At 54.1% G+C, this 57,671-nt stretch carries 49 protein-coding genes (2 of these 49 running past the window's edge); 22 read left to right on the forward strand and 27 right to left on the reverse strand.

The window, feature by feature from the left end:
* The 5 genes from pdhR to traT all read left to right on the forward strand — a co-directional run.
* Positions 1 to 715 carry the 3' portion of a pyruvate dehydrogenase complex transcriptional repressor PdhR gene (pdhR, locus tag EoCCA6_RS15910; protein WP_014068921.1) on the forward strand. Its footprint begins 50 nt before the window's first position, so the window shows 715 of its 765 coding nt (coding positions 51-765); the start codon falls outside the window, past its left edge; the stop codon is at positions 713 to 715.
* Positions 716 to 837: 122 nt separating this feature from the next.
* Entirely contained in the window at positions 838 to 3,501 is a 2,664-nt protein-coding gene (gene aceE / locus EoCCA6_RS15915; protein WP_152083469.1) for a pyruvate dehydrogenase (acetyl-transferring), homodimeric type, read from the forward strand.
* 14 nt (positions 3,502 to 3,515) lie between these two features.
* Positions 3,516 to 5,420 carry a pyruvate dehydrogenase complex dihydrolipoyllysine-residue acetyltransferase gene (gene aceF, locus EoCCA6_RS15920; protein ID WP_152083470.1) on the forward strand — a complete coding sequence of 635 codons (1,905 nt, stop codon included), beginning with the start codon at positions 3,516 to 3,518 and terminating at the stop codon, positions 5,418 to 5,420.
* Between the two features lie 175 nt (positions 5,421 to 5,595).
* A complete protein-coding gene (gene lpdA, locus EoCCA6_RS15925; RefSeq protein WP_152084469.1) occupies positions 5,596 to 7,020 on the forward strand; it encodes a dihydrolipoyl dehydrogenase in 1,425 nt (474 codons plus the stop codon).
* Between the two features lie 197 nt (positions 7,021 to 7,217).
* The gene (gene traT, locus EoCCA6_RS15930) at positions 7,218 to 7,949 is read left to right on the forward strand and encodes a conjugal transfer complement resistance protein TraT (RefSeq protein WP_152083471.1); all 732 of its coding nucleotides are present in this window, start codon (positions 7,218 to 7,220) and stop codon (positions 7,947 to 7,949) included.
* 46 nt (positions 7,950 to 7,995) lie between these two features.
* Here traT and EoCCA6_RS15935 read toward each other — a convergent pair whose 3' ends face one another.
* The gene (locus tag EoCCA6_RS15935) at positions 7,996 to 8,787 is read right to left on the reverse strand and encodes a DUF2950 family protein (RefSeq protein ID WP_152083472.1); all 792 of its coding nucleotides are present in this window, start codon (positions 8,785 to 8,787) and stop codon (positions 7,996 to 7,998) included.
* Between the two features lie 10 nt (positions 8,788 to 8,797).
* Positions 8,798 to 10,285, reverse strand: coding sequence for a DUF3300 domain-containing protein (locus tag EoCCA6_RS15940; protein ID WP_152083473.1), 1,488 nt, complete (start codon positions 10,283 to 10,285; stop codon positions 8,798 to 8,800).
* 424 nt (positions 10,286 to 10,709) lie between these two features.
* On the opposite strand from EoCCA6_RS15940, the gene acnB reads away from it, so the two are divergent.
* Positions 10,710 to 13,307 carry a bifunctional aconitate hydratase 2/2-methylisocitrate dehydratase gene (gene acnB / locus EoCCA6_RS15945; RefSeq protein ID WP_152083474.1) on the forward strand — a complete coding sequence of 866 codons (2,598 nt, stop codon included), beginning with the start codon at positions 10,710 to 10,712 and terminating at the stop codon, positions 13,305 to 13,307.
* Between the two features lie 206 nt (positions 13,308 to 13,513).
* Entirely contained in the window at positions 13,514 to 13,876 is a 363-nt protein-coding gene (gene yacL / locus EoCCA6_RS15950; RefSeq protein ID WP_047360402.1) for a protein YacL, read from the forward strand.
* Positions 13,877 to 13,902: 26 nt separating this feature from the next.
* On the opposite strand, the gene speD is transcribed toward yacL, so the two are convergent.
* The 3 genes from speD to EoCCA6_RS15965 form a co-directional block, all read right to left on the reverse strand.
* Complete coding sequence (gene speD, locus EoCCA6_RS15955) at positions 13,903 to 14,697, reverse strand: adenosylmethionine decarboxylase (protein ID WP_152083475.1); 795 nt, start codon at positions 14,695 to 14,697, stop codon at positions 13,903 to 13,905.
* Positions 14,698 to 15,567 carry a polyamine aminopropyltransferase gene (speE, locus tag EoCCA6_RS15960; RefSeq protein WP_152083476.1) on the reverse strand — a complete coding sequence of 290 codons (870 nt, stop codon included), beginning with the start codon at positions 15,565 to 15,567 and terminating at the stop codon, positions 14,698 to 14,700.
* 104 nt (positions 15,568 to 15,671) lie between these two features.
* Entirely contained in the window at positions 15,672 to 16,019 is a 348-nt protein-coding gene (locus EoCCA6_RS15965; RefSeq protein WP_025756784.1) for a YacC family pilotin-like protein, read from the reverse strand.
* 145 nt (positions 16,020 to 16,164) lie between these two features.
* Here EoCCA6_RS15965 and cueO point away from each other — a divergent pair, with 145 nt between their 5' ends.
* Complete coding sequence (gene cueO / locus EoCCA6_RS15970) at positions 16,165 to 17,724, forward strand: multicopper oxidase CueO (protein WP_152083477.1); 1,560 nt, start codon at positions 16,165 to 16,167, stop codon at positions 17,722 to 17,724.
* Between the two features lie 133 nt (positions 17,725 to 17,857).
* Here the strand turns inward: cueO and EoCCA6_RS15975 are convergent, their stop codons facing one another.
* A complete protein-coding gene (locus EoCCA6_RS15975; protein ID WP_152083478.1) occupies positions 17,858 to 20,248 on the reverse strand; it encodes a glucose/quinate/shikimate family membrane-bound PQQ-dependent dehydrogenase in 2,391 nt (796 codons plus the stop codon).
* A gap of 206 nt (positions 20,249 to 20,454) precedes the next feature.
* On the opposite strand from EoCCA6_RS15975, the gene hpt reads away from it, so the two are divergent.
* Positions 20,455 to 20,991 carry a hypoxanthine phosphoribosyltransferase gene (gene hpt / locus EoCCA6_RS15980; protein WP_152083479.1) on the forward strand — a complete coding sequence of 179 codons (537 nt, stop codon included), beginning with the start codon at positions 20,455 to 20,457 and terminating at the stop codon, positions 20,989 to 20,991.
* A gap of 91 nt (positions 20,992 to 21,082) precedes the next feature.
* On the opposite strand, the gene can is transcribed toward hpt, so the two are convergent.
* Positions 21,083 to 21,745, reverse strand: a complete 663-nt coding sequence (gene can / locus EoCCA6_RS15985) for a carbonate dehydratase (protein WP_003856301.1) — start codon at positions 21,743 to 21,745, stop codon at positions 21,083 to 21,085.
* Between the two features lie 107 nt (positions 21,746 to 21,852).
* On the opposite strand from can, the gene EoCCA6_RS15990 reads away from it, so the two are divergent.
* The 4 genes from EoCCA6_RS15990 to EoCCA6_RS16005 all read left to right on the forward strand — a co-directional run bounded on the left by EoCCA6_RS15990 (position 21,853) and on the right by EoCCA6_RS16005 (position 25,401).
* The gene (locus tag EoCCA6_RS15990) at positions 21,853 to 22,779 is read left to right on the forward strand and encodes an ABC transporter ATP-binding protein (RefSeq protein WP_152083480.1); all 927 of its coding nucleotides are present in this window, start codon (positions 21,853 to 21,855) and stop codon (positions 22,777 to 22,779) included.
* Positions 22,776 to 23,546: an ABC transporter permease gene (locus EoCCA6_RS15995; RefSeq protein ID WP_152083481.1), complete on the forward strand. Its 771-nt coding sequence runs from the start codon at positions 22,776 to 22,778 to the stop codon at positions 23,544 to 23,546. Before EoCCA6_RS15990 ends, EoCCA6_RS15995 begins: the two co-directional genes overlap by 4 nt.
* A gap of 106 nt (positions 23,547 to 23,652) precedes the next feature.
* Positions 23,653 to 24,093 (forward strand): PTS sugar transporter subunit IIA, encoded by a 441-nt coding sequence (locus EoCCA6_RS16000; protein WP_152083482.1) that lies wholly within the window; start codon positions 23,653 to 23,655, stop codon positions 24,091 to 24,093.
* 63 nt (positions 24,094 to 24,156) lie between these two features.
* A complete protein-coding gene (locus EoCCA6_RS16005; protein ID WP_152084470.1) occupies positions 24,157 to 25,401 on the forward strand; it encodes a polysaccharide deacetylase family protein in 1,245 nt (414 codons plus the stop codon).
* Between the two features lies 1 nt (position 25,402).
* On the opposite strand, the gene EoCCA6_RS16010 is transcribed toward EoCCA6_RS16005, so the two are convergent.
* From EoCCA6_RS16010 to thpR, 16 genes are all read right to left on the reverse strand, one after another.
* Positions 25,403 to 26,497 carry a fimbrial protein gene (locus EoCCA6_RS16010; RefSeq protein ID WP_152083483.1) on the reverse strand — a complete coding sequence of 365 codons (1,095 nt, stop codon included), beginning with the start codon at positions 26,495 to 26,497 and terminating at the stop codon, positions 25,403 to 25,405.
* Positions 26,498 to 26,519: 22 nt separating this feature from the next.
* Positions 26,520 to 27,122: a fimbrial-like protein gene (locus tag EoCCA6_RS16015; RefSeq protein WP_152083484.1), complete on the reverse strand. Its 603-nt coding sequence runs from the start codon at positions 27,120 to 27,122 to the stop codon at positions 26,520 to 26,522.
* A 23-nt stretch (positions 27,123 to 27,145) separates the two neighbouring features.
* On the reverse strand, positions 27,146 to 27,703 hold the full coding sequence (locus EoCCA6_RS16020) for a fimbrial protein (RefSeq protein ID WP_373308873.1): 558 nt from the start codon (positions 27,701 to 27,703) through the stop codon (positions 27,146 to 27,148).
* Positions 27,704 to 27,727: 24 nt separating this feature from the next.
* On the reverse strand, positions 27,728 to 28,303 hold the full coding sequence (locus EoCCA6_RS16025) for a fimbrial protein (protein ID WP_152083486.1): 576 nt from the start codon (positions 28,301 to 28,303) through the stop codon (positions 27,728 to 27,730).
* Between the two features lie 26 nt (positions 28,304 to 28,329).
* Positions 28,330 to 30,933, reverse strand: coding sequence for an outer membrane usher protein (locus EoCCA6_RS16030; RefSeq protein ID WP_152083487.1), 2,604 nt, complete (start codon positions 30,931 to 30,933; stop codon positions 28,330 to 28,332).
* Between the two features lie 60 nt (positions 30,934 to 30,993).
* Positions 30,994 to 31,698 (reverse strand): fimbrial chaperone, encoded by a 705-nt coding sequence (locus EoCCA6_RS16035; protein WP_373308875.1) that lies wholly within the window; start codon positions 31,696 to 31,698, stop codon positions 30,994 to 30,996.
* 80 nt (positions 31,699 to 31,778) lie between these two features.
* A complete protein-coding gene (locus tag EoCCA6_RS16040; RefSeq protein WP_152083489.1) occupies positions 31,779 to 32,363 on the reverse strand; it encodes a fimbrial protein in 585 nt (194 codons plus the stop codon).
* Between the two features lie 505 nt (positions 32,364 to 32,868).
* Positions 32,869 to 33,249, reverse strand: coding sequence for an aspartate 1-decarboxylase (panD, locus tag EoCCA6_RS16045; protein WP_023334546.1), 381 nt, complete (start codon positions 33,247 to 33,249; stop codon positions 32,869 to 32,871).
* Positions 33,250 to 33,283: 34 nt separating this feature from the next.
* The gene (panC, locus tag EoCCA6_RS16050; RefSeq protein ID WP_152083490.1) at positions 33,284 to 34,135 is read right to left on the reverse strand and encodes a pantoate--beta-alanine ligase; all 852 of its coding nucleotides are present in this window, start codon (positions 34,133 to 34,135) and stop codon (positions 33,284 to 33,286) included.
* 11 nt (positions 34,136 to 34,146) lie between these two features.
* Positions 34,147 to 34,938 carry a 3-methyl-2-oxobutanoate hydroxymethyltransferase gene (gene panB, locus EoCCA6_RS16055; RefSeq protein WP_152083491.1) on the reverse strand — a complete coding sequence of 264 codons (792 nt, stop codon included), beginning with the start codon at positions 34,936 to 34,938 and terminating at the stop codon, positions 34,147 to 34,149.
* A gap of 123 nt (positions 34,939 to 35,061) precedes the next feature.
* Positions 35,062 to 35,541, reverse strand: a complete 480-nt coding sequence (gene folK, locus EoCCA6_RS16060; protein ID WP_152083492.1) for a 2-amino-4-hydroxy-6-hydroxymethyldihydropteridine diphosphokinase — start codon at positions 35,539 to 35,541, stop codon at positions 35,062 to 35,064.
* Positions 35,538 to 36,935, reverse strand: coding sequence for a polynucleotide adenylyltransferase PcnB (pcnB, locus tag EoCCA6_RS16065; RefSeq protein WP_152084471.1), 1,398 nt, complete (start codon positions 36,933 to 36,935; stop codon positions 35,538 to 35,540). Before pcnB ends, folK begins: the two co-directional genes overlap by 4 nt.
* Before the next feature lie 42 nt (positions 36,936 to 36,977).
* Entirely contained in the window at positions 36,978 to 37,868 is an 891-nt protein-coding gene (gene gluQRS, locus EoCCA6_RS16070) for a tRNA glutamyl-Q(34) synthetase GluQRS (protein ID WP_152083493.1), read from the reverse strand.
* A gap of 59 nt (positions 37,869 to 37,927) precedes the next feature.
* Positions 37,928 to 38,383, reverse strand: a complete 456-nt coding sequence (dksA, locus tag EoCCA6_RS16075) for an RNA polymerase-binding protein DksA (protein ID WP_001155232.1) — start codon at positions 38,381 to 38,383, stop codon at positions 37,928 to 37,930.
* 176 nt (positions 38,384 to 38,559) lie between these two features.
* Positions 38,560 to 39,264, reverse strand: a complete 705-nt coding sequence (sfsA, locus tag EoCCA6_RS16080; RefSeq protein WP_152083494.1) for a DNA/RNA nuclease SfsA — start codon at positions 39,262 to 39,264, stop codon at positions 38,560 to 38,562.
* Positions 39,254 to 39,808 (reverse strand): RNA 2',3'-cyclic phosphodiesterase, encoded by a 555-nt coding sequence (thpR, locus tag EoCCA6_RS16085; RefSeq protein WP_152083495.1) that lies wholly within the window; start codon positions 39,806 to 39,808, stop codon positions 39,254 to 39,256. The genes sfsA and thpR overlap by 11 nt, the downstream gene beginning before the upstream one ends.
* A 73-nt stretch (positions 39,809 to 39,881) precedes the next feature.
* Here thpR and hrpB point away from each other — a divergent pair, with 73 nt between their 5' ends.
* From hrpB to fhuB, 6 genes are all read left to right on the forward strand, one after another.
* Positions 39,882 to 42,311 carry an ATP-dependent helicase HrpB gene (hrpB, locus tag EoCCA6_RS16090; protein WP_152083496.1) on the forward strand — a complete coding sequence of 810 codons (2,430 nt, stop codon included), beginning with the start codon at positions 39,882 to 39,884 and terminating at the stop codon, positions 42,309 to 42,311.
* A 145-nt stretch (positions 42,312 to 42,456) separates the two neighbouring features.
* Positions 42,457 to 44,979 (forward strand): bifunctional glycosyl transferase/transpeptidase, encoded by a 2,523-nt coding sequence (gene mrcB / locus EoCCA6_RS16095; RefSeq protein WP_152083497.1) that lies wholly within the window; start codon positions 42,457 to 42,459, stop codon positions 44,977 to 44,979.
* Between the two features lie 236 nt (positions 44,980 to 45,215).
* On the forward strand, positions 45,216 to 47,471 hold the full coding sequence (gene fhuA / locus EoCCA6_RS16100; protein WP_152083498.1) for a ferrichrome porin FhuA: 2,256 nt from the start codon (positions 45,216 to 45,218) through the stop codon (positions 47,469 to 47,471).
* 50 nt (positions 47,472 to 47,521) lie between these two features.
* Positions 47,522 to 48,319: a Fe3+-hydroxamate ABC transporter ATP-binding protein FhuC gene (fhuC, locus tag EoCCA6_RS16105; protein WP_152083499.1), complete on the forward strand. Its 798-nt coding sequence runs from the start codon at positions 47,522 to 47,524 to the stop codon at positions 48,317 to 48,319.
* Positions 48,319 to 49,209 carry a Fe(3+)-hydroxamate ABC transporter substrate-binding protein FhuD gene (gene fhuD / locus EoCCA6_RS16110; protein ID WP_152083500.1) on the forward strand — a complete coding sequence of 297 codons (891 nt, stop codon included), beginning with the start codon at positions 48,319 to 48,321 and terminating at the stop codon, positions 49,207 to 49,209. The genes fhuC and fhuD overlap by 1 nt, the downstream gene beginning before the upstream one ends.
* Positions 49,206 to 51,188, forward strand: a complete 1,983-nt coding sequence (gene fhuB, locus EoCCA6_RS16115) for a Fe(3+)-hydroxamate ABC transporter permease FhuB (RefSeq protein ID WP_152083501.1) — start codon at positions 49,206 to 49,208, stop codon at positions 51,186 to 51,188. The genes fhuD and fhuB overlap by 4 nt, the downstream gene beginning before the upstream one ends.
* A 51-nt stretch (positions 51,189 to 51,239) precedes the next feature.
* Here fhuB and hemL read toward each other — a convergent pair whose 3' ends face one another.
* The gene (gene hemL / locus EoCCA6_RS16120) at positions 51,240 to 52,520 is read right to left on the reverse strand and encodes a glutamate-1-semialdehyde 2,1-aminomutase (RefSeq protein ID WP_152083502.1); all 1,281 of its coding nucleotides are present in this window, start codon (positions 52,518 to 52,520) and stop codon (positions 51,240 to 51,242) included.
* Between the two features lie 177 nt (positions 52,521 to 52,697).
* Between hemL and clcA the strand changes: the two genes are divergently transcribed.
* Positions 52,698 to 54,098, forward strand: coding sequence for a H(+)/Cl(-) exchange transporter ClcA (gene clcA / locus EoCCA6_RS16125; RefSeq protein ID WP_152083503.1), 1,401 nt, complete (start codon positions 52,698 to 52,700; stop codon positions 54,096 to 54,098).
* 86 nt (positions 54,099 to 54,184) lie between these two features.
* Positions 54,185 to 54,529: an iron-sulfur cluster insertion protein ErpA gene (erpA, locus tag EoCCA6_RS16130; RefSeq protein ID WP_152083504.1), complete on the forward strand. Its 345-nt coding sequence runs from the start codon at positions 54,185 to 54,187 to the stop codon at positions 54,527 to 54,529.
* Positions 54,530 to 54,622: 93 nt separating this feature from the next.
* On the opposite strand, the gene EoCCA6_RS16135 is transcribed toward erpA, so the two are convergent.
* Genes EoCCA6_RS16135 through mtnN form a run of 3 tightly spaced genes read right to left on the reverse strand, consistent with a single transcriptional unit; the run spans position 54,623 to position 56,762 of the window.
* The gene (locus EoCCA6_RS16135; protein ID WP_152083505.1) at positions 54,623 to 55,240 is read right to left on the reverse strand and encodes a TRIC cation channel family protein; all 618 of its coding nucleotides are present in this window, start codon (positions 55,238 to 55,240) and stop codon (positions 54,623 to 54,625) included.
* A gap of 30 nt (positions 55,241 to 55,270) precedes the next feature.
* Positions 55,271 to 56,071, reverse strand: coding sequence for a vitamin B12 ABC transporter substrate-binding protein BtuF (gene btuF, locus EoCCA6_RS16140; RefSeq protein WP_152083506.1), 801 nt, complete (start codon positions 56,069 to 56,071; stop codon positions 55,271 to 55,273).
* The gene (gene mtnN / locus EoCCA6_RS16145; RefSeq protein ID WP_152083507.1) at positions 56,064 to 56,762 is read right to left on the reverse strand and encodes a 5'-methylthioadenosine/S-adenosylhomocysteine nucleosidase; all 699 of its coding nucleotides are present in this window, start codon (positions 56,760 to 56,762) and stop codon (positions 56,064 to 56,066) included. Before mtnN ends, btuF begins: the two co-directional genes overlap by 8 nt.
* An 82-nt stretch (positions 56,763 to 56,844) precedes the next feature.
* Between mtnN and dgt the strand changes: the two genes are divergently transcribed.
* On the forward strand, positions 56,845 to 57,671 hold the 5' portion of the coding sequence (gene dgt, locus EoCCA6_RS16150; RefSeq protein WP_152083508.1) for a dGTPase. Its footprint extends 688 nt past the window's final position; 827 of the gene's 1,515 nt are visible here — the first part of the coding sequence; the start codon lies at positions 56,845 to 56,847; its stop codon lies beyond the right edge, outside the window.

Raw genomic sequence — 57,671 nt, forward strand, 5'->3', positions numbered from 1 at the left:
GCAGCTGGAGTTTTTAATCCTCGAAGGGACACTGCGCCCAGGTGAAAAACTTCCGCCAGAACGCGAGCTGGCAAAACAGTTCGACGTTTCACGCCCCTCTCTGCGTGAGGCGATTCAACGTCTCGAAGCAAAGGGCTTGCTGCTTCGTCGCCAGGGCGGCGGAACTTTTGTACAAAACAGCCTGTGGCAGAGCTTCAGCGATCCGCTGGTAGAACTTCTCTCTGACCACCCAGAATCCCAGTTTGATCTGCTTGAGACCCGTCACGCGCTTGAAGGTATTGCGGCCTATTACGCCGCCCTTCGCAGCACTGATGAAGATCGCGTGCGTATCCGCGAGCTGCATCAGGCCATTGAACGGGCACAGCAGTCCGGCGATTTAGACGCCGAGTCCGATGCCGTCGTCCAGTATCAAATTGCCGTCACCGAAGCGGCACACAATGTGGTGCTCCTCCATCTGCTACGCTGCATGGAGCCGATGCTGGCCCAGAACGTTCGTCAGAATTTTGAATTGTTGTATGCCCGTCGGGAAATGCTCCCGCTGGTAAGCAACCATCGCACCCGAGTATTCGAGGCGATAATGGCCGGGGAACCGGAGCAGGCGCGCGAAGCGTCGCACCGCCATCTGGCTTTCATTGAGGAAATCTTGCTGGACCGCAGCCGTGAACAATCGCGTCGCGAACGTTCATTACGCCGCATACAGCAACGAAAGGATTAAGCGCCAGGTACTTTAGAGCGCGGCAACTAAACGCAGAACCTGTCTTATTGTGTTTTCTGACGAAAATACAATGGGACAGGTTCCAGACAAATCAACGTATTAGATAGATAAGGAATACCCCCATGTCAGAACGTCTCCAAAATGACGTGGATCCGATCGAAACTCGCGACTGGCTACAGGCGATCGAATCGGTCATCCGTGAAGAAGGTGTTGAGCGCGCTCAGTATCTGATTGATCAGCTGCTTTCTGAAGCCCGCAAAGGTGGCGTGAAGGTTGCTGCAGGTGCAGGGGCTAACAACTACGTAAACACGATTGCCGTTGAAGACGAACCGGAATATCCGGGCAATCTTGATCTGGAACGTCGTATCCGTTCAGCAATTCGCTGGAACGCCATCATGACCGTTCTGCGCGCATCCAAGAAAGACCTGGAACTGGGTGGCCACATGGCGTCCTTCCAGTCTTCTGCAACCGTTTACGAAGTGTGCTTCAACCACTTCTTCCGTGCAGCGAACGAGAAAGACGGCGGCGATCTGGTGTACTTCCAGGGCCACATCTCTCCGGGCATCTATGCACGTGCATTCCTGGAAGGTCGTCTGACTGAAGAGCAGATGAACAACTTCCGTCAGGAAGTTCACGGTAAAGGTCTGTCTTCTTACCCGCACCCTAAACTGATGCCTGAGTTCTGGCAGTTCCCGACCGTTTCTATGGGTCTGGGCCCAATCGGTGCGATCTATCAGGCTAAATTCCTGAAATACCTGGAACACCGTGGTCTGAAAGACACCTCCGAGCAGACCGTTTACGCCTTCCTGGGCGACGGCGAAATGGATGAGCCAGAATCTAAAGGCGCGATCACCATCGCGACCCGTGAGAAGCTGGACAACCTGTGCTTCATCATCAACTGTAACCTGCAGCGTCTGGATGGTCCGGTAACCGGTAACGGCAAGATCATCAACGAACTGGAAGGCATCTTCGCGGGTGCTGGCTGGAACGTGATTAAAGTCATGTGGGGCGGTCGTTGGGATGAGCTGCTGCGTAAAGACACCAGCGGTAAACTGATCCAGCTGATGAACGAAACCGTTGACGGTGACTACCAGACCTTCAAATCCAAAGACGGTGCCTACGTGCGTGAGCACTTCTTCGGCAAATACCCTGAAACCGCAGCGCTGGTTGCAGACTGGACTGACGAGCAGATCTGGGCCCTGAACCGCGGTGGTCACGATCCGAAGAAAGTCTACGCTGCACTGAAAAAAGCGCAGGAAACCAAAGGTAAAGCGACTGTCATTCTGGCCCACACCATCAAAGGTTACGGCATGGGCGATACCGCAGAAGGTAAAAACATCGCTCACCAGGTGAAGAAAATGAACATGGACGGCGTGCGTTATATCCGCGACCGTTTCAACGTTCCAGTGACCGATGAGCAGGTAGAAAACCTGTCTTACATCACCTTCCCTGAAGGCTCTGAAGAGCACAAGTACCTGCACGAACGTCGTCAGGCGCTGAAAGGCTACCTGCCTGCTCGCCAGCCTAAATTCACCGAGAAGCTGGAACTGCCAGCGCTGGAAGATTTCTCTCAGCTGCTGGAAGAGCAGAACAAAGAGATCTCCACCACCATCGCTTTCGTTCGTGCCCTGAACGTGATGCTGAAGAACAAGTCGATCAAAGATCGTCTGGTGCCAATCATCGCCGACGAAGCGCGTACTTTCGGTATGGAAGGTCTGTTCCGTCAGATCGGTATCTACAGCCCGAACGGCCAGCAGTACACCCCGCAGGACCGTGAGCAGGTTGCATACTACAAAGAAGACGAGAAAGGTCAGATCCTGCAGGAAGGTATTAACGAGCTGGGCGCAGGCGCATCCTGGCTGGCTGCTGCGACCTCTTACAGCACCAACAACCTGCCGATGATCCCGTTCTACATCTACTACTCCATGTTCGGGTTCCAGCGTATCGGTGACCTGTGCTGGCAGGCAGGCGACCAGCAGGCTCGCGGCTTCCTGATCGGTGGTACTTCCGGTCGTACGACCCTGAACGGTGAAGGTCTGCAGCACGAAGATGGTCACAGCCACATTCAGTCTCTGACTATCCCTAACTGTATCTCTTACGATCCGTCCTACGCGTACGAAGTGGCAGTCATCATGCATGACGGTCTGCAGCGCATGTACGGTGAAGCACAAGAGAACATTTACTACTACATCACCACCCTGAACGAAAACTACCACATGCCGGCCATGCCAGCAGGTGCCGAGGAAGGTATCCGTAAAGGTATCTACAAACTCGAAACCCTCGAAGGTAGCAAAGGTAAAGTTCAGCTGCTGGGCTCCGGCTCTATCCTGCGTCACGTTCGTGAAGCAGCGCAGATCCTGGCGAAAGACTACGGTGTCGGTTCCGATGTGTACTCTGTTACCTCCTTCACTGAACTGGCGCGTGATGGCCAGGATTGTGAGCGCTGGAACATGCTGCACCCAATGGAAACTCCACGCGTTCCGTACATCGCTCAGGTGATGAACGATGCACCAGCGGTGGCGTCTACTGACTATATGAAACTGTTCGCTGAGCAGGTTCGTACTTACGTTCCAGCTGATGATTATCGCGTTCTGGGTACTGACGGCTTCGGTCGTTCTGACAGCCGCGAAAACCTGCGTCATCACTTCGAAGTTGATGCTTCTTACGTGGTGGTAGCAGCACTGGGCGAACTGGCTAAACGTGGCGAAATCGATAAGAAAGTGGTTGCGGACGCAATTACCAAATTCAACATCGATGCAGAAAAAGTTAACCCGCGTCTGGCGTAAGAGGTAAAAGAATAATGGCTATCGAAATCAAAGTACCGGACATCGGGGCTGATGAAGTTGAAATCACCGAGATCCTGGTCAAAGTGGGCGACAAAGTTGAAGCTGAACAGTCGCTGATCACCGTAGAAGGCGACAAAGCCTCTATGGAAGTCCCGTCTCCTCAGGCTGGCATCGTTAAAGAGATCAAAGTCTCTGTTGGCGATAAAACCGAGACGGGCAAACTGATCATGATTTTCGATTCCGCCGACGGTGCAGCAGCTGCTGCACCTGCGCAGGAAGAGAAGAAAGAAGCCGCTCCTGCTGCCGCTGCTCCAGCAGCTGCCGCGGCAGCGAAAGAAGTGAACGTGCCTGACATCGGCGGTGACGAAGTTGAAGTCACTGAAATCCTGGTGAAAGTGGGCGATACCGTTGCGGCCGAGCAGTCACTGATCACCGTAGAAGGCGACAAAGCCTCTATGGAAGTGCCGGCTCCGTTCGCGGGTACCGTTAAAGAGATCAAGATCAACACCGGTGACAAAGTGTCTACGGGTTCCCTGATTATGGTCTTCGAAGTGGCAGGCGCTGAAGGCGCTGCGGCTCCAGCAAAAGCGGAAGCTGCACCGGCTCAGGCTGCTGCACCAGCGGCTGCTGGCGGCGCGAAAGACGTTAACGTACCGGACATCGGCGGTGACGAAGTAGAAGTGACCGAAGTGATGGTGAAAGTGGGCGATAAAGTTGCCGCTGAACAGTCACTGATCACCGTTGAAGGCGACAAGGCTTCCATGGAAGTGCCTGCGCCGTTCGCCGGTACCGTTAAAGAGATCAAAATCAGCACCGGCGACAAAGTGTCTACCGGCTCTCTGATCATGGTCTTCGAAGTGGAAGGCGCTGCACCTGCCGCCGCTCCGGCTGCCGCGGCTGCACCAGCCCCTGCTGCTGCACCGGCTCAGGCGTCTAAACCAGCTGCTGCCCCTGCTGCGAAAGCGGAAGGCAAATCTGAGTTTGCTGAAAACGACGCTTACGTCCACGCGACGCCACTGATTCGTCGCCTGGCGCGCGAATTCGGTGTGAACCTGGCGAAAGTGAAAGGGACGGGCCGTAAAGGTCGTATCCTGCGTGAAGACGTTCAGGCTTACGTGAAAGACGCGGTGAAACGCGCCGAAGCTGCACCGGCTGCAGCCGCTGGCGGCGGTATCCCTGGCATGCTGCCATGGCCGAAAGTGGACTTCAGCAAGTTCGGTGAAATCGAAGAAGTGGAACTGGGCCGTATCCAGAAAATCTCTGGTGCTAACCTGAGCCGTAACTGGGTGATGATCCCGCACGTTACGCACTTCGACAAAACCGATATCACCGATCTGGAAGCGTTCCGTAAACAGCAGAACGCCGAAGCAGAGAAGCGTAAACTGGACGTGAAATTCACCCCGGTGGTCTTCATCATGAAAGCGGTTGCGGCGGCTCTGGAGCAGATGCCACGCTTCAACAGCTCCCTGTCCGAAGATGGCCAGAAGCTGACGCTGAAGAAATACATCAACATCGGTGTTGCGGTTGATACGCCAAATGGTCTGGTTGTTCCGGTCTTCAAGGACGTGAACAAGAAGAGCATCACTGAGCTGTCCCGTGAACTGACCACCATCTCTAAGAAAGCGCGTGATGGTAAGCTGACTGCCGGCGAAATGCAGGGCGGCTGCTTCACTATCTCCAGCATCGGCGGCCTGGGTACCACCCACTTCGCGCCGATTGTGAACGCGCCGGAAGTGGCTATCCTCGGTGTGTCCAAGTCCGCGATGGAGCCGGTGTGGAATGGCAAAGAGTTCGTGCCGCGTCTGATGATGCCAATCTCTCTGTCCTTCGACCACCGCGTCATCGACGGTGCTGATGGTGCGCGTTTCATCACCATCATCAATAACACCCTGAGCGACATTCGCCGCCTGGTGATGTAAGTGAAAAGCCGGCCAGTCGGCCGGCTTTTTTCTGGTAACCTCATGGAGTCAGTGAGGTTATTGGCGAAAGCAAGAATTCATGAACCGTTTGTTGTTTCAAAATTGTTAACGATTTTGTAAAATACGGGCGGATAGAACGACCCGGTGGACGACGGGTATACATTAAGAGGTCATGATGAGCACAGAAATCAAAACTCAGGTCGTAGTACTTGGGGCAGGCCCGGCAGGTTACTCCGCAGCATTCCGCTGCGCGGATTTAGGTCTGGAAACCGTCATCGTAGAACGTTACAACACCCTCGGTGGTGTTTGTCTGAACGTCGGCTGTATCCCTTCTAAAGCGCTGCTGCACGTAGCAAAAGTTATCGAAGAAGCCAAAGCGCTGGCTGAACACGGTATCGTCTTCGGCGAGCCGAAAACCGATATCGACAAAATTCGTACCTGGAAAGAGAAAGTTATCACTCAACTGACCGGTGGTCTGGCTGGCATGGCCAAAGGCCGTAAAGTGAAAGTGGTTAACGGTCTGGGTAAATTCACCGGGGCGAACACCCTGGAAGTGGAAGGTGAAAACGGCAAAACCGTGATCAACTTCGACAACGCGATCATCGCGGCGGGCTCTCGCCCAATCGAACTGCCATTCATTCCACATGAAGATCCACGCGTGTGGGATTCTACCGATGCACTGGAACTGAAAACCGTTCCAAAACGCCTGCTGGTTATGGGTGGCGGTATCATCGGTCTGGAAATGGGTACTGTGTACCATGCCCTGGGTTCAGAGATTGACGTGGTTGAAATGTTCGACCAGGTTATCCCGGCTGCTGATAAAGACATCGTGAAAGTCTTCACCAAACGCATCAGCAAGAAATTCAACCTGATGCTGGAAACCAAAGTGACTGCCGTTGAAGCGAAAGAAGACGGTATTTACGTTTCCATGGAAGGCAAAAAAGCCCCATCTGAACCACAGCGTTACGACGCCGTGCTGGTGGCTATCGGCCGTGTGCCGAACGGTAAAAACCTCGACGCCGGTAAAGCGGGCGTGGAAGTGGACGACCGTGGCTTCATCCGCGTTGACAAACAGCTGCGCACTAACGTGCCGCACATCTTTGCTATCGGCGATATCGTCGGTCAGCCTATGCTGGCGCACAAAGGTGTTCACGAAGGTCACGTTGCCGCTGAAGTTATCGCCGGCATGAAACACTATTTCGATCCGAAAGTGATCCCATCTATCGCCTACACCGAGCCAGAAGTGGCATGGGTGGGTCTGACTGAGAAAGAAGCGAAAGAGAAAGGCATCAGTTTTGAGACCGCCACCTTCCCGTGGGCTGCTTCTGGCCGTGCTATCGCGTCCGACTGCGCAGACGGTATGACCAAACTGATCTTCGATAAAGAGACTCACCGCGTCATCGGTGGTGCGATTGTCGGGACTAACGGCGGCGAACTGCTGGGTGAAATCGGCCTGGCGATCGAAATGGGCTGTGACGCTGAAGACATCGCGCTGACCATCCACGCTCACCCAACTCTGCATGAGTCTGTGGGCCTGGCGGCAGAAGTGTTCGAAGGTAGCATTACCGACCTGCCAAACGCGAAAGCGAAGAAGAAATAAGTTTCTTCCTGCCTGATAAACGCCTCTCCGGAGGCGTTTTTTTTGTCCTGAAAACTACCTGTTCTGGTAGTCATCTCATTGATATTTCCGCTAAGAATTTTCTTCCATCTGCCGATACTTTTTTCACCATTGTGTGGCTACTGGCCGCGCGGTTTAGGGGTTCTGGACTCTTTTATTACACGAAAAAAGGAAAACACATGTCTTTGAAGAAAGTTGCGGTGATTGGCTTAGTGGCAGCAGCGCTGACGCTGACCGGATGTGGCGCGGTCTCCACGGCGGTAAAGAAACGCAATCTGGAAGTGAAAACTCAGATGAGCGAAACCGTCTGGCTTGAGCCATCTAATGAAAAAACAGTCTACATTCAGGTTAAAAACACTTCTGATAAAGACATGAGCAATCTGCAGACTCTGCTGGCGAACGACCTGATAGCGAAAGGCTACAAAGTCACCAGCTCACCAGATAGCGCTTACTACTGGGTGCAGGCGAACGTTCTGAAAGCGGACAAAATGGACCTGCGTGAAGCTCAGGGCTACCTGAAAACCGGTTATGAAGGTGCCGCTGTGGGGGCGGCTCTGGGTGCGGGTATCACTGCCTATAACAGCAACTCCTCCGGCGCGGCGCTGGGTGTGGGGCTGGCGGCTGGCCTGATCGGTATGGCGGCAGATGCAATGGTAGAAGATGTGAACTACACCATGGTCACCGACCTGCAGATCTCGGAGCGCAGCAAAGCGAAAGTGACCACTGATAACATCGCAGCCCTGCGTCAGGGGACGTCTGGTGTGAAACTGCAAACCAGCACAGAGCAGGGCGATCGCGCGAAGTATCAGACTCGCGTGGTATCTAACGCTAATAAAGTGAACCTGAAGTTTGAAGAGGCGAAACCGGTTCTCGAAGCTCAACTGGCGAAATCTGTCGCAAATATCCTGTAAAAAAAACAGCCGGGTGGCGCGTGTGCTCACCCGGCCTGGGGTTGTCCTATGGGGCGACGGGCTGCCAGGTTTTATCCGGAGAGTATGCAGTCAGCGCCTGTGCTTTTTTCGCTGACTCATTGCCGAGATTGGTCTGGTACACCTTATCATCCTGATTTATCAGAAAACTCATCACCCCTGTCTGACCATAACTGACTGGCCAGGCGATCATCGCAAATCCTTTCTCATCCGGCAGAATGCGGAACCGATAGCCGTGATAGCCCGCACCCGGCTCTTTCGGACTGAAAGCCGGACCAAGCGGGCTGGGTGCTTCGCCGGGTGAAATGGGCCAGTACAGTCCGTCTTTTTTCCCTTCAGAGCTGATAATTTTTTGCGCGTATTTCTGGTTCATCGCGTAATAGCTTCGCTGCGCATCCACATAAGCATGCAGTGCTTCGATTGCGGCGAGTTCGTTGCGCCCGATTTCGCGGGTCAGGATCTCTTCGGCAGCGTCGTGCATATCGAAGTGCCAGCCGGAGGCGGTTTTGATCACCGGGATCGGCAGTTGCCAGTTGCCGTCGCCGACGACCAGATGCGCGACATCGCCATTAATGACGGTGCTATGCCGGACTTTCCAGTCGCGCAAGAAGCGGTCAACGGCCTCAGGATCGACGCCTTCTGGCGGCAGAAAATCGCGCCAGTGTTCCCCGAGTAACGTGTTCATAGCACTTTCATTTTGCGTGTTAATGGCGTTTGCCAGCGCGTCGGTCGCCTGGTCAGGCGTGCTGAAGGATTGTTGCGCCATCGTGGAGGCCGACACCATGAACAGCACCATGCCTGTGAGGAGTTTTCTTTTCATGTCGGTTCCCTTAGCGATGACGGAATTCATGGTGTTCAGTCCGGCCGGCAGATATTTGCCGTGGCTGTTGTTGGCGTGCCGAAAGCTGACGACTTTGCGCACCACGCTGCTGCTGGGCTTGCCAGTTGGCTGAACGGCTGTCGTTGCCGCTCAGGGCATTGGCACGATGCGGCCAGGTGTGCTGCTGCGCCGTCTGCGAAATCCGTTTCTGTTGACTTTGCATCTCAGCGTGGCGATTTTCACGCAGCGGCGTGCTTGCGCGCTTCAGGGGTTGCGGTTTGGTGTCATAGCCACGGTAGTTATTGCGCTGAGAAATCTGCTTCAGTTGCTGGTTTGAAGCCTGGCGCTGTGCATCTCTGGTGCCGGTATGCGCCGACTGAGAAAACGTTTTTCCCGTCGATTTCTCCATTTGAGTCAGCGCGGCCTGACGCTGGCTGTCGCGGTTGATCGGTTTTTGCTGCGTCGCACTGAGGCCGGTTGTTGAATGGGTTGAATGGAAACGGCTGTTGAGCTGGTTGGTTGGGTACGGCACGCCTTCACGGTAGGCGGGATTGTGCTGCCAGTTATGGCTGATATTCGTCAGATGCTGGCCGCTGATTTTGTTGAAGTTATCAACGTTGATATTGATGTTGTTGTCGCCGTTGTGGCTATACCCGCCGTGATGATCCCAGTCATCATCGTGGTGATGGTGATCCCAGTCATCGTCGTCATCCCAGTCGATATTACTGAAAATGGCATACGTTGTTGCCACGCCCAGGCTAAAGCCTAAGCCTTTGACCAGGCTGTTGGTGAATTGCTCGCCGGGAGAGGGCGGTAAATAAACGGGTGGATATGCCGTATTGGGCCAGGTTCCATACACGGTATTCGGGTTATAGGCAGGAACGTAAATCACCTGCGGATCGGCGGATTCAATCTTAATGACCGTCGGCGTGGTTGTTGATTCCGTTGTTGTTTTTGTCGAGGCAGGCTTTGTCACGGTGGTGACGGTCTGCTGTGGTGTGGATTGCAATGCGCCGGTTTGCTGCGCCAGTAATCGCAGGCGCTGAACGGAATCCATCACATCTTTAGGCTGCGCGAGGAAAGCATCTCCCAGGTTTTGCACCCACGGCGGGTTTTCGCCCATCAGTGACATCAACTGTGGAAAGGCGACCAGCGACTTAACGCTTGGGTCCCACGGTTGCCCGGCAACGGCCTGGATAGCCGCGTCGCCCTGCATTTTAGGATTGTCTTTTGACCACTGTGCAGCCTGGATAACGTTGGACGGGTAGGTTGATGCCATAAAAATTTGCGACAGCAGGGCATCCGGGTAGAGTGCAACAGGGGCAACCCACTGATCGATTTGCGCGGCGGTATAGGCTGGCGCGGCAGACTGTTGAGCGACGGGAGCAGGGGCGGCAGGTTCCGTTGCGCGGCTTTTGACAAACATCACGCCAGAGGCGGCAAACAGCCCGACACTGCAAAGAAGAACAAGCAGATGTGGCTTAAAGGGCAACTTCATAAAATGACTCCGACGAGACGAGCGCTGTGCCGTAAGGCGTTTATGTAGCCGCGAGTATATTCACCCGTGTTTTACAGTTTTGACTTTTATTGGGGAACCACCCGGTACGTCCGGATAAAGAGTGTGAGTATTTATTACACAATTATATCGGATGGCTGGAAAGTCGTTGGATGTCCAACTTTCGGGGTTCACTTCAATCCGGGCGGTTTTTTTGTGTCTGAAATTCAGTTCACCCCCTGCTATACCATCCTTAACGATTCAGCAAATTATTTAATGTTGCTTTTTTGTAAACAGATTAACACTGTGCAGAAATCCTGCTATGCTGCCCGACGCGGTATCGGGCATTTACCCTACAACCTGCTGTCTCACAGGAGCGTGAAGAGAACGCCCGCCGCATATGACAATGAGAGCGAGGAGAACCGTCGTGCTAGAAGAATACCGTAAGCACGTAGCAGAACGTGCCGCCGAGGGAATTGTACCCAAACCTTTAGATGCAACCCAAATGGCCGCGCTCGTCGAGCTGCTGAAGAACCCGCCTGAGGGCGAAGAAGAATTCCTGTTAGATCTGTTGATCAACCGCGTACCGCCTGGCGTAGATGAAGCTGCCTACGTAAAAGCCGGATTCCTTGCTGCTATCGCCAAAGGCGAAGCCACCTCCCCACTGGTTACTCCTGAAAAAGCCATTGAACTGCTCGGCACCATGCAGGGTGGTTATAACATTCATCCGCTGATTGACGCGCTGGATAACGACACGCTGGCACCGATTGCCGCGAAAGCGCTCTCCTCAACGCTGCTGATGTTCGATAACTTCTACGATGTGGAAGAAAAAGCCAAAGCAGGCAACGTCTATGCGAAGCAGGTGATGCAGTCCTGGGCGGATGCCGAATGGTTCCTGAACCGTCCTGCCCTGGCTGAAAAAATTACCGTCACTGTTTTCAAAGTGACCGGTGAAACTAACACCGATGACCTCTCTCCGGCACCGGATGCATGGTCCCGCCCGGATATCCCTCTGCACGCCCTGGCGATGCTGAAAAACGCCCGTGAAGGGATCGAGCCAGATCAGCCTGGTGTTGTTGGCCCGATCAAGCAGATCGAAGCCCTGCAGCAAAAAGGTTTCCCGCTGGCTTACGTCGGTGATGTTGTGGGTACCGGCTCATCCCGTAAATCCGCCACTAACTCCGTGCTCTGGTTCATGGGCGATGACATTCCGCACGTGCCGAACAAGCGCGGCGGTGGCCTGTGCCTCGGCGGTAAAATTGCACCAATCTTCTTTAACACCATGGAAGATGCGGGCGCGCTGCCAATTGAAGTGGATGTGAGCAACCTGAACATGGGCGACGTGATTGACGTTTACCCGTATAAAGGTGAAGTACGCAACCACGAAACTAACGAGCTGCTGGCCAGCTTCGAGCTGAAAACCGACGTGTTGATCGACGAAGTGCGTGCCGGTGGCCGTATTCCGCTGATCATCGGCCGTGGCCTGACCACCAAAGCGCGTGAAGCGCTGGGTCTGCCGCACAGTGACGTGTTCCGTCAGGCGAAAGATGTGGCGGAAAGCAGCCGCGGTTACTCGCTGGCACAGAAAATGGTCGGTCGCGCGTGCGGCGTAGCCGGTATCCGTCCTGGCGCATACTGCGAACCGAAAATGACCTCCGTAGGCTCTCAGGACACCACTGGCCCAATGACCCGTGACGAACTGAAAGACCTGGCGTGCCTGGGCTTCTCTTCTGACCTGGTGATGCAGTCCTTCTGCCACACTGCGGCGTATCCGAAGCCGGTTGACGTAACCACGCACCACACGCTGCCAGACTTCATCATGAACCGTGGCGGCGTGTCTCTGCGTCCGGGTGATGGCGTCATCCACTCCTGGCTGAACCGTATGCTGCTGCCGGATACCGTGGGTACAGGCGGTGACTCCCATACCCGTTTCCCTATCGGTATCTCCTTCCCGGCGGGCTCTGGTCTGGTGGCGTTTGCTGCGGCGACCGGCGTAATGCCGCTGGATATGCCGGAATCGGTGCTGGTGCGCTTCAAGGGCAAAATGCAGCCGGGTATCACCCTGCGTGACCTGGTTCACGCGATCCCGCTGTATGCCATCAAACAGGGCCTGCTGACCGTTGAGAAGAAAGGTAAGAAAAACATCTTCTCCGGCCGTATCCTGGAAATTGAAGGTCTGCCGGATCTGAAAGTTGAACAGGCGTTCGAGCTGACCGATGCGTCTGCAGAGCGTTCTGCCGCGGGCTGTACCATCAAGCTGAACAAAGAGCCGATTATTGAGTATCTGAACTCTAACATCGTGCTGCTGAAGTGGATGATCGCAGAAGGCTACGGCGACCGTCGCACGCTGGAGCGTCGTATCCAGGGTATGGAAAAATGGCTGGCCGATCCGCAGCTGCTGGAAGCTGACGCTGACGCAGAATATGCGGCAGTGATCGACATCGATCTGGCGGATATTAAAGAGCCAATTCTGTGTGCGCCGAACGATCCGGATGACGCGCGTCCACTCTCTGAAGTGCAGGGCGAGAAGATCGACGAAGTGTTTATCGGTTCCTGCATGACCAACATTGGCCACTTCCGTGCTGCCGGTAAGCTGCTGGATACCCACAAAGGCCAGCTGCCAACCCGCCTGTGGGTGGCACCGCCAACCCGTATGGACGCTGCACAGCTGACCGAAGAGGGTTACTACAGCGTGTTCGGTAAGAGCGGTGCGCGTATCGAAATCCCTGGCTGTTCCCTGTGTATGGGTAACCAGGCGCGCGTGGCCGACGGTGCGACGGTGGTGTCCACTTCGACCCGTAACTTCCCGAACCGTTTAGGGACGGGCGCTAACGTTTACCTGGCCTCTGCGGAGCTGGCGGCGGTTGCGGCGCTGATTGGCAAACTGCCAACGCCGGAAGAGTACCAGACCTTTGTGGCGCAGGTTGATAAGACAGCGGTAGATACCTATCGCTATCTGAACTTCGACCAGCTCTCTCAGTACACCGAGAAGGCTGACGGGGTGATCTTCCAGACCGCGGTATAAATGCTACCCTCTCCCGTGGGAGAGGGGCTGGGGGTGAGGGCACCAGACCGCACCTGACCCATTGCCGGTGGCGCTACGCTTACCGGGCCTACAAAACCCATCGCAACGTCGGTGGGTTTTTTATTTTCATTCCTCCCACCTCCCGCGCTTTTTTTCTTCCTCGCTGCTGCGATAATTACCCTAATGGCTTTGCAGAGGAAAACACTATGGATTACGAATTTCTGCGCGACATCACCGGCGTGGTGAAGGTGCGTATGTCGATGGGCCACGAAGCCGTTGGGCACTGGTTTAACGAAGAGGTGAAAGAGAATCTCGCGCTTCTCGATGAAGTTGAACAGGCGGCGAATACGGTAAAAGGCAGTGAGCGTTCCTGGCAACGAGCCGGGCATGAATACACGTTATGGATGGATGGTGAAGAAGTTATGGTGCGTGCCAACCAGCTTGAATTCTCGGGTGACGAGATGGAAGAGGGGATGAGCTACTATGACGAAGAAAGTCTGTCGCTGTGCGGCGTCGAGGACTTTTTACAGGTAGTGGCGGCGTACCGCGAGTTTATGAAACAGAAGTAAACCGGAGCGTCCTTGCTCCAGCGTTTTTACACGGCCGGAATATTGCGGCCGTAGTAGATTTCGCGCATCTCTTTCCAGAGCAGGTCGGTGATGGCCTTGCGCTCTTCTTCGCTTAACTCTTCCGGTTTGGTATGGAACATGTAGTGCTTAAGGTCGAATTCCTTAAGTAACATCTTGGTATGGAAGATGTTCTCCTGATACACGTTCACGTCCATCATGTCGTACAGCGCCTTCATATCCTCAGACATAAAGTTCTGAATGGAGTTGATCTCATGGTCGATAAAGTGCTTCATGCCGTTGATATCACGGGTAAAACCACGCACGCGATAATCAATGGTCACGATATCGGATTCCAACTGGTGGATTAAATAATTGAGCGCATTCAACGGAGAAATCACGCCGCAGGTCGATACTTCGATATCGGCGCGGAAGGTACACAGCCCGCCCTCCGGGTGGCTCTCCGGGTAGGTGTGAACACAAATATGGCTTTTATCGAGGTGTGCGACGACCACTTCCGGCAGCGGGCCGGGATGCTCGGTTTTGTCGATAAGCTGAGGATCGACCGGCTCTTCACTCACCAGAATGGTGACGCTCGCGCCCTGAGGCTCATAATCCTGACGGGCGATGTTCAGGATATTTGCACCGATGATCGAGCAGGTTTCTGACAGGATCTCGGTCAGACGGTTGGCGTTGTAGAGTTCATCGATATAGGCGATATAACCATCGCGCTCTTCCGCTGTTTTGGCGTAGCAGATATCGTAAATACAAAAACTCAGGCTTTTGGTCAGATTGTTAAAGCCATGCAGTTTGAGTTTTTTCAATTAGTTCACCTCCTTTAAGGACAATGCGTCTTGCAGATATTGTGGCAAGGCAAACGCCGCGGTATGGATGGCCGGATTGTAATAGCGGCATTTAAGACCGGCCTGGTGGAAGCGGGCCTGAACAATTTCGGTTGAGAGATGGCGTAACACATCGTTATCGGTCGCCCAGGCGAAGGTCATGATCCCGCCGTAGTAGGTCGGAATGGCGGCCTGATAGAAACTGACGTCACCAAAGTAAGTGCTTAGCTTGCGATGGCTGTCGAGGGCTTCATCCTGCTGCAGGAAGCAGACGCCGTTTTGTGCCACGAAGATCCCGCCTGGTTTCAGGCAACGCTTGCAGCCTTCGTAGAATGAGGAGGTAAACAGCGACGCGCCCGGACCGATCGGATCGGTGCAGTCGGAGATAATGACATCAAAGGTTTGCGTGGTCTGGTTAACAAAATTGACGCCGTCGTCGATAACCAGCTTAAAGCGCGGATCGTCATAGCTACCGGCATTATGGTTCGGCAGATACTGACGACAGAACGAAACCACACCGGCATCGATTTCCACCATAGTGATGGTTTCGAGGGATTGATGACGGGAGACTTCACGCAGCATGGCACCGTCGCCGCCGCCGATAATCAGCACATGTTTCGCGTGGCCGTGGGCCAGCAGCGGGACGTGGGTCATCATCTCGTGATAGATAAACTCATCGCGCTCGGTGGTTTGCACCACACCGTCCAGCGCCATCACGCGGCCAAAGGCGGCGTTCTCGAAGATGATCAAATCCTGATGATCGGTTTTCTCGTGGTAAAGCACGTTATCCACGGCAAAGTATTGACCAAATTGATCATGCAGCGTTTCATGCCATACCGTTTTTTCGGTCATGGGTTGTCCTCTCCTTCGTTAACATCCTCACATCCAGCAGAAGGGGCGCAACACATTACCGCCGTTGTGAGCGGTTAGCGAGTCAACAAGGGGCGTCGGGAAGGTTACTTCACGTAGGCGAGCAGGCTGAGTGAATCGCGTGCCAGCGCTTTGCATTTTTTAGCAGTGGGAATGCCAATACCGCTCAAATCACGGTAGCTGTCTTCACCGAGCGCCTTCATGTCGAAGCTGTCGTAGTTGCTGAGATCCCATTGGTTCTGCTGGGCAAAAAAGACCAGTGCGCGACGAATTTGCCCGTTGGGTAAATTCTGGTAACCGCAATCGTTTTTCAGAAACACAAAAACTGCCGTCAGATCGGCCATATCTTCTGCTTCGTTTTCACTCAGCGCGTAACTGTTTGCACACATCGCCATCAGGCTACTGAACAAAATTGTTCTGAAAAACGTCTTCATTGCTTTTACCACTGCATCACGGAAAATTAACGTTAGCATACCTGGTGTCAGGGCGACGAGCTTTATTATTGCCGCTGTGCTTGACCTTCCGGTTAGGGGAGGGTTTATGCTCAAAAGATCGCCTGCAGGAAATAAGGAAATGAACATGCAACGTCGTGATTTTTTGAAATATTCCGTTGCGCTGGGTGTTGCCAGCGCGCTACCGCTGTGGAGCCGCGCGGTTTTTGCGGCTGACAGGCCAGCATTACCGATCCCTGAATTACTCACCGCAGATGCCAGTAGCCGTCTCCAGCTTGTCGTGCAATCCGGTAAAACGACCTTCGGTGAACATACCGCCACGACGTGGGGCTATAACGGTAATCTCCTCGGGCCGGCCCTCCAGCTACGCAAGGGGAAAACGGTGACGGTTGATATCCACAATACGCTGGCAGAAGAGAGCACGCTGCACTGGCATGGTCTGGAAGTGCCTGGTGGGGTGGATGGCGGCCCGCAGGGCGTTATTAAAGCCGGTGGTAAGCGCAGCGTAACCTTTACGCCTGACCAGCGCGAGGCGACCTGCTGGTTCCATCCGCATCAACATGGCAAGACGGGTCATCAGGTGGCGATGGGGCTGGCCGGGCTGGTGCTGATTGAAGATGACGAAAGTCGTCTGCTGCGCCTGCCGAAACAGTGGGGCATTGATGATGTCCCGGTGATTGTGCAGGATAAAAAATTCAGCGCAGACGGGCAGATTGACTACCAGCTGGATGTGATGAGCGCGGCGGTGGGCTGGTTTGGTGATACGCTGCTGACCAACGGTGCGATCTACCCGCAGCATGCCGCACCGAAAGGCTGGCTGCGTTTACGGCTGCTCAACGGCTGTAACGCCCGCTCGCTCAATTTTGCTGCCAGCGATAAGCGCCCGCTGTATGTGGTGGCGAGCGACGGTGGTCTGTTGCCGGAGCCGGTGAAGGTGAACGAGCTGCCGATGCTGATGGGAGAACGCTTTGAGGTGCTGGTGGATATCAGCGACGGCAAAGCGTTCGACCTGGTGACCCTGCCGGTCAGCCAGATGGGCATGGCCATCGCGCCTTTTGATAAGCCGCACCCGGTGCTGCGCATTCAGCCGTTGCAGATCGCTGCGTCCGGCACTCTGCCGGATACGTTAACCACGCTGCCTGCGCTCCCTGCGCCTGGTGGGTTAACAGAACGTAAGCTGCAGCTTTCGATGGACCCGATGCTTGATATGATGGGCATGCAGGCGCTGATGGCGAAGTACGGCAATCAGGCAATGGCAGGGATGCACCACGGGCAGATGATGGGCCATATGAACATGGACCACGGCAAAATGGGCGGCATGAATCATGGTGGTCATGGCTTTGATTTCCATAACGCCAACATGATTAACGGCAAAGCCTTCGATATGAACACGCCGATGTTTGCCGCCACGAAAGGGCAGTTTGAACGCTGGGTGATCTCCGGCGAGGGCGACATGATGCTGCATCCGTTCCATATCCACGGCACGCAGTTCCGCATTGTCTCAGAGAACGGTAAAGCGCCGGACGCGCATCGCGCGGGATGGAAAGATACGGTGAGAGTGGAGGGCGGCGTCAGCGAAGTGCTGGTGAAGTTTGACCACGAGGCACCGAAAGAATTTGCCTATATGGCGCACTGCCATCTGCTGGAGCATGAGGATACGGGGATGATGCTGGGGTTCACCGTATAAAAAAAGCCGGGTGGCGGCTTCGCCTTACCCGGCCTACATTTCGCAGGTGCGGCCTGATGCTCTCACCCTGGCCCTCTCCCACAGGGAGAGGGAACAAACACTAAAAACGGCAACTTTCGTTGCCGTTTTGCATTTATTTTGCTTCATCCGGCAGCGCATACGCGACAATATAATCGCCCATCTTCGTGCCAAACGAACCGTGACCCCCCGCAGAGATGACAACGTACTGCTTGCCATTCACTTCATAGGTCATCGGCGTTGCCTGTCCACCAGCTGGCAGACGGCCTTGCCACAGTTTCTCACCGTTGGTCATGTTGTACGCGCGCAGGTAGTTATCTGCGGTTGCCGCGATGAACAGCACGTTACCGGCGGTAGAGATTGGGCCTCCCAGCATTGGCATCCCCATATTGAACGGCACCGGAACCGGCATCGGGAACGGCATGCTGTCCTGTGGCGTACCAATACGTTTTTTCCAGACGATCTGGTTGGTTTTCAGATCCAGACCGGAGATATAACCCCAGGCAGGCTGTTTACATGGCAGACCGAACGGAGAGAGGAACGGGTTCAGCGTCACGCCATACGGCACGCCGTACTGTGGCTGAATACCCGCTTCAGTACCGCTGCCTTTAGCATCTTTCGGTTGTTCCATTGGGTTGCCTGGACCACGCGGGATCAGACGTGAAACGAACGGCAGCGCCATTGGGTTGGCAATCGCCACCTGACGGTTCGGATCAACGGAAATACCGCCCCACTCGAACATCCCCAGGTTACCAGGGAAGACCAGCGTGCCCTGCTCGGAAGGCGGCGTGAAGATGCCTTCGTAGCGCAGTTGATGGAACATCACGCGGCAGACCAGCTGGTCAAACATGGTGGCACCCCACATGTCTGCACCGCTGAGGTCTTTCTTCGGACGGAAGCTCAGGTCAGAGAAGGGCTGCGTTTTGCTGACATAATCGCCTTTCGCTGCACCCTGCGGAACCGGTTTTTCCGGCGCAGGCACGACCAGCTTACCGTTGCTGCGATCCAGCACGAAGATGTTGCCGGTTTTCGCCGGAGCGTAAATCACCGGTACGGTTTTACCGTTAACGGTAATGTCCGCCAGCGTCGGCTGGGACGGCATATCCATATCCCACAGATCGTGGTGAACGGTCTGGTAGCTCCATGCCAGTTTACCGGTGGTCGCGTTCAGCGCCACGATAGCACTCGCGTAACGCTCCTGCTCTGGTGTGCGGTTACCGCCCCAGATATCTGGCGTGGTGACGCCCATCGGCAGGTAGACCAGGTCCAGCTTCGCATCATAGGCAGCAGGAGCCCAGGAGTTTGGCGAGTTAAAGGTAAAGGTGTGTTCGTCCGATGGGATCGCGTTTGGTTCTTTCGCGCCCGGATCGAAGGCCCACAGCAGTTTACCGGTGTTCACGTCGAAGCCACGGATAACGCCTGAGGTTTCACGGGTGGAGAAGTTATCCGTTACCGAACCGGCAATCACGATGGTTTTATCGGTGATGATTGGCGGTGAGGTGGGTTCATACAGACCCGGCGTGGTGTCCGGCATGTTGGTCTGCAGGTTCAGGATACCTTTGTTGGCGAAGGTTTCGCACAGCTTGCCCGTTTCGGCGTTAATCGCGAACAGACGGCCATCGTTTACCGGCAGCATAATGCGGCGCGGACAGTCAGCAATGACTTCCGGGCTGGCATTGTCGGCACGCGCTTCGTGGTAAGAGACGCCACGGCAGGTCACGTGCTGGAACGACGGGTTGGAGTTCAGCTGTGGATCAAAGTGCCATTTCTCTTTACCTGTCGCAGCGTCAAGTGCGAACAGACGCTGGTGCGCTGTACACAGGTAAAGCATGTTGCCCACTTTAATCGGCGTGACTTCGTTGGTCAGTTCGCCCGGATCGTTTGGCATCTTCAGGTCGCCGGTACGGAATACCCAGGCTTCTTTCAGATTTTTAACGTTATCCGCGTTGATCTGCTTCAGTGGAGAGTAGCGTTGGCCTTCCTGGTTACGCCCGTAGGCAGGCCAGTCGCCATCCGCGACCTGCGAGATAGCCGCAGCAGGTGTGGATTGTGCGTTCAGCGTACCGTTAATTTCCTGTGGGTCGTTAAAACCGGCCCAGGTCAGGATACCGCCGGTAATCAGCAGCGCAACGACCAGACCCGCCACAGCGCCGCTGGAAGGCACAATCAGACGACGCCAGACGAACGGCAGGATCAGCCAGATTCCGAAGAAGACCAGAATGTCACTGCGCGGCGTCAGTGCCCAGAAGTCGAAACCAACTTCCCAGACGCCCCAGATCATGGTGGCAAGGAGGAGTGCGGCATACAGCCACAGTGCGGATTGTTTTCTACGTAACAGCAGGATGGTTACGCCAACCATAACCAGACCCGCAATCGGGTAGTACCAGGAGCCGCCAATCGCGACCAGCCATACGCCACCGATTAACAAATACAGCGCGCAGAATGCGGCAAACGCGGCTGTTAATGTCACCAGAAGACGCGGCTGCTTAGTTTTTGTTTCAGCCATAGAAAAGTACTCGTCAGTTTTGTTAATTATTTGCTAGCAATTAATTATAGGTATTAACAAGTGTGATCGGAATCACAAATATTGCTTTTTATAACTCATACGCCAGGCTTATCCATTTGCTGGTATAATGGCTGGCTTGCGTATCGATGCCGGAAAAACACTCATCCGCATTGAGAGATTTTCATTAAAATCATATGGTTAGCAATATGAAACATACTGTTGAAGTGATGATCCCGGAAGCCGAGATCAAAGCGCGTATCGCCGAACTGGGTCGTCAAATCACCGAACATTACAAGGACAGCGGCAGCGAAATGGTGCTGGTGGGTCTGTTGCGTGGCTCTTTCATGTTCATGGCCGACCTGTGCCGTGAAGTGCAGGTGTCACATGAGGTCGATTTTATGACCGCCTCCAGCTACGGCAGCGGCATGTCCACAACCCGTGATGTGAAAATCCTGAAAGATCTGGATGAAGATATTCGTGGCAAAGATGTGTTGATCGTCGAGGACATCATCGACTCCGGCAACACGCTCTCTAAAGTGCGCGAGATCCTGAGCCTCCGTGAACCTAAATCGCTGGCGATTTGTACGCTGCTGGATAAACCTGAGCGCCGTGAAGTGCAGGTTCCGGTGGAGTTTGTCGGTTTCTCAATTCCTGATGAATTCGTGGTTGGCTACGGCATTGACTACGCGCAGCGTTACCGTCATCTGCCGTATGTCGGGAAAGTTGTGTTGCTGGACGAATAATTGTGGTTTGTTGCCCGGTGGCGCTACGCTTACCGGGCCTACGAATGGGCACATGTAGGCCGGGTAAGGCGCAGCCGCCACCCGGCTTTGTTTATTTATGGTTCACATGCTTGAGCTTGAGGTTGGCAATCCCCGAACGGTAACGCTGCTCCAGCGTTTCACGGTTGGTGGCGGTGACTTCCAGGTTGCGCAGCAGGCCATCATGAATGCCATATGCCCAGCCGTGAATCGACACTTTCTGCCCGCGTTTCCACGCGGATTGCATAATCGTGGAGTGTCCCAGGTTATAGACCTGCTCCATCACGTTCAGCTCACACAGCGTGTCGAGACGACGTTCCTGCGGCATTTCGCCCAACAGTGAGCTATGTTTGAACCAGATATCGCGGATGTGCAGCAGCCAGTTATCGATTAACCCCAGTTCCGTATTTTCGACCGCCGCCTGTACGCCGCCGCAGCCGTAGTGACCGCAAATGATGATGTGCTCGACTTCCAGCACGTCAACGGCGTACTGAACAACAGAAAGGCAGTTGAGATCCGTATGAATGACCAGGTTGGCAACGTTACGGTGAACAAACAGTTCACCCGGTTCGAGGCCGGTCAGGCGTTCTGCCGGTACGCGGCTGTCGGAACATCCAATCCATAGAAAGCGCGGATTCTGCGCTTGTGCCAGTTTCCCAAAAAAACCGGGATCTTCTTCCACCAGCATTTTTGACCATAGTGCATTGTTGCTGATGAGTGTATCTATGTCATTCATGGACGTTAACGACCTGTAACCGAGTAATTGCGTTGCGCTACTATAGGGTAACCCGACTTTTAATGAAACCACACAACGTGTGTCAGAACTATAGGTAAGTTTAATTCATGGCGATTGCACTTGAGCTTGAGCAGCTTAAAAAAACCTATCCGGGCGGCGTTCAGGCGCTGCGCGGGATAGATCTTAAGGTAGAGGCGGGAGATTTCTACGCGCTTCTGGGGCCGAATGGAGCAGGGAAATCTACCACTATCGGTATTATCAGTTCGCTGGTTAACAAGTCCTCTGGCCGGGTCAGCGTGTTTGGCTACGATCTGCAAAAAGATGTCGTGAACGCCAAACGCCAGCTGGGGCTGGTGCCGCAGGAGTTCAATTTCAACCCGTTTGAGACGGTGCAGCAGATCGTTGTCAACCAGGCGGGCTACTACGGCGTTGAGCGTAAAGAGGCGGTCGAACGCAGCGAGAAATACCTCAAACAGCTCGATCTGTGGGAAAAGCGTAACGAACGTGCGCGAATGCTCTCCGGTGGGATGAAACGCCGCCTGATGATTGCCCGTGCATTAATGCATGAGCCGAAGCTGCTGATCCTCGATGAGCCAACCGCGGGGGTGGATATCGAACTGCGTCGTTCCATGTGGGGCTTCCTGAAAGATCTCAACGACAAAGGCACCACCATTATCCTGACGACGCACTATCTCGAAGAAGCTGAGATGCTGTGCCGCAATATCGGCATCATTCAGCACGGTGAGCTGGTTGAAAACACCTCGATGAAAAATCTGCTCTCCAAGCTGAAATCAGAAACGTTTATTCTCGACCTTGCCGCGAAAAGCCCGCTGCCGAAGCTGGAAGGGTATCAGTATCGCCTGGTTGATACGTCGACGCTGGAAGTGGAAGTGCTGCGTGAACAGGGTATTAACAGCGTGTTTTCTCAACTGAGCGCTCAGGGGATTCAGGTATTAAGTATGCGTAATAAAGCGAACCGACTGGAAGAGCTGTTTGTCTCTCTGGTGCATGATAAACAAGGAGACAAGGCATGACGCATCTTTACTGGGTCGCGCTGAAAAGCATCTGGGCGAAAGAGATTAACCGCTTTATGCGCATCTGGGTGCAGACCCTGGTGCCGCCGGTCATCACCATGACGCTCTATTTCATCATTTTCGGTAACCTGATTGGTTCTCGTATTGGTGAGATGCACGGTTTTACCTATATGCAGTTTATCGTGCCGGGCCTGATCATGATGGCGGTGATCACCAACGCTTACGCTAACGTGGCGTCGTCATTCTTTAGCGCCAAGTTCCAGCGCAACATTGAAGAGCTGCTGGTGGCCCCGGTGCCGACGCACGTGATCATTGCGGGTTACGTGGGCGGCGGCGTGGCGCGAGGCTTGTGCGTGGGCGTCCTGGTGACGGCCATTTCACTGTTCTTTGTGCCGTTCCAGGTGCACTCGTGGTTGTTTGTCGCGCTGACGCTGTTGCTGACGGCGGTGCTGTTCTCGCTGGCGGGCCTGTTAAATGCCGTATTTGCCAAAACGTTTGACGATATCAGCCTGATCCCCACCTTTGTGCTGACGCCGTTAACCTACCTCGGTGGGGTGTTTTATTCCCTGACGCTGCTGCCGCCGTTCTGGCAGGCGCTGTCGCACCTGAACCCGATTGTATATATGATCAGCGGCTTCCGCTTTGGCTTCCTCGGCATTACCGATGTGCCGTTGTTTACCACGGTGGCGGTGCTGGTGGTGTTTATCGTCGCGTTTTATGCGCTGTGCTGGTATCTGATTCAGCGCGGGCGCGGGCTGCGCAGCTAATCTACCGCCCGGCAACATTCTGGTTGCCGGGCGCTTTTCTTTGATGATTATCACCGTAACCTGACCTTCACTCCGCTAAACTACTCGCCTGCTAAGGAGAGAGTGTATGCTGGGATGGGTAATCACCTGCCATGATGATGAGGCTCAGTCGATTCTCGAACGCCTGGAGATGAAATTTGGACCACTGGCGCAATGCCAGGCGGTTAACTACTGGCGTGGGCTGAGCACCAATATGCTAAGCCGCATGATGTGCGACGCACTGCACCAGACAGACAGCGGTGATGGCGTCATCTTTCTTACCGATAAATCTGGCGCGGCACCTTATCGTTCAGCGGCGTTGTTAAGCCATAAGCACGAAAACTGTGAGGTGATTTCCGGCATCAATTACGCGTTGCTGGAAATGATGTACCCGCTTCGTGAAACCTTAAGTAGCGCCGATTTCCGTAATGCTATCGTTGATCAGCAAGTTCATGGTGTCAGTAGCCTGTGGCATCAGCAGCAGAAAAATCCACCGTTTGTCCTGCTTCATGATTTGTATAAGAATTAAACGTTGGTATTGATGTCGCTTTTGCTACAATGGCGACTGATTTCCCGTATCGATTTATATCCCATGTTCATTCGCGTTATTTTCCTTCTGTTGTTGCTCTCCGGTAGTGCTTCTGCCAGCCTGATGAGTCAGCAAGGCCTCCCTGCTCAATATATGCAAACCACCGAAGATGCAACCATCTGGGCGCAGGTGGGCAATAATGTGGTTAACGTGGGCAATGTGCGGGCCGGGCAGATCCTTGCGGTTGTGCCTGCCGCGGCAGATTACTACGAATTTCGCTTCGGTTTCGGTACTGGCTTTATCGATAAAGGCCACCTTGAGAAGGTGCAGGGAAAACAGCGTGTAGAAGATAGTCTGGGCGATCTGAACAAACCGTTGAGCAATCAAAACCTGATTACCTGGAAAGACACGCCGGTCTATAACGCCCCCAGCAGCGGAAGTGCACCGTTTGGCACATTGAGTTCTAACCTCCGTTACCCGATTCTGAATAAACTCAAAGACCGACTGAACCAGACCTGGTATCAAATCCGTATTGGTAATCGACTTGCCTGGATAAGCAGCCTGGATGCGCAGGAAGATAACGGTATTCCGGTCCTGACCTATCACCATATTTTACGCGATGAAGAGAACACCCGTTTTCGCCATACCTCGACCACAACCAGCGTGCGCGCGTTCAGTAACCAGATGACCTGGCTGCGCGATCAGGGTTACACCACCCTGACGATGTCCCAGCTGGAAGGATACGTGCGTAACAAAATGAATTTACCGGCGAAGTCCGTGGTGCTGACCTTTGATGATGGGCTGAAATCGGTAAGCCGCTACGCGTATCCTGTGCTGAAAGAATACGGCTTTCACGCCACGGCCTTTATTATCTCTTCTCGGATCAAAGGGTATTCACAAAAATGGGACCCAAAATCGCTGCAGTTTATGAGCGTTAAGGAGATTAAGGGTATCCAGGATGTGTTCGATATTCAGTCTCACACTCACTTCCTGCATCGCGTTGACGGCAACAAACATCCCATTTTATTAAGCCGTAGTTACCACGTGATCCTGTTTGATTTTGAACGTTCCCGGCGGGCGCTGGCACAGTTTAACCCGCATGTGCTGTATCTCTCTTATCCGTTTGGCGGATACGATACTAAAGCGGTGAAAGCGGCAAATGATGCCGGTTTTCATCTTGCGGTGACAACGGTGAAAGGAAAGGTGAAGCCTGGCGATAATCCGTTCTTACTGAAACGCTTGTACATCTTAAGAACGGATTCGCTGGAGACGATGTCGCGGCTGATCAGTAATCAGCCGCAGGGGTGAATCAGAAATAATCAATCGTAAACGTGGCGATGGCTTTAAAATTACCTGCTTTGAGCGGGATATTATTGTCTCTTCGCAAATGGGCCATAAAGGGGAGGTCGATACTTGAATTTGCTCCAACCTGATATTGCAGACCTACATAGATATAAGAGGGATCGTTAATAAACGGCTCGCCATGACCGGATGGGTTTGCCTCAAATTCTTGCTCAATTGTCACACCAATGCCAGCGGCAGCATCAGACGTTAAAGTATTTATCATCATATCTCCGATGCCTGAAGTATATGATGTGTTGTTAGAGCTAACTTTATATTTAATCGCTGTGACGTTGTTGCAACCTTTTAACTGGAGATTGAAGTCTTGATGCGGATAAAATCCTTCTCGTATGGAGGAAAACATCATTTCGCCAAAATCGACATTGTTTGTGCCCCCATTAACGACCGTTGCCTGACAAGTTGCAGCGGCAATAGGCAAACTGAAGGTTGACGTTGTTACATTAAACCACCAGGGTTGGTTATCGGTACTTGTATGACCACCAACGGACATACCACCTATTTTTTTAGATTCTTTCGGTGTAATCACCGTAGCGTATGAGGTGTTACCTATAAATTCGCTCGTTTGAATGAGCTTAATCTGCGCTTTCCAGCTATGATCTGGTTGACTGGCGTTTAATGGTAAGTTTGTCCATTGTCCATTACTATATTGAAAATAAGAGCCAACATTCTTATCACTATAAATTCTTACTGCGTAATAAATACCCGGAATATTTGTTGGCCACATCGCGCCGTCTACACCACCAATTGCATCATAAGTGATGTTGGACATCTGCTCCCCATCAGTACCAGCATCACAGTCAGACCACAATGCAGGAGAAAGGGCTGCCTCATAAGGGCCTCCTATTTCAACCCCCTCGCTTGGAAACTGGCCCGTAGGAACGGCATGAAAATAAACGGGCGAGCTGGCAAGTGTATTGACGATAGTGGATGTCCCACCTTCACCATTCTCCCCAAAATGGCATTCTCCCCATGCGTAGCCCTGCACAAGCAGCAACATGACAGTTGTACATATGGAGCCCGTTAAACGTCCTTTAAAATTCATAAGATTATCCTCCCTGTCTTATTTAGCGGTATGTCGCATTCACAACAACCCGGCTGGTCACTTTCCCTGATGCAACTGGGCCGGTATTTTGCAGGCGAGCATAAAATTGATATTCCTTCGCCCAGTCAGTAGCTCCTGCATCAAGCAATACACTGGAACTCCCATCGCTATTCAGAACGTTGGTATTCAATTCCTTTGAAAAAATGACTACGCCAGTATTATCAGCGCCGCCTTCAGCAACCGCTGTTTCATTAATAAAAACCTGGCGTGAGCCGACAGGCCATTGCTGGCTCTGCGGTTGAAAGCTGAAATTCAGCTTGTTAATGGTACTGCCGGTCGAACAACTTTCTACTTTTACGGAAAATTCCGTACCCGCCGCGGCATCCGTGGGTTGCAGGCGTGAGCTACCATCACCATTATAAAACCAGCTCTTGCTTACAATCGGTAGATGCACTTTTCCGTCGCCTGGAATAGATATCTGGCAGGTATTTTCTACGATATTGGCATTGAGCGTAACATCCATGCCTGTCTCAACGGACAGGCATGGGGCAGACCAATACCAGCTTATAAGCCCGGCAAAGAACACTGTTCTTTTCAGGACATTATTGTTTGATATTTTCGACATGGTGGCTCTGCCCCTGCTTATTATTATTGGTAAGTCACAACAAACGTAACAGGTGCGCTAACGTCACCGGTGGTTACATCAGCAATTGCTTTGTCCTTAGCGATCACGATACGCGCAGCCATATTGAAATTGGCTGTACCGCCGCTGATGGTGACGTTTTGTACGGGTTTAGTGTTACAGCTCATCAGTGTTCCTGAACCCGCAGTACCTTTCCATACTTCAAATGCTGTGGCATTTGATGCATCGAAAGAATCGCCCGTATGCGCGTCACCTGAGCACGTCCCGCCTGAACCTGCGGTTGCTTCTACGCTAGCGCTTCTTACACCAGCACAACCACTGAACGCGATTTTAAACGGCTCGCTGCGACTTTGTGCTATCAGGTCAGATTTGAATACGTCACCAAAAGCCAGGGTGCTAATAGGTTGACCGCCAGCATTCTGGAGCTGCGCGGTACAGGTTCCTGCTTCTACCGTTGTGGTAAAGGTTGCCTGTACGCTCGGGGTTCCCGTAATAGCGCTGGATGCGGATGCGGAAATAAGACCGGCAGAAACTGCCAGAGCAATGAGTGTGGATGTTTTCATGTTCATTGTTGCGTATCCTTCCGCTTACTGATATTCAAAGTTAAAAGTGGCAATTGCACTAAAATCACCGGTTGTAGCCGAGCCGCTTTTCGTTTCCACAAGGCGGGCAATCAACGCGACTTCCTGACTGGTAATTTCCTGACTGCTCCATACAAGGCGCTTATCGTCATCAGCCGAGTTAATCGTAAACGGCGCAGTTGGTGCAGATGCACGTGCGATGGAAACGCCCGTGTAATCAGCTTTACCCGTCGTTACTCCGTTTGTTATTGCGGTATCAAGGTAGCCGGACTTCGAACCAGAAATGGTTGTTTTCAATCCTGCCAGGCTGGCCGGGCATTCAATGATTTTCAGCTTGAATGTGGTAGAGGCGCTTTCAGAACCACTGGCAATGTCTGCCAGCGAAATTTTTCCGCCTGCACCAATAGGAATGATATTGGCCTTACCATCGCCTGTACCGCCTTCGATTTTCATGTCGCAGGTGGTTTCACGCAGCAGAGCGGTGAAAGTCACATCAAGGTTAGTACCCGCAGCAAAGGTCTGAGAACTTACCGCCAGAGCCAAAAAGGCAGCAAGACGCGTAAGTGACATTGTTTTCTTCATTAAAATAACTCCCTGTTAAAAAAGCATTACATCTGGCAAATCTGGTTGGTGAGCATGGTTGTCAGGCCAACTTTCTGAGCTGATGGTGTGATTTGATACGTCACGGTACAGGCGCCATCGGCACCGCTACTCCAGACGACACGTAATTTTCCGCTCTCTCCGATCCCGCGCACATAGGCCTGGCCTGCCTGACCTACGGAGCCGACAGACTGACCCTTTTCGTCGATGACATCGGCACCGAGTGGAATAAAGCTGTTATCTGAACGATGCAGATCGAGTAGCAGTGAGCGACCCTGATCGGTTTCGAAATCCACCCGCACGATCGCCCCGCTACGCGGTACAGTCACCGTACTGGTGCTTTTCACTTCAACGTCGGATTCCAGTTTGGAAATATCGATACCAACCGTATTCTCGCGGTATGCTGACAGATACGGCATGATGGCGTAGCCAGAGCTACCAATTACACCGTCGCCAACGCTTAACCTGGCACCTTTCGCGCCCGGAGCATTGACTAACGCCAGCGTATCGGTGTCGCCAATGCTGCCCGGCGACAGTGTGACACCGCCTGAATGCATCAACATTCCCCCGCTGTAGCTCAAGGAATACTGCTGGCTGTTATCGTCGGAAGCCGAAGCAGAAATACTCATCGGTCCGTATGGACTGTTATAGCTGCCATAGCCGCCAACCTGGTTAAGATCGCCGCTATCTGCGTGGCTGGTACTGGCGTTTACGCTATAGCTAAAGCGGTAATCATCGGTATTACCGTTTGCACTGGTGTTGAACGCAGTGCTTTTTTTGAAGTCCGAGTTCATGCTCATATTGACGCTTGAGAATCCGCCCGGATGCTTCTTATGGCCCAGCAGGTTTTCCAGCGGGATACTCAGGTTCAGATATACGCTGTCATCTTTTTCACCGTATTCGTCATAGCTGCGTTGCAGCGAGACGCTATAGCTCCCCAGCCAGAATGAGTTGTTATAACCCACTGAATATTGGGAGGTTGAGCTGGACTCGGTCCAGTAGTCCTGCCAGCTTCCGGTGACGTACAACGAGCCATACTCATTTTGACCATCGGAGATCGGTTGGCTGACGTTAAGCTGGACCTGATTTTTCATACGCTGGAAATGGTTGTACACGTCTTCGCCGGTACGATCCGGGTTACGAGCACTATCGCGGTATTTGACGTCCTCCGCGAGTGAGGCAGCATCGTTCAGCGTCAGGTAATCTTCCGTTGAGAAACGATACGCCGCCACGTTAAACGAGGTATTCGTATTTTCAACGAGCTTACTCCAGGAAAGGCGATAGCTCTGACCAGTCAGATTACCTACGCCATCGACATCAGCATCGGAGTGCGTAATATCCAGCGCAAAGGCACCGAGCGGAGTATTCATGGCGATACCCGCCAGCCCGGAGAAATAGCCCGTGTCCATGTATTGCAGGCCGGTGTAACCTGTGAAGGTGTTATTCAGGCCATAATATCCAGTGGCGTAACCGAGGCGTGGCTTATCGCGCAGGCCATTGTCGTGGAGTTCACCCACGCCAATATCCCAGCGACTATAGCCTGGACGAAGCATCTGGCTGACGGATGAGTAAGGGACGGAGAAGGTACGTATGCTCCCGTCTGATTCTTCAACCGTGACAACCAGATCGCTGCCGTAACCAGTGGTACTCAGATCGTTAATCTCGAAAGCACCCGGTGGAACCGTGCTTTCATAGATTTTATTTCCGCTCTGCGTAACTGTAACTTTGGCGTTACTCTTGGCCACGCCGCGAATAGTTGGTGCATAGGTTGAAATACCACCAGGCAGCATACGGTCGTCGTTATACATGCGCATGCCACGCAGGCTTAACGAGTTGAAGGTATCGCCTCGGGTAAAGGAGTCACCTATCAGTAACTGCGCACGCAGCGGGGTAATGTCACGCTGAAGATAAATATCCTGGCTTGAGTAATCGGAACCGCTCTCCTGATCCCAGTTGAGTGTGCCGCGTGAACGCAACCGCCATGGCCCCATATTGAAACCATATTTTAGCCCAGCGTATGCCGTATCGCGTGCGCCATCCGTACTGTCTGAATGCCAGGCATTAAGATCGTAGGACAGTATACCGGCCGTAATTCCGTCTTCCCAAAGCGAAGGATCAACATAGCCATAAGGACGGCGTTCTACATAAATTTGTGGAACGGAGAGGCTTAATTCCTGCGTACCGGTATTGTAATCCCAAGAAGAACCTGCGAACGTCTGGCTGATATTGATACAAATTTCTTCACTTTCTTCAGCGGCCTCTTTGCTAATCGCTCCTTCTACCGCGTCTCTTTTGATACCAATTTGCATCAAAAACTTTGGCGTGAAGCAAGGCGCTGCTCGCGGCGTTCCGTTGTCTTTAAAGGTAAACTCTGTCAGCAGTTTCTTCTGACCATTCAGGATAATTTGCGTTTTAAAGGTGCCAGGAACGACCGGGTTCCCCTGAGAAAAGCGGCTAACGTCTATATTGGTCCCTGTATTAAACAGAAACTGATCGTTGAATTCGACCTCTTCACTACCAGAGGATGGCACAGCAGTTTTTTCAGCTGCTAAAGACGCAGTCTGAAGCGCTGCGCAAATGGCAATACAAAGAAATGAGCGGCGAAATAACATTGCTATCACTAATCCGTTAGCTGCTAATTATTAGAGAAAATTTATGGATTATCAGGCGTCTTAATTAACAGTCGCCTCATGTTTCTCCGAGCCTCCAAAATCATTAATGGAGGTATAAGTTAATTTTTTAACTTGCGCCGAGCCTGCGTTCTTCATTTCATAAGATTGGGTAGCAAACGGGGCGACAACATGCGGTTCTATTTCGATTGGCTTACCGCCCGCGCTGACCTCAATTTTGGCAACGGAAACGTAATAAGGTGAGTCGTTACGCGCGACAAGTGAGCTTGCCTGTTGCGACCATTTCAGTTGGGATGCTGCAGTAGACGCGTCGCCTTTCAGATTGTCAGGACGGAAAAACATTTTGATACGCGTACGGAATGCCAGTTGCAGCATGTTTTGGGCGTCGGCACCTTTGGTTTTAGGTGGAACCTCAAGTACGTTAAACCAGTACATTGTCTCTCTGTCCTGCGGCAGAGATTGTCCAAGCCAGGTTATACGAACGGTCTGCCCTTTGGCTGGATCGACGCGGGAGACAGGTGGTGTGACGATAAACGGTAATTTCAATTCTTGTGGGTTGGTTGAGTCACGACCATCATCAAGCCAGGTTTGCACCAGCAAAGGCTTATTACCACGGTTTTCCATCTTGACAGTGACATCTTTGGCTGACGCCGGATAGATAACGCGGGTGCCAGAAATAACGATATCCGCAAGAGCAGAATGAGAGACAGCAAAAGCCGCACTGAAAATAAGTGCGGTCATACACATTTTAAAAGGGCGCATAGTATTCATCCATTAAATAAAAATGCGCCCACCTCATCCGTGAGCGCATGGTAACAATGAGGCTATTATTCGTAGCTCATGGTGAAAGTAACGTTGCTGCTTACTTTACCGGCGGTTACATCGTTGGTGCCAGCCGCCCAGTTAGCGCTAGGAACGTATGCAACGCGGTAGGCCAGGGTGCCTTCACCAGCGGTCAGACCTGCCTTCTGGGTGTTGTTTTCTGGCTGACCGATCAGTACGCGATCGCTGTTAGCAGTGGTGTTGTTGTACAGCGCCAGGCTTACGTTGTCAGCGTGGCCAGCAACAGTTGGGTCAGCTTTCAGAGTGCCGTTAGACAGGTCAGCGAATTGCTGAGAAGTAAAGGTTGCAGATGCTTTAGTCAGGCTTTCCGGGCATTTGCTCAGGTGCAGTTCAAACTCTTTAGAACCTACGCCTGCATCAACGGTGGTACCTTCAACGTCTGCTTTTTTAACAACTGGCAGGGTTACGGTGACGTTGTTTGCGTCAACACCGTTGTTGGTAGTAATAATGCAAGTTGTATCAGTTACCGCACCGTCAAAAGTGATCAGACCAACGTCATCAGCCATTGCAGAGACAGAACCCATTGCCATTACAGCCACAGACGCAGCTAAAACAGTTTTCTTAAACATATAAAACATCCATTTATTAGAAAAGATTATTCAAAAATTGGTGCTTATAGATAAAGCGAAAGAAATATAATATTGTTTCTTTGTAACCAATAGTGAGAATTGCTTCAATGTGATTTGAGTGAATCTAAATTGACATATTTAAGGTTTAAAAAACAAAACGTTACGATTGTTTTTTTAAATATGTATAGAGAGGGTTACACGTTCAGTTAATTCAAATAATATTAATCATGATGAGTGATTTATTCATGATAAATATAATGCCAAATGTTTCTGGAAATATAATTGCTCAGGTTATAATTATATGCAACTTATTTTTCCCTTAAAAAGGGGGCGGTAAGTGTTTGATATTTGCTTTTTTTTGCACCTGTTTCGAGATTGATCATACATTCCGTGAATAAATGTGATAAAGAGTAATAAACAAAGAAAGGAAAATCTGAAGGGAAAGATGTACAGGGCATCACCCGCAAGGCAGGGCTGAACATATTGTTCAGCCCTGTAAATGACATTACGCTACCTGAACCGGAATCGCCTTCGCAGTGCGTTTCATGTCGTTATCACCGTCAAAGTAGGCGACTTTTGGCTGCCAGCGACGGGCTTCTTCGTCAGACATCATCACGAAGCTGGCGATAATGACGATATCGCCCACGTCCGCGCAATGCGCAGCAGCACCGTTGACGGAGATGATTTTTGAGCCGCGCTCGGCAGCGATCGCATAGGTGGAGAAGCGTTTACCATTGTTCACATTCCAGATATCAATGGCTTCGTTTTCAAGGATGCCCGCTGCATCAAGAAAATCCTGGTCAATTGCGCAGGAGCCTTCATAGTGCAGATCTGCCTGGGTCACTTTTACACGGTGAAGTTTACCTTGCAGCATTTTGCGAATCATTACGTTTACCTTTAATAATTTGAGGCTGAAAGCACTACGCCAGTTCAACCACTTTGTTGTCAATCAGACGCGCCTGGCCGAGCCAGGCCGCCACCAGAATCACCGCATGTTTGCTGCTGTCGGTGAGTTCGAGCAGCGTATCGGCATCACGAATCTGAATATCGTCAGCGCGGAAGCCTTTATCGTTCAGCGCCTGCTCTGCCAGTGCGATAATCTCTTCTGCGGTCAACTCTTTCGCCAGGAGTTGCTCTGCCATGGTATTCATGACCTTGCTTAATCCTGGCGCGATTTTGCGCTGCTCGGCGGTCAGATAGCCATTACGGGAGCTGAGTGCCAGACCATCTTTAGCCCGCACAATCGGCACACCGACGATCTCAATATCGTAGCCCATATCTGCCACCATCTTGCGGATCAGCGCCAGTTGCTGGAAATCTTTTTCGCCGAAGCAGGCGATATCCGGCTGCACCAGGTTGAACAGCTTGCTGACGATAGTCGAAACGCCACGGAAATGGCCGGGACGGCTGGCACCTTCCAGCATGGTCGAAATGCCCGGCACATCAACGTAGGTCGCTTCATCGGTGCCCTGTGGGTACACATCCGCCGGAGCCGGAGAGAAGACAATGTCCGCGTGGCGTTTTTTGAGCTTTTCGCAATCTTCCTGCAGCGTGCGTGGGTAGCGCGCCAGGTCATCAGCGCGGTCGAACTGCATCGGATTAACGAAAATACTGACCACCACGATATCTGCACGTGCCCTTGCCTCATCGACAAGTTTCATATGGCCGTCATGCAGATTGCCCATGGTCGGGACAAGGGCAATACGTTTCCCTTCCTGACGAGCACGACGGATATGCTGGCGCAGCAGCGGCAGGGTTTCTATGATTAGCACACCTTGACTCCTTAATGGAAACTGTGTTCTTCGCCCGGATACACGCCGGACTCAACCTCGGCAATATACTGCCGCACAGCAGCGCGCATGTCGCCTGCTTCTGTCAGGAAATTTTTGGCAAATTTCGGGATGTGTCCGCCGGTAATGCCGAAGGCATCATGCATCACCAGGATTTGCCCATCGGTGACATTGCCTGCGCCAATTCCGATAACCGGAATAGAGAGCGCTTCGGTAATGCGTTTCGCCAGCTCAACCGGGACGCACTCAAGCACCAGAAGCTGTGCGCCTGCGGCTTCCAGCGCCACGGCGTCATCAAACAGCGTTTGCGCGGCATCGCCACGGCCCTGCACCTTGTAGCCGCCAAAGATATTAACGGACTGCGGCGTTAACCCTAAGTGCCCACAGACCGGCACAGCGCGCTCGGTGAGCATTTTTACCGTATCAACAAGCCATGCACCGCCTTCGATTTTGACCATGTTGGCACCGGCGCGCATGACGACTGCCGCGTTTTCAAAGGCCTGCTCCGGAGTGGCATAGGCCATAAATGGCAGGTCGGAAAGTAACAGACAGGCAGGCGCACCGCGACGTACAGCGCGCGTGTGGTAAGCAATATCGTCGACCGTGACTGGCAGGGTGGAATCATGTCCTTGTACCGTCATCCCTAACGAATCCCCGACCAGCATGACGTTGATACCCTCTTCGGCAAACAGTCTGGCGAAGCTGTAATCATACGCAGTGATGGTGGCGAAGCGTCTCTTTTCCTGTTTGCATTTCTGCAGTAAGGAGATGGTGGTTGGTTTCATACTGTTTCCTGATAGCCCAAAAGCGAATCTTTGCGCATTCTATCAGTAACATTCGGGGGAACAATGATTTTAGGCAATCGATTAACCACAAAATGTTAATGGTTAACCGACGGAATGAGGGGATTACCAGCGGGCCGGTTTTTCGGCGTTAAGGTTTTCCAGAACGGCCTGCAATGACATACCGTCAGGGAAGGTAAGGTCGGGGGCAATTTCAAACAGTGGCCAGAGCATAAATCCACGATTTTTCATGTCGTAATGGGGAACCGTAAGACGCTCAGTATGAATCACGTTGTTGCCAAACAGCATGATATCGAGGTCGAGCGTTCGCGGTCCCCAGCGCTCGGCTTTGCGCACACGGCCCTGCTGCAGTTCAATACGCTGGGTATTATCCAGCAGCGTGTCGGCATCCAGAGCGGTTTCCAGCACAACCGCCGCGTTCAGGTAGTCAGGTTGATCCTGCGGCCCCAGCGGCGGCGTGCGGTAGAAAGAGGACACTGCCACGATCTGGCTCTGTGGGATCTCCCCCAGCGCGTGAACGGCAGCGTTAACCTGCTCCAGCGGAGAGGCCAGATTGCTGCCGATGGCGATATAAGCGAGGGTCATGCCGTGCCTTCGCGACGCGGTGCGCGCTTGTGCGGGCGACGGTGACGACGGCGCGGTGCCGGTTCATCATCCAGATCGGTGAGCATATCTTTCTGTTCTGGCGGTGCGGAAACCTGGAACTCGCCCCACCATTGTGCCAGACGTTGCAGCTCCTGATTTTTTTCAATTTCAGCCCGCAGAGACAGCAGATCGAACGCGGCGCGGAATTTTGGATGCTCCATCAGCTTCCAGGCTCGTTTGCCCTGACGGCGAGACATGCGCAGTTGAAGCTGCCAGATATCACGCACCAGCGTCGTGATGCGTTTCGGGATGGCCAGCGTACGGCAGCCTTCGTCCAGCACATCGTTTGCGGCCAGTGCGAAGGCATCGTAATAAGCGAGACCGCTTTCCTGGGTGATCCGCTGGGCGGTTTCCAGCAATGGATACCAGAACATCGCCGAGAACAGGAACGCCGGGTTCACGCGCATATCGTTGTGGATACGGGTGTCAGTATTTTTCAGCACCTGCGCAATCATGCGCTCCATCGGGCTGTCGCCGTTTTCGGTGAAATAGCGGGTAATTGTCGGGAACAGCGGCTGGAACAGATTATATTCGCGCAGCAGGTTATAGGTCTCAAACCCGTAACCGGCCTGGAGTAGCTTCAGGGACTCTTCAAACAGACGTGCAGGTGGCACGTCGTTAATCAGCGTTGCCAGGCGTGGAATTGGCTCGGCAGTTTCCGGGCTGATGCGCATATTCAGCTTGGCGGCGAAACGCACGGCGCGCAGCATGCGCACCGGATCTTCGCGATAACGCGTTTCCGGCGTACCGATCAGGCGAATCAGGCCCTCTTTCAGATCCTGCATGCCGCCGACGTAATCGCGCACGGTGAAATCCGCCACGCTGTAGTAAAGGCTGTTGATGGTGAAATCGCGACGCTGGGCATCTTCTTCGATTGAGCCGAAGATATTGTCACGCAGCAGCATGCCATTCTGACCGCGCTGGGACGTGGTACGATCGGCAATCCCCGCTTCGTGGTGACCACGGAACGTCGCCACTTCGATAATTTCTGGCCCAAACATCACGTGCGCAAGGCGGAAACGGCGGCCAACCAGGCGGCAGTTACGGAATAATTTGCGCACCTGCTCGGGCGTGGCGCTGGTCGTCACGTCGAAATCTTTTGGTTTTTTGCCCAGCAGTAAATCACGAACCCCGCCACCGACGAGGTAGGCCTCGTAGCCTGCTTTATTCAGACGATAGAGCACCTTGAGGGCATTTTCACTGATATCTTTGCGGGAAATATTGTGCTGCTCACGCGGAATAACCGACATGCGGTTTTGCGCAATAGCGTCGTTCGCCATGCTCTCTTCGCGGCTAAGCACTTTACGGCAAAAATTAGCGACTCGGGTAAAAATAGTACACCTCGTAGTGTGTTTTGTTATCAAAAAAGCGGCTAATCATAGCTCAGCGCAACGCATTTGAGAATGCTGGATTTTTGGCACGTCTTTTAGGGCCCAGTTGGCCGTCGCCATTTTCAGCAATTCATCAACAGAGAGATCCTGCCATTCATTCGTTACATTCTGGTTGAGAAATCGCAGCGCGTCGATTAATACAGGCCGTGGATCGCCCTCAGGCAGGGCAGGGGCGTGATTCTGCTTCGACAGTTTATTGCCCTGCTCGTTGACCGCCAGCGGCAGATGAATGTAATCCGGTGCCGTCCAGCCAAACTGGTGGTAGAGCGATATTTGCCGCACGGTAGGTTCAACCAGATCCGCTCCGCGCACAATTTCCGTCACCCCCTGGAAATGGTCATCCACGACCACCGCCAGATTGTAAGCAAACAGACCGTCGCGACGATGGATAATAAAATCCTCCCGCGCCAGGCGTTCATCCGCCTGAATCTCACCGGTCAGCAAATCATTAAAATGGGTGACGGGAGCGCGCTGTATTATACGCACGGCCGCATTTTCAGGGCCATTTTTAAGCGTGCGGCAATGACCATCATAAACGCCACCCACGCTCTGAATACGTGCGCGGGAGCAGGTGCAGTAGTAAGACAATCCTTGCTTATAGAGCCACGCCAGACGTTCCCGGTAGGCGTCATGACGCTGAGACTGCCAAAGCACGTCGCCGTCCCAGTGAAGACCGTAATGTTCCAGCTGACGCAGGATGGTTTCTGCTGCACCGGGAACTTCACGGGGGGGATCAATATCTTCAATACGCACGAGCCATTTTCCCTGACTGGCGCGAGCCTGCAGGTAGCTGCCGAGCGCGGCAATTAACGAGCCGAAGTGTAATTCACCGGAAGGAGATGGCGCGAAGCGCCCGATATAGTGTGATTCAGACATATCAACAGTAACAAGGCGGGAGGAACTCCCGCCTTTGTAGTGTGTTTAGAAGGCTGGAATTAACCAGCCATCTGTTTTTCGCGAATTTCTGCCAGCGTCTTACAGTCGATGCACAGGTCGGCGGTTGGACGCGCTTCCAGGCGACGAATGCCGATTTCAACACCGCAGGATTCGCAGTAGCCAAAATCTTCGTCCTCAACCTTTTTCAGCGTTTTTTCGATCTTTTTGATCAGTTTGCGTTCGCGGTCACGGTTACGCAGTTCAAGGCTGAACTCTTCTTCCTGAGCGGCACGGTCCACCGGGTCCGGGAAGTTGGCAGCTTCATCCTGCATATGTGTAACGGTGCGATCGACTTCATCCCTGAGTTGATTACGCCATGCTTCAAGAATACGCTTGAAGTGCGACAGCTGGGCTTCGTTCATATACTCTTCGCCCGGCTTCTCTTGATACGGCTCCACCCCAGCGATGGCGAGAATACTCAGGGACGATGTTTTACGGTTTTGCCCTTCTTGCATGTTGCTTCTCCTTAACACGCACTATCGATCCCCGTGTTGGGGGAAAAATCAGGTCGCTATAAATAGCAGATGCTTTTCCGTATGGCAATTATCTAAACGTAACACTTGACAAGCCTGTGAGGAAAAGCGTATTTGCGCACGCGGCCAGAACACTTAATAGTCAATCGTCTACTCCCTTATAAGACAATGGGAAGAGAGGATCTCAGAGTCATATTATCGGCAGAAAGTTCCGCTTTATAAGCGAAAACCTCTACCCCCTGCTTTTGTGCCTCATTCAACAATTGCGCGTATTTAGGATCAATATGGCGGGCGGGAGAGAAACGTTCAATGGCTGAGTGCAAAACTGCAAACAGCAAAACGGCGCGTTTGCCCGCCGCCGCTACACTCATTAGCTCTCGCAGATGCTTCTGACCACGTAGCGTTACCGCATCCGGAAAGAAGCCGTTTTCCTGTTCCGCTAACGTCACTGATTTGACTTCAATATAGCACTCAGGACGGTCTTCCGCCTGTAACATAAAGTCAATTCTGCTGCCTTCATCGCCATATTTCACTTCACTTTTTTGCGTACCATAACCTACCAGTTCGGGAAGCGTGCCATTCGTAAGCGCCTCTTTAACGAGTTGATTTGCGCGCAATGTATTCACACAAATAAATGCCCCTTGTTGGGTCTGCGTCATCTCCCAGGTATGGGGATATTTGCGTTTAGTATTTTCTGATGTGGAATACCAGACCGTGTCACCGGGAGTGGCGCAGCCGGTCATCGCGCCAGTATTCGGGCAGTGCAGGGTTAAGTGCACACCTTCTGGCGTGACCACATCAGCAAGGAAGCGCTTATAGCGCTGGATCAGCGTGGCGTGCTGTAAAGCGGGACTAAACTTCATCAGAGTTCCTTAGGGTGTCGCTCAGCGTCCAGCGCTGTAGCGGCGTGTATCGGGTGCGTCCTTGTGCAAAGACAGATTCGTAAAGCGCGAAGTCTTTCACCGGAAAGGACCAGTGAAAGCCAGGCGGTGGAATGGCAACGGCCCGACCCGCATCGCGCAGCAGGGTGATATGAGGATGAAACGGCTGTGGGCTTTGGTAGCAGCCGCTACGGGCCGCCTGCGCGCGGAGCATACTGGCGAGCTGTAATAACCCGCGAGGCGGCTGGCGCGTCCCCAGCCAGACCACGCGGGAGCGCAGCCACTGTCCGGCATCATCAAGCTGCAGCGTAAATTCAGGCTGGGAAATACGTCCGGCCAGTGCGGCTAAGGCGCGCTGTTTTTCGGCGGTTACATCGCCCAGAAAGGCCAGCGTCAGGTGCAGATTCGCGGCGACGACAGGGCGTCCCGCTTCCGGCGGGAAGTGTTCAGCGCGCCAGCGGACGATTTGTCGCTGAAGGGGGGCGGGCAGTTCAATGGCAAAAAACAGTCGTTTCGACTCAGACATACGGAGGACTCGGTAATGGTATGCGCCGATGCTACAATGTACGCCGACTAATGTTAACCCTCTGGAGTTGTTAGTGTCCTCATTGCCGGTCGCCGTCGTCCTTCCTGAGCTTCTCGCTGCCTTACAACATGCCCCGCAGGTTTTGCTGAATGCCCCCACGGGTGCCGGTAAATCGACCTGGCTGCCGATTCAGCTTCTGAAAGACGGGAATATCAGCGGGAAAATTATCCTGCTGGAGCCGCGCAGGCTGGCCGCGCGCAACGTGGCACAGCGCCTGGCGGAACTGCTTAACGAAAAACCGGGCGAGACGGTAGGCTATCGAATGCGTGCCGAAAATTGTGTCGGTCCGTCCACGCGGCTGGAGGTGGTCACCGAGGGAATTCTTACCCGCATGTTGCAAAACGATCCTGAACTGACCGGCGTCGGGCTGGTGATTCTGGATGAATTTCACGAACGTAGCCTGCAGGCGGATCTGGCGCTGGCGTTGTTGCTGGATGTGCAGCAGGGGCTGCGTGACGATCTCCGGCTGCTGATCATGTCGGCGACGCTCGATAATGAACGGCTGCAGCAGGCGTTACCTGACGCGCCGGTTATCTCCTCCGAAGGACGTGCTTTTCCGGTTGAGCGCCGCTACCAGACGCTTTCAGCACATCAACGTTTTGACGACGCGGTTGCTATCGCGACCGCAGAACTGCTGCGTCAGGAATCCGGCTCGTTGCTGCTATTTTTACCCGGTGTGGGTGAAATTCAGCGCGTACAGGAGCAGCTGGCTTCCCGCGTGGGCAACGACGTTGTGCTTTGCCCGCTCTACGGCGCACTGTCGTTAAACGATCAGCGCAAGGCCATCCTTCCTGCACCCGCGGGGCAGCGTAAAGTGGTGCTGGCAACCAATATCGCCGAAACCAGTTTGACCATCGAAGGGATTCGCCTGGTGGTGGATAGCGCTCAGGAGAGGGTCGCGAGCTTCGATCCGCGTACCGGGCTGACCAAACTGCTGACGCAACGGATAAGCCAGGCGTCGATGGTACAGCGCGCGGGCCGTGCAGGGCGGCTTGAGCCGGGGATTTGTCTGCATTTGATCAGCGCGGAGCAGGCAGAGCGCGCTGCACTGCAGAGTACGCCGGAAATTTTACACAGCGATCTCTCTGCTCTGGTTCTGGATCTGCTGCAATGGGGGTGTCCTGATCCGGCTCAACTGACCTGGCTCAATCCGCTGCCCGCCGTGAACCTCGCGGCGGCACGCGCGTTGCTGGTTCAGCTTGGCGCGTTGAAAGATGAACGCCTGACGCCGCGCGGCCAGAAAATGGCGGCGCTGGGAAATGAGCCTCGCCTGGCAGCCATGCTGATAACCGCGAACGGAGAGGATGAAATTGCCACGGCGGCGAAGCTGACGGCTATTCTTGAGGAGCCGCCGCGTGGGGGAAATTGCGACCTGGCGCTGGCCTTTTCGCGCAATCAGAGCAACTGGCAGCAGCGGGCGCAGCAGCTTTGCAAGCGGCTAAACTGCCGCGATGGCGCGCCGGACAGCGATAAAATGGCCGTCCTTCTGGCGCAGGCTTTCCCGGACAGGATCGCCCGTCGACGGGGGATAGATGGGCGTTACCAGCTGGCAAACGGCATGGGCGCTATGCTGGACAGCGACGATGCCCTGACGCGCCATGAGTGGTTAATTGCCCCGTTATTGTTGCAGGGTAGCCACTCGCCGGACGCGCGCATTTTGCAGGCGATTGCGGTAGATATCGACACCCTGACGCGCCGTTGTTCGCAACTGCTCCAGCAATCCGATAGTGTGGAATGGGACGACGCGCAGGGCACGCTGAAGGCATTCCGTCGTAGCCAGATTGGCAAACTGATTCTGGGCAGCAGACCGCTGGCAAAGCCGTCGGAAGACGAGCTGCACCAGGCGATGCTAAACGGCATACGGGAAAAAGGGCTGAGCGTGCTGAACTGGACGCCAGACGCTGAACAGTACCGTATTCGTCTGCACTGTGCTGCGCGCTGGCTGCCAGAGTATAGCTGGCCTGCAGTAGATGATGAGACGTTACTGGCCTCGCTTGAGACGTGGCTACTGCCGCAAATGAGCGGTGTTCACTCGCTGCGGGCGCTAAAAGCACTTGATGTTAAGGCGGCGTTACAGAATTTACTGGACTGGTCATTACGTCAACGTCTGGATAGTGAACTGCCAGGGCATTACACTGTGCCGACCGGAAGCCGGATTGCCATTCGATATCATGAGGATAATCCCCCGGCGCTGGCGGTACGGATGCAGGAGATGTTTGGCGAGGCGACCACACCGTCAATCGCCGAAGGGCGCGTTCCTTTGGTGCTCGAGCTGTTGTCGCCAGCACATCGCCCGCTGCAGATCACCCGTGATCTGAGCGCGTTCTGGGCGGGAAGCTATCGTGACGTGCAAAAAGAGATGAAAGGACGTTATCCCAAACACGTCTGGCCGGACGATCCGGCTAATACCGCGCCGACACGGCGGACAAAGAAATATTCGTAGTGGGGCAAATGTGGGCTGATGCCCTCACCCCGGCCTTCTCCCACAGGGAGAGGGAGAAAACCAATTTTGAGAGATTTCTTCTTTCACAGGTCAGTGGAAGAAAAGAAAATCGGGCCCTTGCGCCTGAAAGTTGCGGAGAAAAAGCATGGCGGGGAATGACCGCGAGCCAATAGGACGTAAGGGAAAACCCACGCGTCCGGCGAAAGAAAAGGTGAGCCGTCGTCGCCTCAGAGATGAGGAGTATGACGATGACTATGAAGACGATTATGAGGATGAAGAACCGATGCCACGTAAAGGAAAAGGCAAAGGGCGTAAGCCTCGTGGTAAGCGCGGCTGGTTCTGGCTGCTGCTGAAGCTGTTCATTGTTTTTGTTGTGCTGATCGCGATTTACGGCGTCTATCTGGATCAGAAGATCCGCAGCCGTATAGACGGGAAAGTCTGGCAGTTACCTGCTGCGGTTTATGGCCGCATGGTGAACCTTGAGCCGGATATGCCCATTAGCAAGAACGAGATGGTGAAACTGCTGCAGGCCACGCAGTATCGTCAGGTCACAAAGATGACGCGTCCTGGCGAATTTACCGTGCAGGCGAAAAGCATTGAGATGATCCGCCGCCCGTTCGACTTCCCGGACAGCAAAGAGGGGCAGGTGCGGGCGCGTCTGACCTTTGATGGCGATCGTCTGGAAACCATCGAGAACATGGATAACAACCGCCAGTTCGGTTTCTTCCGTCTCGACCCGCGTTTGATCACCATGCTCTCGTCGGCGAACGGCGAGCAACGTCTGTTCGTGGCGCGTAACGGCTTCCCGGATCTGCTGGTGGATACCCTGCTGGCAACCGAAGACCGCCACTTCTACGAGCACGATGGCATCAGTCTTTACTCCATCGGCCGTGCGGTGCTGGCGAACCTGACCGCGGGCCGTACCGTGCAGGGGGCAAGTACGCTGACCCAGCAGCTGGTGAAGAACCTGTTCCTCTCCAGCGAGCGCTCCTACTGGCGTAAAGCCAACGAAGCGTACATGGCCGTGCTGATGGACGCGCGCTACAGCAAGGATCGTATTCTTGAGCTGTATATGAACGAGGTTTACCTCGGTCAGAGCGGTGATAACGAGATCCGCGGTTTCCCGCTGGCGAGCCTGTACTACTTTGGCCGTCCGGTGGAGGAGCTGAGCCTTGACCAGCAGGCGCTGCTGGTGGGCATGGTGAAAGGGGCGTCTATCTACAACCCGTGGCGTAACCCGAAACTGGCGCTGGAGCGTCGTAATCTGGTGCTGCGTCTGCTGCAACAACAGCAGATCATTGACCAGGAACTGTATGACATGCTGAGCGCGCGTCCGCTGGGCGTTCAGCCGCGCGGCGGCGTGATCTCCCCGCAGCCTGCGTTTATGCAGATGGTGCGTCAGGAGTTGCAGGCTAAGCTCGGCGATAAGGTAAAAGATCTCTCCGGCGTGAAGATCTTCACCACCTTTGACTCCGTAGCGCAGGACGCGGCTGAAAAAGCGGCGGTTGAAGGCATTCCGGTCCTGAAGAAACAGCGCAAGCTGAGCGATCTGGAAACCGCGATGGTGGTTGTGGATCGTAATACCGGCGAAGTGCGCGCGATGGTCGGCGGTGCCGAGCCACAGTATGCGGGCTACAACCGTGCCATGCAGGCGCGTCGTTCGATTGGTTCTCTGGCAAAACCGGCGACCTATCTCACCGCGCTGAGCCAGCCGAACATGTATCGTCTGAACACCTGGATTGCCGATGCGCCAATCTCCCTGCGCCAGCCAAACGGCCAGGTGTGGGCCCCGCAGAACGACGATAAACAGTTCAGCGGCCAGGTGATGTTGGTGGATGCGCTGACCCGCTCCATGAACGTACCAACGGTTAACCTGGGGATGGCGCTTGGGCTGCCGGCTATCGTGGATACCTGGCAGAAGCTGGGCGTGCCGAAAGATCAGCTTCATCCGGTGCCTGCGATGATCCTGGGGGCGCTTAACCTGACGCCAATCGAAGTGGCGCAGGCGTTCCAGACTATCGCCAGCGGCGGTAACCGCGCACCGCTCTCTGCGCTGCGTTCGGTGATTGCTGAAGATGGTTCCGTGCTGTACCAGAGCTTCCCGCAGGCAGAACGCGCTGTTCCGGCGCAGGCGGCCTATATGACCCTGTGGACCATGCAGCAGGTGGTGCAGCGTGGTACAGGGCGTCAGCTGGGTGCGAAATATCCAGGCCTGCATCTGGCGGGGAAAACCGGGACCACCAACAACAACGTTGATACCTGGTTCGCCGGTATTGATGGCCGTGAAGTGGTGATCACCTGGGTGGGGCGTGACAACAACCAGCCGACCAAACTGTATGGTGCGAGCGGGGCGATGTCGATTTACCAGCGCTATCTGGCGAATCAGTCCCCGGTGCCGCTGAACCTGGTTGCGCCAGAAGATATCGTCGATATGGGTGTGGATGATTCCGGTAACTTCATCTGCGGTGGCGGTATGCGCACGCTGCCTGTATGGACAACGAATCCTGACGCGCTGTGCCAGCAGAGTCAGCCTGAACAGCCGACGGGCAACCCGTTTGAGCAGTCTTCTCAACCGCAGCAGCCGCAGCAGCAACCGGCGCAGCAGAACGAGAAGAAAGACAGTGACGGTGTTGCTGGCTGGATCAAGGATATGTTTGGCGGTAACTAACCCTCAAAATACCCCCTTATTCGTAAGGGGGTATTTTTTCACCTGTGATACCCATTTCCTTAACCCAAAATTCAACCCTTATTAACCTCACGTTCTCTCTTGTTTATTTCTTAAACCCTCAATTCTTGTAGGGCCGCATACTGCTTGCTATGCAGTCAGCGTTTCGCATATTATTCTGCGGTCATAATAATAATTCTCGTTTACGTTATCATTCACTCTTTCATCAGAGATACATCATGGCGCTTTCCAATACTGCTCAGCCAATTAATACGTCGCTGCGTAAAATCGCGGTCGTCGTCGCCACAGCGGTTGCCGGCATGTCTGCTTATGCTCATGCAGCCGAAACCCCGAAAAAAGAAGAAACCATTACTGTTACTGCCGCACCGGCTTCACAGGAAAGTGCCTGGGGTCCTGCTGCAACGATTGCAGCAAGGCAGTCTGCAACCGCAACGAAAACAGATACGCCTATTCAAAAGGTGCCACAGTCTATTTCCGTAGTCACCGCCGAAGAGATGGCATTGCACCAGCCGAAATCGGTTAAAGAGGCGCTCAGCTATACGCCGGGCGTTGCTGTAGGAACGCGCGGCGCGTCCAACACCTATGATTACCTGATTATCCGCGGTTTCGCTGCCGACGGCCAAAGCCAGAACAACTATCTGGATGGCCTGAAGATGCAGGGCAACTTCTACAACGATGCGGTGATCGATCCTTATATGCTGGAACGCGCCGAAGTGATGCGCGGTCCGGTTTCCGTGCTTTACGGAAAGAGCAACCCAGGCGGCTTGCTGAACATGGTCAGTAAGCGTCCGACCACAGAGCCACTGAAAGAAATCCAGTTTAAAATGGGCACCAACAGCCTGTTCCAGACTGGCTTTGATTTTAGCGATGCGCTGGATGATGACGGTGTTTATTCTTACCGTTTAACCGGCCTGGCTCGCTCGGCAAATGCTCAGCAACAAGGTGCGGAAGAGCAACGTTACGCCATCGCGCCATCTTTCAGCTGGCGTCCGGATGACAAAACGAATTTCACGTTCTTGTCTTATTTCCAGAACGAGCCTGAAACAGGTTATTACGGCTGGCTGCCGAAGGAAGGTACGGTGTCTCCGCTGCCAAACGGCAAGCGTCTGTCTACCGACTTTAACGAAGGTGCAGAAAACAACACCTATTCTCGTAACGAGAAAATGGTGGGCTACAGCTTCGATCATGAATTCAACGACACTTTCACGGTGCGTCAGAACTTACGTTATGCGCAGAATAAAGTGTCGCAAAAAAGCGTGTATGGATACGGTATGTGTTCCGATCCCCTCTATTCAGGCAACCCGGCAAGCAGCCCTTGTGCTGGCGTTCCGCAGTCTGAATGGGGCCACACGCTCACCCGTCAGTATGTTATTGATAATGAGAAATTAGAAAACTTCTCCGTTGATACTCAACTGCAAAGCAAATTCGCTACCGGCTCACTGGATCACACCCTCCTGACCGGCGTTGATTTTATGCGTATGCGTAACGATATTGATTCCTGGTTTGGCTATGCAGGCTCTGTTCCACCGTCTGACATCTATGATCTCGATCGCGGAGATTTTGATTTTGGTTCACACCCAGGCCCATCCGGTGCTTACCAGGTGTTAAACAAGCAGAAGCAAACGGGTCTGTATGTTCAGGATCAGATGCAGTGGGATAAAGTTCTGGTCACCCTCGGCGGTCGTTATGACTGGGCGAAGCAGGAATCCCTGAACCGCGTTTACGACACGAAAGATTCACGTGATGATAAAGAGTTTACCTGGCGTGGCGGCGTTAACTACCTGTTCGATAACGGCGTAACGCCTTACTTCAGCTACAGTGAATCCTTCGAACCTGCTTCTCAGACAGGGGCGAGCGGTAACATCTTTGCGCCATCTAAAGGCAAGCAGTACGAAGCGGGCGTGAAATACGTTCCGAACGATCGTCCAATTGTGATCACCGGTGCGGTGTATCAACTGACGAAAACCAACAACCTGATGGGGGACCCGGCAGGTTCGATCTTCTCGGTTGAAGGTGGTGAGATCCGTTCCCGTGGTGTGGAAATTGAAGCGAAAGCGGCACTGTCTGCGAGCGTTAACGTGGTGGGTTCTTATACCTATACCGATGCAGAATACACCACCGACACCAACTACAAAGGCAATACGCCTGCGCAGGTGCCTAAACACATGGCATCCCTGTGGGGTGATTACACCCTCTTTGACGGTGCGCTGTCCGGTCTGACGCTGGGTACTGGCGTTCGTTATACCGGCTCCAGCAAAGGAGATCCGGCGAACACCTTCACGGTGGGCAGCTATACCCTGGTGGATGCGTTAGTTCGTTACGATCTGGCGCGTGTCGGGCTGGCGGGCTCCAACGTCGCGCTGCATGTGAACAACCTGTTCGATCGTGAGTACGTTGCCAGCTGCTTCAACACCTACGGTTGCTTCTGGGGTGCTGAACGTCAGGTTGTTGCCACGGCGACCTTCCGCTTCTAATCTCTCTTTGGGCACGGTTCGCCGTGCCCTTTTTATTTAAGTTGGCTGACATGCAGGATAATAAAACGCAATCCGACACCACCTTTACGCTCAATAACCTCTCCTTTCGCGTACCTGGACGCACTCTGCTGCATCCACTCTCTTTAACGTTCCCCGCAGGTAAAGTGACCGGCCTGATTGGTCACAATGGTTCCGGTAAATCGACGCTGCTTAAGATGTTGGGCCGGCACCAGCCGCCGTCAGAAGGCGATATTTTGCTGGACGGACAACCGCTGGAGAGCTGGAGCAGTAAAGCCTTTGCCCGCAAAGTGGCGTATCTGCCGCAGCAGTTACCGCAGGCGGAAGGGATGACGGTGCGTGAGCTGGTAGCGATTGGGCGTTATCCGTGGCACGGCGCGCTTGGGCGCTTCGGTGTGGCCGACAGAGAGAAAGTGGAAGAGGCGATCGCGCTGGTGGGGCTTAAACCGCTGGCGCATCGTCTGGTGGATAGCCTTTCCGGCGGTGAACGCCAGCGTGCGTGGATTGCGATGCTGGTGGCGCAGGACAGCCGCTGCCTGCTGCTGGATGAACCCACCTCTGCGCTGGATATTGCTCACCAGGTTGATGTGCTGGCGCTGGTGCATCGCTTAAGCCAGCAGCGCGGTCTGACGGTCATTGCGGTTCTGCACGATATCAATATGGCCGCACGTTATTGCGATTACCTGGTGGCGCTGCGTGGCGGTGAAATGATCGCCCAGGGGACACCTTCTGAACTGATGCGCAGTGAAACGCTGGAACATATTTACGGTATTCCCATGGGTATTTTGCCTCATCCTGCCGGGGCTGCACCGGTGAGCTTTGTCTATTGATGCTGGATTCAACCTTAATCAGCCGCCGTCGCCTGCTGGCGGCCATGGCGCTCTCACCGTTGCTGTTAAAAATGAACATGGCGCAGGCAGCAACGATAGATCCTCACCGTATTGTGGCGCTGGAGTGGCTGCCCGTAGAGCTGATGTTGGCGCTGGGCATCACACCTTATGGCGTGGCCGATATTCCCAACTACAACCTGTGGGTGAACGAGCCGAAGCTGCCTGACTCGGTGATCGACATCGGCCTGCGTACCGAACCGAACCTTGAACTCCTGACGCAAATGAAGCCGTCGTTCTTATTCTGGTCCGCAGGTTATGGTCCGTCGGAAGAGACCATGGCGAAGATTGCGCCTGGCCGGGGCTTTTCCTTCAGCGATGGCAAAAAACCACTGACGATGGCGCGAAACTCGGTTAACGAGATGGCGCAATTTCTGAACCGGGAAGCGGCGGCGAAGCACCATCTCGACGAATTTGATGCGCTGATTGACTCCCTGAAGCCACGCTTTACTAACCGTGGCGACCGCCCGCTGCTGATGGTGACACTACTGGATGCCCGCCATATGCTGGTCTTTGGCAAAAACTGCCTGTTCCAGGAAGTGCTCGATAGCTTTGGTATTCGTAATGCCTGGGAAGGCGAGATGACCTTCTGGGGCAGTACCGCCGTCGGCATTGACCGCCTGGCGGCGTTTCGTGATGTCGATGTGCTGTGCTTCGATCACGGCAACGATCGTGAAATGCAAACCCTGATGGCGACACCGCTCTGGCAGGCGATGCCATTTGTGCGTGAGCAACGCTTCCAGCGCGCACCCGCGGTGTGGTTCTACGGTGCAACGCTCTCGGCCATGCACTTTGCCCGCGTGCTGGACAACGCAATGGGAGGCAAGGCATGAGTACGCGAATTGCCCGTTTCCCGGCGCTGTTGCTGACCCTCATTTTCCTGGCCGCGCTGGTGTTAACCTGGTTCAACCTGTCGACGGCATTACCGCGTGAGCAGTGGGGAGCCGCCCTTGCCGCCCCGGATATCGACAACATTCAGCAAATGCTGTTCCATTACAGCTTGCTGCCGCGTCTGGCGATTTCGCTGCTGGTCGGTGCAGGATTGGGCCTGGTAGGCGTGCTGTTCCAGCAGGTTTTACGTAACCCGCTGGCGGAACCGACTACGCTCGGTGTGGCAACGGGGGCCCAGCTTGGGATTACGATTACTACGCTCTGGGCATTGCCTGGGGCGTTAACGTCGCAGTTTGCAGCGCTCGTGGGGGCGTGCATCGTGGGTGCGCTGGTCTTTGGCGTGGCATGGGGAAAACGTCTCTCGCCGGTCACGCTGATTCTGGCGGGACTGGTGGTGAGTTTGTACTGCGGGGCTATCAATCAACTGCTGGTGCTGTTCCATCACGATCAGCTGCAAAGCATGTTTATGTGGAGCACCGGTACGCTCACCCAGACCGACTGGAGCATCGTGCAGCGCCTGTGGCCGCAGCTGGCTGGCGGTGTGGTGCTGACATTGCTGCTGTTGCGCCCACTGACGTTAATGGGGCTGGATGACGGCGTGGCGCGTAATCTGGGGCTGGCACTGTCGCTGGCCCGTCTTGCAGCGCTAACGCTGGCGATTGTGCTGAGCGCGTTGCTGGTTAACGCGGTCGGCATTATCGGGTTTATCGGCTTGTTTGCGCCGCTGCTGGCAAAAATGCTTGGAGCGCGTCGTCTGCTGGCGCGTCTGCTGCTGGCACCGCTGATTGGTGCCCTTATCCTCTGGCTTTCCGATCAGGTCATTCTCTGGCTGGCACGTGTCTGGATGGAAGTTTCTACCGGTTCCGTGACCGCGCTTATCGGCGCGCCGCTGCTGCTGTGGCTGCTGCCGCGCCTGCGCAGTATCAGCGCGCCAGCGATGGATGCGGGCGATAAAGTGCATACCGAGCGCCAGTCGGTGCTGTGGTTCAGTCTCGCCGGGCTGGCGGTGCTGATCCTTGCTTCGTTTGCCGCGCTGTCTCTGGGCCGCGATGCTACAGGCTGGCACTGGGCGACGGGCGACTTACTGAATGAACTGTTGCAATGGCGCTGGCCGCGTATCTTCTCGGCGCTGATTGCGGGCGTTATGCTGGCGGTTGCGGGCTGTATTATCCAGCGTCTTACCGGTAACCCGATGGCCAGCCCGGAAGTGCTGGGGATCAGCTCCGGTGCGGCGTTTGGCGTGGTGCTGATGCTCTTCCTGGTGCCCGGAAACGCGTTTGGCTGGCTGATGCCTGCCGGGAGTATCGGGGCGGCGGCGACGTTGCTGATCATTCTGATTGCCTCCGGGCGTGGCGGTTTTTCACCGCATCGCATGCTGCTGGCCGGTATGGCGCTCAGCACCGCATTTACGATGCTGTTGATGATGCTGCAGGCGAGCGGCGATCCGCGCATGGCACAGATCCTGACCTGGATTTCCGGCTCCACCTACAGCGCGACCGGCAGTCAGGTGGTTAACACCGGGATTGTGATGATCGTGCTGTTGGCTATTGTGCCGTTGTGTCGTCGCTGGATGACCATTTTGCCGCTCGGCGGGGAAACCGCGCGTGCGGTGGGGATGGCGCTGACGCCAACGCGTGTGGCTTTGCTGCTGCTCGCGGCGTGCCTGACGGCAACGGCTACCATGACCATTGGTCCGCTGAGCTTTGTCGGTTTGATGGCTCCGCATATTGCCAGAATGCTCGGCTTCCGCCGGACAATGCCGCATATCGTAATATCTGCGCTGACGGGCGGGGTGATCCTGGTGTTTGCAGACTGGTGTGGAAGGATGGTGCTGTTCCCGTATCAGATCCCGGCGGGGCTGTTGTCGACCTTTATTGGTGCGCCGTACTTTATTTATTTGTTAAGGAAACAGAGCAGATAAAAAAAAGCCGGGTGTTGCTGACGCTCACCCGGCCTACGTTTCTGGCGCGATTTACAACTTCGCAAACACCTTACGCGCCGCGTCGATGGTGTTATTGATATCTTCTTCGCTGTGTGCCACGGACATAAAGCCCGCTTCGAACGCAGACGGTGCCAGGTACACGCCTTCTTCCAGCATCAGGTGGAAGAAACGTTTGAAGCGTTCAACGTCACACTTCACGACGTCCTGATAGCAGGTCACGGTTTTCGCATCGGTGAAGAAAATCCCGAACATCCCGCCGACATGGTTCACAACCAGTGGAATGCCTGCATTTTCTGCCGCGTCCAGCAGGCCGTTTGCCAGCTGAGTGGTCAGGGCGGTCAGGGTTTCGTGAATACCCGGCTGCGCCACTTCGGTCAGGCAGGCGAAACCGGCCGCCATCGCGATTGGGTTGCCGGAAAGCGTACCCGCCTGGTAAACCGGGCCGGTCGGAGCCAGCGCTTCCATCACCTCTTTGCGGCCACCAAATGCGCCGACAGGCATGCCGCCGCCGATGATTTTACCCAGGCAGGTGAGATCCGGCTCGACGCCGTAGTAAGACTGCGCACCCGCCAGCGCCACGCGGAAACCGGTCATCACCTCGTCAATGATCAGCAGCGCGCCGAACTCATCGCACAATGCGCGCAGGCCAGGCAGGAATTCAGGCTGTGGCGGAATGCAGTTCATGTTGCCCGCAACCGGTTCAACGATGATGCAGGCGATCTCCTGCGGATACTGCTCGAACGCGGCGCGAACGGTGTCCAGATCGTTATAGGTGCAGGTCAGCGTGTGTTTGGCGAAGTCAGCAGGTACACCCGGCGAGTTCGGCTGGCCAAGTGTCAGCGCACCGGAACCGGCTTTCACCAGCAGGCAATCGGCGTGACCGTGGTAGCAGCCTTCGAACTTGATAATTTTGTCGCGGCCGGTGAAACCACGCGCCAGGCGAATCGCACTCATGGTGGCTTCCGTACCGGAGTTCACCATACGTACCATATCCATGGTTGGCACCAGCCCGGTGACCAGCTCCGCCATTTTCACTTCCATCTCAGTTGGCGCACCGAAGCTCAGGCCGCGTTGGGCCGCTTCAATCACCGCATTGCGGATCGCCGGATGGTTATGCCCCAGCACCATCGGACCCCAGGAGCCGACGTAATCGATATAGGCTTTGCCATCGACATCATACAGATACGCGCCGTCTGCACGTTCGATAAACAGCGGCGTACCGCCTACGCCGGTAAAGGCGCGAACAGGTGAGTTCACACCACCGGGGATTAGCTCGCGGGCTGCACTGTAGAGGTTTTCAGACTTGCTCATGGCGTCGTTCCTGGTTCGTATAAAATGGTTAAGCACACTATTCTAAGTGATTCGTGGAAGGTTATGAAATTTTTGCCCCATTAACCTCTCAACATTTGTTAAGTATTTTTCAGGGGACGAGGGGATTGTCTCTGGTAAACTCCTTGCGGCTATTTGTATGACCAAAAAGAACAGACAATGAAAGCAACGACTCCCTCATTTGAAGAACAACAGTTTGCGCGCGCGCAGCACCGTATCAGTATTCGGCGTTTACTTAATCGCGATAAAACGCCTCTGGCGATCCTGCTGGCCGCTGCCGTGGTGGGAACCTTGGCAGGGCTGGTGGGGGTCGCGTTCGAAAAAGCGGTTAACGCCGTCCTTAACTGGCGCATTGGAACGGTCGCCGGGCACGCAGATAGCGGATGGCTGGTCTGGGTGTGGGCGTTTGGCCTGTCAGCCCTGTTTGCGATGGTCGGTTATTTTCTGGTGCGCAAATTCGCCCCGGAAGCGGGCGGCTCGGGTATTCCTGAAATTGAAGGCGCGCTGGAAGAGTTGCGTCCTGTGCGCTGGTGGCGGGTGATCCCCGTTAAATTCATTGGCGGCATGGGAACACTTGGCGCGGGAATGGTGCTCGGGCGGGAAGGGCCAACGGTGCAGTTAGGCGGTAACGTGGGGCGAATGGTGGGCGATCTTTTTCGGATGCGCAGTGCCGAAGCGCGTCATACGCTGCTGGCAACCGGGGCTGCTGCCGGGCTTTCTGCGGCGTTTAATGCGCCGCTGGCGGGTATCCTGTTTATTATCGAGGAGATGCGCGCGCAGTTTCGCTATAACCTCATCTCGATAAAAGCGGTGTTTACCGGTGTGATTATGTCGAGCATTGTCTTTCGCATTTTCAATGGCGAAGGGGCGGTGATTGAAGTCGGTAAGCTGACCAACGCGCCGGTGAATACGCTATGGTTGTATCTGGTTCTCGGCATGATTTTTGGCGTCGTCGGCCCGCTGTTTAACACGTTGATCTTACGTGCTCAGGATATGTTCCAGCGTATTCACGGGGGTAATACCACCAGATGGGTGCTGGTCGGCGGTTTGCTTGGCGGAGCTTGCGGGCTTCTTGGCTTTATCGAACCGAATGCGGCGGGCGGCGGCTTCGGGTTGATCCCGATTGCGGCGGCGGGGAATTTTAGCGTTGGCCTGCTGCTGTTTATGTTTATTTCACGGGTTATCACCACGGTGCTCTGCTTTTCCTCTGGCGCGCCTGGCGGTATTTTTGCTCCCATGCTGGCGTTGGGAACTCTGCTGGGAACGGCATTTGGCATGGCTGCCACGGCAGGTTTCCCGGCGTATCATCTGGATGCCGGGACGTTTGCGATAGCGGGAATGGGCGCGCTGCTGGCGGCGTCACTGCGTGCGCCCTTGACCGGGATCGTGCTGGTGCTGGAGATGACGGACAATTACCAGCTCATTTTGCCAATGATCATTACCTGTCTCGGCGCGACACTATTAGCCCAATTCCTGGGTGGAAAACCGTTATACTCCACCATTCTTGCTCGTACCCTGGCAAAACAAGAGGCTGAGCGGGCCTCAACGCAGAATACTTGAATGAATTACCAGGGTATTAGATAATGACAAAAAGAATTGGGTGATTTTTACCCAATTGCAGTAAGCAGTATTCATGGGAGCATAAGATGAGTGATGACGTAGCGCTGCCGTTGCAATTTACCGAAGCAGCAGCCAAGAAAGTGAAAACCCTGATTGCCGACGAAGACAATCCGGATCTGAAACTGCGTGTATATATTACGGGTGGCGGCTGCAGCGGCTTCCAGTACGGGTTTACCTTTGATGACCAGGTTAACGATGGCGATATGACTATCGAGAAGCAGGGCGTCGCACTGGTGGTTGACCCGATGAGCCTGCAATATCTGGTGGGCGGTGCAGTGGATTACACCGAAGGTCTGGAAGGGTCTCGCTTTGTCGTGACCAACCCGAACGCAAAAAGCACCTGTGGGTGTGGTTCTTCGTTCAGTATCTAAGAAGGTGCGGGCTGATGCCCTCACCCTGGCCCTCTCCCACAGGGAGAGGGAGAAAAGACTAAAAACGGTAACCTTGCGGTTACCGTTTTGCGTTTACCTGTCATCCAGCGCAAACGTTGGCAACTTCAGGTGCCAGCGGATCGCCGCTAACCGTATCCCCAGCGTAACGACCATCCCCAGCATCGCGGAATTCTCCAGCGGGATCGCAAAGGTGTAGTACGCGGTGGCGTGAACAATCCCGCCAACAATACAGGCCGTCGCATAAATTTCGGTTCGCAGGATCATCGGCACTTCACGTGCCAGAATGTCGCGAATGATCCCGCCACCCACGCCGGTTAATACACCCATGCAGATCGCCACCATCGGGCCTGTCCCTGCATTAAAGGCTTTATTCACGCCGATGCCGACAAACACCGCCAGACCGACGGCATCCAGTACCGGGAGTATCCATTTTGGCAATCTGCGAGGCTGGCGAACCAGCACGATCGTTAACAGACAAGTGACCATCGCAACCACCAGATCGGTTGGGTCTTTAACCCAAAAAACCGGGCCATGCGCCAGCGCCATATCGCGGATTGTTCCGCCGCCCACAGCAGTGACAACGCCAAGCACCAGCACACCAAACGGGTCCATGCGCAGTTTTCCGGCAAGCAGAACGCCGGAGATAGCAAAAACGGCTGTGCCAAGAATATCCAGCCAATATACGAGCATCGTGAAATCCTCGAATTCTTCGGGTCTACGTTAATGACTCTCAGCCAACGCGGCGCAGAGTTGTTTTGCGGCGAGGATAATACGCGGGCTGGCGCGTTCAAACCAGTCGCTGTGTAGCGCTATCACCGGAATTTTGAGCTGGCGTTGCCAGAATTGTTCAATTTTAGGAATCTCGCTCGCACTTCCGACCACGACAATGGCCTGAGGTTGCCGCGCCAGCACCTGTTCCCGGCTCACCTGCGGCCAGGGCACCCGGCTGGCGGCAAAGATATTTTCACCGCCGCAGGCTTCCAGTACCTGATTCTGTATTGAACCTTTCCCGGTGGTGAACAGCGGCTGGCTGCCAAACTGCAGGAAAACGCGCTTTTTGGCAGGCGTATCGTATCTGGATTTCAGCGCGGCATAGTCGCTGAGCAACTGCTGTGCGGTTTGCACGGCTTTTTTGGGGGTTGGGCTATAGGGAGCCAGGTCGCGCAGCGCCTGGGCAACCTGCTCAATGCTCACCGCGTCAACCCACATGACTTTTATTCCGAGCGACGAGAGCTGGTTTACCTGTCTTTCGGCGTTGCCGCCACGCCAGGCCAGCACGAGATCGGGCTTAAGCGCCACAATGCGCTCAAGATTCATCCCCTGCCATGTGGCAACCTGTTCTATATCAGCCGCTTGCGGCGGATAATCCGAAAAACTGCTGACGCCAACGGGCGTGATCCCGGCGGCAAAAGCCAGCTCGGTGTTGGCGGGGGAGAGCGTTATCACCCGCGGTGCAGCAAAAAGCCATACCGGGGCGAATAAAAGCAGGGCGGCCAGCGCCCTTAAGAACGGTTTAGCCACGTGCCAGTTTCTGCACCAGGCTTTCCACCATCACGGTAGACTGTTTGGCCGCAACGGCCAGGAACTCGTCAAAGCTCAGGTGAGACTGTTGATCGGCCACGTCAGAGATAGCGCGAACCACCACGAACGGTACGCTGAAATTATGGCAAACGTGAGCAATCGCGGTCGCTTCCATTTCAACGGCAACGGCCTGCGGGAAGTTATGACGGATTTTAGCCAGGCCGACAGAGCCATTGATGAAAGCATCGCCGCTAACGATCAAACCGCGCACCGCATTGAGGTTCAGCTCCGCGATGCAGCTTTCTGCTGCAGCAATCAGCTTGTCATCCGCTTTAAAGCCCGCCGGACAACCCGGAAGCTGACCATATTCGTAGCCGAATGCCGTGACGTCTGCATCGTGGTAACGCGCTTCGTCAGAAACCACGATATCGCCCACTTTTAACGTGGAGGCCAGGCCGCCCGCAGAGCCGGTATTAATGATCACGTCCGGCTTGCAGCGCTCAAGCAACAGCGTTGCACCCAGCGCAGCAGCAACTTTACCGATGCCTGATTTCAGCAGAGCCACATCCACTCCATTCAACTGGCCGGTGTAGATCTCACAGCCACCCAGAGAGAGAGTCTGACGGTTCTCAATTTTGTCACGCAGCAGCGTAACTTCTTCTTCCATTGCACCAATAATGCCGATTTTCATAGATTTACTCGCGATGTGCCTTGTTAAGATGCATAGTCTATCATGCGGTTAAGGGGAAACGCATTCTCACGCGGGGGAGCACATGGCACCAATCGATTTTCGCACCAAAATTAACTGGCATCGTCGTTTCCGTTCGCCACAGGGTGAAAAGAGCGAACATGAGATCCTGCGTATTTTCGAAAGCGATCGCGGGCGCATTATCAACTCTCCGGCGATCCGCCGTTTACAACAAAAAACCCAGGTCTTTCCGCTGGAGCGTAATGCGGCGGTGCGCACGCGCTTAACCCACTCGATGGAAGTTCAGCAGGTCGGGCGTTATATTGCCAAAGAGATTTTAAGCCGTCTTAAAGAGCAGCGGTTGCTGGAAACCTACGGTCTTGACGAACTGACGGGGCCGTTTGAGAGCATCGTTGAGATGGCTTGTCTGATGCATGACATTGGCAATCCACCTTTCGGGCATTTCGGTGAGGCCGCCATTAATGACTGGTTCAAACAGCGGCTTTTCCCCTCTGATGTGATAAGCCAGCCGCTCAGCGACGATCGCTGCGTGGTGCAGGATTTACGTCTGAGGGAAGGTGAAGAGGGGCTGAACGATTTACGTCGCAAGATACGTCAGGATCTTTGCCATTTCGAGGGGAATGCGCAGGGGATTCGGCTGGTGCACTCCCTGATGCGTATGAACCTGACGTGGGCGCAGGTTGGCTGCATTCTGAAATATACGCGACCGGCCTGGTGGACGGGGGAAACGCCCGCTACACACAGTTATTTGATGAAAAAGCCGGGATATTATCTTTCCGAAGAGGCCTATATTGAGCGGCTGCGTAAAGAACTTTCACTGACGCCAAACGGCCGTTTCCCATTGACGTGGATTATGGAAGCGGCCGATGATATTTCCTATTGCGTGGCAGA

The organism is Enterobacter oligotrophicus, assembly GCF_009176645.1.
GTDB lineage: Bacteria > Pseudomonadota > Gammaproteobacteria > Enterobacterales > Enterobacteriaceae > Enterobacter > Enterobacter oligotrophicus.

Coding starts and splice junctions, on each gene's coding strand:
- aceE (WP_152083469.1), top strand. CDS start 838: ATGTCAGAACGTCTCCAAAATGACGTGGATCCGATCGAAACTCGCGAC.
- aceF (WP_152083470.1), top strand. CDS start 3,516: ATGGCTATCGAAATCAAAGTACCGGACATCGGGGCTGATGAAGTTGAA.
- lpdA (WP_152084469.1), top strand. CDS start 5,596: ATGAGCACAGAAATCAAAACTCAGGTCGTAGTACTTGGGGCAGGCCCG.
- traT (WP_152083471.1), top strand. CDS start 7,218: ATGTCTTTGAAGAAAGTTGCGGTGATTGGCTTAGTGGCAGCAGCGCTG.
- EoCCA6_RS15935 (WP_152083472.1), bottom strand. CDS start 8,787: ATGAAAAGAAAACTCCTCACAGGCATGGTGCTGTTCATGGTGTCGGCC.
- EoCCA6_RS15940 (WP_152083473.1), bottom strand. CDS start 10,285: ATGAAGTTGCCCTTTAAGCCACATCTGCTTGTTCTTCTTTGCAGTGTC.
- yacL (WP_047360402.1), top strand. CDS start 13,514: ATGGATTACGAATTTCTGCGCGACATCACCGGCGTGGTGAAGGTGCGT.
- speE (WP_152083476.1), bottom strand. CDS start 15,567: ATGACCGAAAAAACGGTATGGCATGAAACGCTGCATGATCAATTTGGT.
- EoCCA6_RS15965 (WP_025756784.1), bottom strand. CDS start 16,019: ATGAAGACGTTTTTCAGAACAATTTTGTTCAGTAGCCTGATGGCGATG.
- cueO (WP_152083477.1), top strand. CDS start 16,165: ATGCAACGTCGTGATTTTTTGAAATATTCCGTTGCGCTGGGTGTTGCC.
- EoCCA6_RS15975 (WP_152083478.1), bottom strand. CDS start 20,248: ATGGCTGAAACAAAAACTAAGCAGCCGCGTCTTCTGGTGACATTAACA.
- hpt (WP_152083479.1), top strand. CDS start 20,455: ATGAAACATACTGTTGAAGTGATGATCCCGGAAGCCGAGATCAAAGCG.
- can (WP_003856301.1), bottom strand. CDS start 21,745: ATGAATGACATAGATACACTCATCAGCAACAATGCACTATGGTCAAAA.
- EoCCA6_RS15990 (WP_152083480.1), top strand. CDS start 21,853: ATGGCGATTGCACTTGAGCTTGAGCAGCTTAAAAAAACCTATCCGGGC.
- EoCCA6_RS15995 (WP_152083481.1), top strand. CDS start 22,776: ATGACGCATCTTTACTGGGTCGCGCTGAAAAGCATCTGGGCGAAAGAG.
- EoCCA6_RS16000 (WP_152083482.1), top strand. CDS start 23,653: ATGCTGGGATGGGTAATCACCTGCCATGATGATGAGGCTCAGTCGATT.
- EoCCA6_RS16005 (WP_152084470.1), top strand. CDS start 24,157: ATGTTCATTCGCGTTATTTTCCTTCTGTTGTTGCTCTCCGGTAGTGCT.
- EoCCA6_RS16010 (WP_152083483.1), bottom strand. CDS start 26,497: ATGAATTTTAAAGGACGTTTAACGGGCTCCATATGTACAACTGTCATG.
- EoCCA6_RS16015 (WP_152083484.1), bottom strand. CDS start 27,122: ATGTCGAAAATATCAAACAATAATGTCCTGAAAAGAACAGTGTTCTTT.
- EoCCA6_RS16020 (WP_373308873.1), bottom strand. CDS start 27,703: ATGAAAACATCCACACTCATTGCTCTGGCAGTTTCTGCCGGTCTTATT.
- EoCCA6_RS16025 (WP_152083486.1), bottom strand. CDS start 28,303: ATGAAGAAAACAATGTCACTTACGCGTCTTGCTGCCTTTTTGGCTCTG.
- EoCCA6_RS16030 (WP_152083487.1), bottom strand. CDS start 30,933: ATGTTATTTCGCCGCTCATTTCTTTGTATTGCCATTTGCGCAGCGCTT.
- EoCCA6_RS16035 (WP_373308875.1), bottom strand. CDS start 31,698: ATGTGTATGACCGCACTTATTTTCAGTGCGGCTTTTGCTGTCTCTCAT.
- EoCCA6_RS16040 (WP_152083489.1), bottom strand. CDS start 32,363: ATGTTTAAGAAAACTGTTTTAGCTGCGTCTGTGGCTGTAATGGCAATG.
- panD (WP_023334546.1), bottom strand. CDS start 33,249: ATGATTCGCAAAATGCTGCAAGGTAAACTTCACCGTGTAAAAGTGACC.
- panB (WP_152083491.1), bottom strand. CDS start 34,938: ATGAAACCAACCACCATCTCCTTACTGCAGAAATGCAAACAGGAAAAG.
- folK (WP_152083492.1), bottom strand. CDS start 35,541: ATGACCCTCGCTTATATCGCCATCGGCAGCAATCTGGCCTCTCCGCTG.
- gluQRS (WP_152083493.1), bottom strand. CDS start 37,868: ATGTCTGAATCACACTATATCGGGCGCTTCGCGCCATCTCCTTCCGGT.
- dksA (WP_001155232.1), bottom strand. CDS start 38,383: ATGCAAGAAGGGCAAAACCGTAAAACATCGTCCCTGAGTATTCTCGCC.
- sfsA (WP_152083494.1), bottom strand. CDS start 39,264: ATGAAGTTTAGTCCCGCTTTACAGCACGCCACGCTGATCCAGCGCTAT.
- thpR (WP_152083495.1), bottom strand. CDS start 39,808: ATGTCTGAGTCGAAACGACTGTTTTTTGCCATTGAACTGCCCGCCCCC.
- mrcB (WP_152083497.1), top strand. CDS start 42,457: ATGGCGGGGAATGACCGCGAGCCAATAGGACGTAAGGGAAAACCCACG.
- fhuA (WP_152083498.1), top strand. CDS start 45,216: ATGGCGCTTTCCAATACTGCTCAGCCAATTAATACGTCGCTGCGTAAA.
- fhuC (WP_152083499.1), top strand. CDS start 47,522: ATGCAGGATAATAAAACGCAATCCGACACCACCTTTACGCTCAATAAC.
- fhuD (WP_152083500.1), top strand. CDS start 48,319: ATGCTGGATTCAACCTTAATCAGCCGCCGTCGCCTGCTGGCGGCCATG.
- fhuB (WP_152083501.1), top strand. CDS start 49,206: ATGAGTACGCGAATTGCCCGTTTCCCGGCGCTGTTGCTGACCCTCATT.
- hemL (WP_152083502.1), bottom strand. CDS start 52,520: ATGAGCAAGTCTGAAAACCTCTACAGTGCAGCCCGCGAGCTAATCCCC.
- clcA (WP_152083503.1), top strand. CDS start 52,698: ATGAAAGCAACGACTCCCTCATTTGAAGAACAACAGTTTGCGCGCGCG.
- erpA (WP_152083504.1), top strand. CDS start 54,185: ATGAGTGATGACGTAGCGCTGCCGTTGCAATTTACCGAAGCAGCAGCC.
- EoCCA6_RS16135 (WP_152083505.1), bottom strand. CDS start 55,240: ATGCTCGTATATTGGCTGGATATTCTTGGCACAGCCGTTTTTGCTATC.
- mtnN (WP_152083507.1), bottom strand. CDS start 56,762: ATGAAAATCGGCATTATTGGTGCAATGGAAGAAGAAGTTACGCTGCTG.